This is a genomic window from Bradyrhizobium sp. in8p8 (assembly GCF_000426845.1).
Taxonomy (GTDB): Bacteria; Pseudomonadota; Alphaproteobacteria; order Rhizobiales; family Xanthobacteraceae; genus Bradyrhizobium; species Bradyrhizobium japonicum_C.
On record NZ_KE384580.1, the window covers coordinates 53,008 to 110,678 of the forward strand.

The following is a 57,671-nucleotide window of genomic DNA, read 5'->3' on the forward strand; positions in this document are numbered from 1 at the left end:
CATCCACAAAGACAAATGCGATTCTGGCTCAGTCGCTTAGCCGAACTTCACGGACGACGACGTAATGGCAACCGGTCGAGACCGAGGATCGGAGAACCCGTACCTGTGCATGCGCATCAAGCGCGACAACAGTGGCTGGGACCCGATCCGCGGACTACCATTAGGGCCCGCGGACAGAAATCCGCTTTCGATGAGGCCGGAGCGATGACCGCACCCCGACCATCAGTCGCCAAGACGTCGAAAAAGTCCTTGCCATGCGGACGCCATCCAGCGATGCACAGGTGTGCCCCCCACGGGAGTCAACAAGGATCAACGTTTACATCTGCTGACTATTGTTGACTTCCGTCAGCTCCCTCCCCGCACTATCGTTAACACGTGGACAGCAAGGGTGTCTTCGGCCGAAGAAGCGCCGACCTTGCGTGAGGACGATCTGGCATTCTGGCAAATTCAACCTCTCCAGCTTCTTCAACGGACCAAGCGTATGGCCGGACTCCTTCCAGCCGAATTGACAAGCAAGAACGACGAAGATGAACCGTGCAACCGTCGGCACTGAGTTGAAGCAAGAGTTCGGTGTCTTCTGAACCGACCTCATGCCACACGCCACCAGGCCATCGTAAGTTCGGTCGAAGGGTCGGCCACGGGCGATCACGCTGGCTCAAGATCAGTGCCGGTTTCCTCCGCGCTATCGCGGATTTGGCATTTTGGCAGTCGGGGGAAGATCGCTGCCTGTAATGAAAGAAGGCGAATATGTAACTTTCCTTCCCTGCCTGAGCCTCATCTCAGGGTATTGCCCGGTAGGATCGGTTTGCAGCCAGGTAGCTGTCAGGTTTGTCGCGCGAATGGCGCGCGACCTCACCAGGGACCGCAAAGCTGCGGACAACACGATGATCTTCAGTCCTTCACTCCGCTGGCACCAACTACGACCCCATTTACCGACTTATCGATCGCGGTTTCGCTTTCGTAACCGAAATCGCAACTCTTAGTTCGGACGCCAATGTGAACATTTTCCAGAGCGATGACCTGGCCGGGCGGTACTTGCCGAGTCCGATTCACGTACTTGCGGACAAACTGACGCGGAATCTGGCCTGCATCCGCACGAACCCCGGTCTTTTTGCTTTTTCGCCGATGAGCGTATTCGAGGCAGAGCATCGCTGCGCCGATTGCCCCACGCCACGATTTGCAATCGGGCCATCGCGGTCGCGATATGGCTTTCATGAGGTTTCCGAAAGCGTGTTGCAAATCCAAATTGAAATCAGTCGTGCCGGGGCGCCGGCGACTTCATGTTGCAGATTGATCAGGTGGAATATTGAACTGTGATGAATGAAAACGCGGTCAGCGTCGTCGCTGACAACCGCTTGGCGTGTCGTGACCAGACTGACGTTGAGGCTAGCCGCGTATGGCTGAAAGCACGGCTTGAGGCGCTCGCGTTGAAGGCGGCGGATTAACCCGGAACGGAAAGTCTAGCTGATGCGCGCGGCATGCCCTGTGCCGGCGCATCACAAATGGGCCTCTCTTGAGTATCAGGCGCAGCCCAGCGCGCTTTACGTAAAATCCGCGGATGTCATACGACCCAGGATAGTTACCATTTTGCTCTGATCGAGCTTTGGCATTTTGGCTTTTCGGCAGCGCCGCCGTCAATCCAGCTTCGATTGGGGGGCGCGCCCGGTTGTCTTGAGCATGAATCCGAACATGAGACGGATCATTTGAAGACGTATGCACCTGTCAAAATGCCAATATGCCAGAATTGCCGGGACTAGGCCTAAAACCAGTCCCGTAGCTCCGCATTAACGGCTTTTGACATTTTGGCATTTTGGCAGGGCCGGTGCTCCCCGATGATGAAAGAAGGCCAACACGAAAATTTCGACCAATCTTCCCTGCCGGAGCCCTTATCTCGGGGTGTTGCCCGGTAAGGTCGGTTTTCCGCCGGGTAGCTGTGAGGTTCGTCGCGCGAATGGCGCGTGACGCGTGACCTCACCAGGGACCGCAGAATTGCGGAAAAACCATATGGCCAGACAAGCTAAGCCCAAGCAGGAGCCGAAACTCAACCAGGCTAACGTGCACGAATTAGGGGCCGATGCCCCCATCATGATTGGCTCGGCGGAGGCATCGGGAGCGGAGCGTCCCGATGCCTCCAACACCGACGGGTGGCCGACCTTCGATCCTTCGTTTCTGTTGCCGACGACGTCGCCGGCTCCGCGCTTCCCGGTTGAGTCATTGCCGGCGAACCTTCGTTCGCTGGTTGTAGATTTTGCGGAGGCCCGCTTGCTCTGCGCCGACTATGTCGCGGGCTCCATCTTGACCGCCTGCTCGGGCGCGATCGGCAACCGCGCCCGCCTTCTGACATTCGACGGCGATGCAGAGCCCCTGGCGGTGTTCACCGGCCTTATCGGGCCGCCGTCAGTCGGCAAATCGCTGGGGATCAGTGTGGTTGAACGGCCTCTTCTTGCGATCGAGCACGAGATGCAGAAAGCGCACGGGTTGATGCTGAAGGGGACCGAGCACAAATTCCTGGAGAAATTCGACCGAAAGCTGCGCGAAACCGTCGCGCGGCGCCTGTTGCTCGAAGGCATTCCGATGGAGAACGAAGCTTCCGATGGAGATGGTGTCGTCGCGGCGCCCGGGATCATTCTCTCGGAGTTCAGTGGTGCCGGCCTGCTGGATGAGCTTCGCACCGGAATCGATGGCCGCATGATGCTCTCGCACGAACTCAGCGGTGCGTTGGCGTTCGGAGCATCAAATCAAGGTCTCCGGTCGCGCGGCCTCATCCTGAAGGGCTACGATGGCAAGCCGCACGTCGTTCGCACCAAGAGCGAAGGGAAGGTTTTCATTCCGGCGCTTCTGGTCTCAATTTTGGGCGCGACGCAGCCGAGCCGACTTCCTGCGCTGCTGGGCGACGCTCACGACGGATTGGCTGCACGAACGTGGTGGATCTATCCGGACGTCGAGCCGCGCGTCCAGTTGCCGCGCGCACCGGGGCCTGTCGAACGATTGTCGGCACTCTTGAGCCGTCTTTGGGCGGGATGCAGGGGCACGCAAATTATGCGCCCTGCGTCATCGAGGATCTGATCAACAAGGGCTACGACTATGGGGCGCTTGCGCATGTGCATCAAGCCGCGGTTCTCAATGAGCGGCCGCATGTCGTCTTCTGCGGCAACCTGCAAGGCCGACACATCCGCGAAAGCGGCCCGAAAGGCGCTTCGCCTGTCGCGGTCGAGGACGGCCAGGTCGAGGCGATCTCGCCGCTCCACGTGGATTGCGTGCGCTGGATCCATTTGCCGGTGCCGGTGGGCTCTTGCAACGCATCGGCCGACGCCATCGATCGCGTGCGCGCGGCAATCGAGAACGCCGTGGCGCGCAACGCGCAAGGCCGTCTTTTGGCATGCAGGGTTGAGTTGACCGGGCAGACAAAGCTGCACGGCGAGTTGCTCGCGTCGGCGGATCGCCTCCTTGCAGAGGCGCGGGCCGCCGCTTTGGGCTTGGGCGAGGAGACGGCCTGGATCGAGCGCCTCGTTATCGCGACCGCAAGCCCTGACGCCTCAGCCTCCCGCAAGGACGCTCTGGGCGATTTGCAGCGGATGATCCAGGGCGCCGGAGGCGATGCTGACCTTCAGGCGCGGCTCGCGTCGGAGCTTGGCGATCTCGTCCGCAAGCTGCCCCACGATATCCGAGCGGAGTCGAGCGACGCTGCATTGAAGGCCGCCATCGATGCCGACATCGCGGGCGTCATCACGCATGCCGGCGCGTATCTCAATGCACGCCTCGCAGCAGAGAAGGTGTAATCCGATGCGCATCCGACAGCTTGATCTTCTCAAGTATGGGCATTTCACGAACGCCACCATCGACCTTCCGGCTGGCAAGCCGGACTTCCAGATGCTGCTCGGCGAGAATGAGGCCGGCAAGTCCACGACCATGGGCGGTGTCGAAGATTTGCTCTTTGGCATCCCGGCTAATTCACCGCGCAACTTCCTGCACGAGTACAACGCCATGCGGGTGGGAGCGCTCCTGGAGAAGGGCGTCGAGACGCTCAAAGTGCGCCGCCGCAAAGGCAACAAGGACACGCTGCTGGGTGATGACGACATTCCGCTCCCGTCGGGCGAGGGGGCGCTCGCCCCGTTTCTTGCGGGCGCGGATCGCCGCTTCTACACACGGATGTTCAGCCTCGATCATCCACGCCTGCAACAGGGCGGCAAGGACATCTTGCAAGCCCAAGACGATGTCGGCCAGATGCTGTTCTCGGCGAGCGCCGGCATCACGGGCCTGCGCGAGACACTTAAAGCCATGGAGGCTGAAGCCGACGCGCTTTGGGCCTCGCGCCGGGCGGCGCACCGCAAGTATTTCCAGGCGGAAGAACGCCTGAAGGCAGCCGAAGCGGGCTTGCGCGAAAACGTCGTGACCACAAGCAAGTGGCAGTTGCTCAAAAGCACCTTCGAGACATCGAACGATGCACACACCGCGATCGAGCAGGAAATCGAGCTCAAATCGGCGGAGCTGAGCAAGCTCAACCGCATTCGCCGTGTGTGCCGCGACGTACGCAAGCGCGCGGAGACGCAAAGCGCCATTGAGACGCTCGGGACCGTAATTGCGTTTGATGCCGATGCCGCCCGAATCCTGGAGGCGGCGGCGGCTGATGAAGCCGCGGCCACCGCGCGTATCGTCGCCTTGAGCGAGCAGATTGCGGCCCTTGAGGTCGAACGGGGAGCGCTCAACTTCGATGACGGATTGCTCGCGCGCGCCGAAGACATCGCGCAACTTCGTGATCGCCGCATTCAGGTCCGGGCCGGCAAAGCCGATCTCCCCAAGCGGCGGGCGGAACTTGCGGCGGCCGAGGCGGCACTCCTTCGACTCGCCGCAGAACTCGAATGGAGCGGTGACCTCGATCAGGTGATCGGGCGGATTCCCGCTAAGGCCAAAGTGGCCGCCCTTCGCGGCTTGCTCAATCGGCGCGGCGCGCAGTCCAGCGCGGTTGAGAATGCAAGAGGGGCCGTGGCCGAAGCGCAGGAGAAACTCGCCGAGATCGAGGCCGATATCGAGGCGCTCGGCGCACTGACCGATGTGTCCAAGCTCGCAATGACCATCAAGGCTGTCCGCGAACTCGGCGACCTTGCCGGCCAGATCGCCAATTCCAAGCGCGCCGAGCAGGAGGCGCAGGCCGCGATCGAACGCGCGCTGAAAGCCTTGCGCCCGGCGGTGGCTGAATCTGCCGTTCTTGGGTCCATGCACGTTCCGCCGCTCGCTGCCGTTGAAGCCCACCGTGATGCTTGCCGCGGCCTCGAACAACGGCAGCAGACCTGCCGCGAACGCATCCGCCATGCACAGCAAGAACGCGCACGGCATCGCAAAGCCCATGAGCGCCTGATCGCCGACGAGCAACTCGTCTCGGCCGATGAAATTGAGCGCTTACGCGGCCGGCGCGACGCGGGCTGGTCCATTATCCGGCGGCGCCACCTTGAGGGCGCCGCGGTTCCGGGAGATGAGGTTGCGGCCTTTTCCCCGTCGGGGGTGCTCGCGGAAGACTTCGAGACCGCGATCCAGGTTGCGGATACGGCGGCGGATCGCCGCTTCGAGCATGCCGGCGCGGCCGCGCAGCTCGCGGTCATTGGCCGGCAGATCAGCGAGCAGGACGATTTACTGGAGTCCTTGGGCCTGGAAGAGAAGGCGCTGGAAGAAGAGCGCACGAAGCTCGATGTTGCTTGGAGCCAATTGTGGGCTGGCGTCTTCGCCGCGCCCGAGACCCCGGACGTAATGATCGAGTGGCTGCGCGCACGCTCCGATATCCTGGAACGCATCGCGGCACGCGGCGCAGCCGAGCGGGATACGAGCGCCTGCCAGCAGCGTGTGGCGGAGGCCAAGCGACTCGTCCTGGCCGAACTTGGCGCGCTGGGTCTCTCCACAGATGCGCTGTCCGGCCAGCCGCTCCTTCTGGTCGTGGAGGCCGCCGCTTCGGTGGAACGCACGCATGAAACCGCCGCCAAAGCCCGGCGCGATCTTGATGCCGCGTATCACAAGGCGGCAGGCGCCTTGACGCGCAAGCATAAGGATCTGGAGAAGGCAGAGGCTGAATGGAAAGCGTGGACGGCCGAATGGGCTTCGGCACTGAAGACTCTGCAATTCCCGCTGACAGCGGCGCCCGAGACCGCGGAAGCGCAAATCAATGCCCTCGACGATATGCGCGAAACTTCCGTGCGCATCAATGACCTCAGGCATGAGCGGATCGAAAAGATCGAAAGGGATACGATGGCATTCGAGGCCAACGTGGCCGCATTGGTGCAGGCCATCGCGCCGCACCTGCACGGCACCGATGCCGAGGAAGCCGTCTTGAATCTCGATCGTCTCGCAGCCGAAGCTGCGCGTGTTCGCGATCTCAAAGCCGCCAAAGAGACAGGCATCGGCGGCGTTCAGAAGAAGATCGAGGAATGCCGCGCATCGAGCGCCGAAGCCCGCGACATCATCGCGCGCTTACAGCGGATGGCTTCGGTCTCAACCATCGACGACCTGCGCACCGCCATCCGGCGTTCAGATGAAATGCGTGCGCTGACTGGAGAATTGGATCGCCTCACCAAGGCGCTGACACAGGATGGAGACGGCCTCTCAGTCGCGGACTTGGCCGCCGAGTGCACTGGCATCGATCTCGACGCCACCGCCGCGAAGGAGCAGACGATCAACGACGAAGTACAGGAATTGCGCAACAACCTGATGGAGGCGCGCGAAACCCGCAACGCCGCCCGCCAGGCCTTCGAGGCCATCGGCGGGGACGACAAGGCGGCGAGGGACGCAGCGGATCGCCAAACGGCGCTTGCCGAGATGACTGAGATCGCCGAACAATACGTCCGGCTGCGCTCGGCCATCGTGCTGCTGCAATGGGCGATCGATCGCTACCGGCGCGAAAAGCAGGCGCCATTGCTCAAGCGCGCGGGGGAGCTGTTCGCCATGCTCACCTGCGGATCGTTCAAGACGCTCCAGCTCGAATTCGACGACCACGACAATGTGCAGCTCGCCGGCATCCGCGACGACGGCCGCCGGGTGGCCGTCGCCGGAATGAGTTCCGGCACCGCGGACCAGCTCTATCTCGCGCTGCGCATCGCCGCGGTCGAAGACTATCTTGACCACGCCGAGCCCATGCCGTTCATCGCGGACGATCTGTTCATCAACTTCGACGACAAGCGCGCGGCGGCCGGCTTCCGCGTGCTGGGGGAGCTGGCGAAGAAGACGCAAGTTCTATTCTTCACGCACCACGAGCATCTGCTTGAGGTTGCACGAAAGGCCTTGGGCGTCCCGATTACCGGCGCTACGCTGCCGGCGGCCGCCGCGAGCCCGCCGACGCCGCAGTCGGAGGCCGCCTGAAGCCAAGTTATTTCCCGTAATTTATGGTATCACTCTGATGTTTTTCCTTTTATTTCAATGGCTTAAAGGACGACAAATCTACATTTGAAGAAATATTCGGACCCCGCTTCCGGAATTTTGGATGTGCGGTCGCTTCCTAGGTAGGGCCGCCCTTCCGGATCGCGAGGTTAAAAACATGAAGACAGGTGCCAAGACGCCCGAGGAACCGCCCTCGCCATCCGACCTGGAAGGTTGGAGGCAAGTCGCCGCCGGCAACGGCCTTCGCCGCTTGCCGCCTGGAGACGTCGTGGCCGCGATACAGCACATCGGCCCCAATGGCGATCAACGGCTGCTTGCCGCTCTGATCAACCACGTCTCGGACGAGTTGTTGCGCCGCATCAAACGGCTGGTCGGCAAGAACCACCGCAACGAGGGTGAGGACATTATCTGGCGTGCGCACCACCAGTTGATCGTGGCGGTGCTGAGGCCGAACTCGAAGGACGGGCAGGCGCTCTGCAAGACCTTCAAGACCTGCGTCGAATTCCGCGTTGCCGACGCGATCCGCGCGGAGCGCAAATACGCCTACCGCAACAAGCCCTTCAAGACGCAGCCCGGCGTCGCCGATGACGGCGAGGAAATTCTCGAAACCATCGAGCCGCCCGAGGAAGGCAGCGAGCAGGCGGCCGAGGTTCAACAATTGCTGAATAGGATTCCTGATCCGAGAAAGCGCGAGGCATTCCGCCTGCATATGCACGGATGCCCCCTTGGTCCCGGGATCGGCACGACGTCGATCGCGGAGCAACTCGGAATCAGCGCTAAAACCGCTGGAGAGTGGATCGCCGAGACCAAAGCTCTCCTCAAGATTGAGATAGGAGCCGCCCCATGATTGAACAAAACAGAAATCCCGAACGGGACGACGTGTTGTTCGCATTCCACCAGACTTGCGACAACCCGACCGCTGAGCAGGTGTCCGAATGGACGCGCCGGTATCCGCAGTATGCCGACGATATCCGTGAGCACGCCGCCCTGCGCACGCAGTGGTCTTCGGAGTCCGACGAGCCCGGCGACGAGCCCGACGAGAGCATGCTTGCGCGCGGGCGCAGCCATGCCCTGAATCTGCTTCACAGCGCGCGTCAAGAAGCCGCTGCCGCCCAGAACGTTTCTGAAAAGACATGGCCCCATGCCGTGTCGGCGGCCGGCTTCGATATTCCGCGGCTTGCGCGCTGTATCAACATCGATCGCATGGTTCTGGCCGAGCTGAATGCCGGCCGCATGCGCTTGCCGTTGGGCCGGCGTTTGACGGATGCGCTCACGGACGTACTCGGCATGAGCGCCGCTTGGCTTGAGCGCGTGGTAACCGATCTCTTGGCGGGGCCCCGGCGATTGGGCCACGCCAAGGCGGATGAAGCGCCCACCATCAATACGCGATCCTATGCTGAGGTCATTCAGGCCAGCTCCATGTCGGAGGATGAAAAACACTATTGGCTTGGAGAGGACTAAGGCATGGACGCTTGGCGGGATATCCGGCTCAAGGCGCGCGAATGTCACCGCCAGGCCCTCTTGAAGTCCAAGGGCGTCCGTAAGGCACCTGCGCTGCTCGCGGCTGCGCTGGAAGACGAAGACCTTCAGCTCACCCATTACGCGCCGGGCACGGTCGTGAGCAAAGGTGTTTATGGATTTCTCGACCGCCCTTCGAAGATAATCAACGTCGCGAGCGGCCAGAGCCCGGAAAACGAAGCCGTGGTGACCGCGCATGAACTCGGTCACTACAAACTCCACCGCGATCCCCGCAACGAAGTGACCGCCATCGCGCCTGGCCTTGGCGGCGATCCGATCGATTCAGGCGCGGGCCGCGTGGAGGGCTATTCGCCGAGCGAGCGCAAGGAAGTCCAAGCCGATATTTTCGCCGGCGAGTTTCTCTGCCCGGCCGACTGGCTGCGCGAAGAACTCCTCGCGCATGGCCGCAAGCCTGCGGACATTGCCAAAGATATCGGCGCGCCGCCTGGCCTCGTCCTGAATCAGGCCATCCGTGCTCTGCTCCTGCCGGCGCTGGAAGCCCCCGCCCCGGCTGGCCCCACCCCGAGCTACGCGCTGGATCCCGGCCAGCTTGAGGCCGCGACCTGGAGCGGCGGGCCGCTGCTCGTCGATGCTGGGCCCGGCACAGGAAAAACAAGAACACTTGTCCACCGTATCCAGCACTTGCTGGACAACGGCGCCCCGCCCGCCTCGATCCTCGCCCTCACCTTCTCCAATAAAGCCGCCGAGGAAATGCGTGAGCGGCTGTCCGTCAGCAACGCCGACGCCTCGATCGAAATGTGGGTCGGCACGTTCCACGCGTTCGGGCTGGAGCTGATCACCAAGTATCATCAGCGCATCGGCCGCACGATGAACGTGCGCATTTTGGATGAAACGGGCTCGCTCGCGCTGCTTGAAGCCAACCTCATCCGCCTGCCGCTGCGTTATTTTCAAAACCTATACGAGCCCGCCTATGAGCTGGTGCCCGTGCTGCGGGCGATCTCGCGCTGCAAGGACGAACTCATCACCCCTGCAGAGTACCGTGCCGCCGCCGAAGCCGCGCACAGCGTGGCAGTGACTGAGGAGGAACGCGAAGCCGCCGGCAAAGCGCTCGAAGTCGCGGACATCTATGAGATTTATCAGGATGAATTGGCGAAAGCCGATGCGGTCGATTTCGGGGATCTGGTTCGGCTCGCGGCGCAAGCGCTCGAGCAGAACCCCGACTTGCGCGCCGAGTACCAGGCGCGGATCGAACACATCCTCGTTGACGAATACCAAGACGTGAATCTGGCGAGCGCGCGGCTCTTGCGGGCGCTCGCAGCGCCACAAGCGGATGTGTGGGTCGTAGCCGATGAGCGGCAGTCCATCTACCGCTTCCGGGGCGCGGCGCCCAGCAACGTGCAGCGTTTCGTAACCGAGTTTTCCGGCGCACGGCGTTCACTTGGCATCAATTACCGCTCCGGCTCGCCGGTGGTGCAGGCGTTTCAAACCTTCGCCGCCAGTATGCAGGCCTCCCCCGGCGGACGCTGGACCGCTCAGCGCGGAAGCGTCGGCGCAATCCGCCAGATCGTGGCGCCTTCGGTCGCGGCGGAGGCGGCCGCGATCCGCGACCACATCGAGCAAGCGCGCGCTAACGGCATCCCCTATAGCGAACAGGTCATCTTGGCGCGCAGTCATCTCACGCTCGCGCGCATCACCGGCGCGCTCGAACAACTTGGCGTGCCTCTTCTTTATCTTGGCGATCTCTTCGAGCGCGAGGAGATCCGCGATCTGCTCGCCTTGATCTCAATCGACGCCGAATCCGGTGGAATCGGTTTGGTTCGAGTCGCGCAGTTGCCGGAATACGGCGCGTCCAAATCCGACGCGCTTGCCGTTATCAAATGGGCCGAGGCCAATAACCTGCGCATCTTCGACGCGCTGCGCCGGCTGCCCGAGATTCCGGATCTGACGCCGCAGGGCAGCGCGGGCCTGGCACGTCTTGCGAACCAGCTCGACGGCTTCGGCGCGGGCACTTCGCCCTGGACGCTCCTGACGACGTGGCTTTTTGAGCGCAGCGACTATCTCAAGCCGCGCCTGGCGGCCAACGACTCCAAGGCGCAGCAGCAGCTCGTCGCTATCTATCAGCTCCTCAAGGTCTGCGGTGAAATGGCGGCTGAAGGCGATTCCACCCGCAAGCACATGCTGGTGCGCGTGCGCCGCATCGAGGCCTTGAATGACGATCGCATGTACCGGGCCGTGGCCTCAGAAGCATCCGACCTCAACGGCGTCCGGGTCCTTACCGTTCATGGCAGCAAAGGGCTTGAGTTCAGAGCGGTTCACTTGCCGGCCCTGGCGACTCGATACATGCCGGCGAACCGGCAAGGGGTGCGCTGCCCGCCGCCGCCGAGCTTGCCGCATCTCGCCATCCGCCCCGCCGATCATGAGGCGGAAGAAGAATGTTTGTTTTTCGTAGCCCTTTCGCGTGCGCGGGACTTCCTGTACTTGAGCCGCGCCGAACGCTATAGCGCGAGCCAGTCCGCCAGCGCGTCCAAGTTCTTGTCACCCATCAACGGGCTGGCGCCGGCAGCACGGCGCAATGACTCTCCGCTTCCGGGACGGCTCGCGCGGACCCTCGCACCGCCCGGCGCGCGCACGCTTTATCAGGAGCGCGAGCTTTCTCTTTATATTCAGTGTCCGCAGCGTTATCAGTTCGAGGCCTTGGACGGCCTGCGCGCCATTCGCGACGACTCTCCCTATGTCCGCTTCCATCGCTGCGTGTTCCGCACCATCGGCTGGCTTGAGACGCAGCGGGCCGCCGGCACGCCGTCTGATCTTCCCCCCGCGCTCGCGCAGCTTGGCCAAGAATGGGCGGTGCGCGGGCCGAAGGGACACGGCTTCGAGGCTTACTACCGTGCCTCCGCCGAAACCATGATCACGTCGATGGTGGACGTGATCGCCGCCGAGACGGGCAGCTATGACCAGGGCGAATGGATTGTGGATGTCGGCGGCAAGCAAATCGCGGTGACGCCCGATCGTGTCGTCATCGCTCCCGACGGCACAGTGCACGTGCAGCGCATCCGCACCGGGCGCAAGACCAAGTCGGATCCCGCCAACCGCATCTATGCGCTGCTCCGCCGTGGCGCTACGGCGCGCTACCCCGGGCGGCGTGTCGTGATCGAGGCCTATTACCTTGCGACCCGGGAAGCGGTGCCGATTCCACCTAACAAGGACGACAAGTTGCTGGAGGAATACACCGGCGCCATCACCGACATCGAACGCGGCGCATTCGCGCCGGCGCCGGAGGACGCGCGGCGCTGCCCGAATTGCCAGTGCTACTTCATCTGCGATTTCGTCCAGGGCGTCTCCTAGACTCACTTCCCGAAAATTCTACCTGCCGTCGCTTAGTCCTTAGGGGCCCAATCAAGGGCCGCGCGCCAAAGGGAATAAGCGATGAGCAAGACGATCATCTTCATCCAGGCCGAGGGCAAGCCCGGCGTCACCGAGGCCGAGATCGCGATCCCGGCGACGGTGCGCGACCTGCACGAGGCCTTCAAAACGCACGGGATCGATTTCGACAAGGAACGTGAAGCCTTTGTCGATGAGGCCGAGAACCCCGTGCCGCACGACGCCAAGGCCACGGTCGAGGGCCTCAAGCACGGCTCACGCGTCCACGTGACCCACTGCAAGAAGATCAAGGTCGCGGTCCACTACATGCACCGCACCATCGACCGCGCCTTCGCACCGGGCACCCGCGTGCGCACCGTCAAGCAGTGGGCCGTGCGCGAGCTGAAGCTCAATCCCACAGATGCGGGCGAGCACGTGCTGCAACTCTGCAACAGTACGATCCAGCCGCCGACCGACGCCGCGCTGGCGGAGCTGGTCAACGGCCGGAGCTGCGATGTCTGCTTCGACCTCGTCCCCGAAAAGCGCATCGAGGGCTAGCCGATGACGGTGGTCGTGCCTCCCGACCAGTTGCTCCTCGCGGCGGATCTCGCCGCCCCGGAATTCCGGCGCGGCGAGATCGAGGGCAAGTGGCGTCACATCGAAAACGCCGGGCCGCACGCGACCATCGCGGTCGCCGCGGCGAAGCGCCCGCACGCACCCGATGAATTCGGATTCCGGTTCGAGTGCAGCGGCTACCGCCACACGCCGGCAACGGCGCAGCCGTGGGACCTCGCCACGCGGCGGGCCCTGTCCGCGCCGCACTGGCCGACGGGCCGCTCCCTCATTCCGTCCGTGTTCAGGCCGGATTGGAAAGGCGGCCAATGTCTTTATTTGCCGTGCGACCGCATGTCGATTGAGGGGCACGGCGACTGGATTCACAAGCACCCGAACCGGCTGTGGCAGCCGCAGCGGGGCATCCTCTGCTACCTGGAGCAGCTTTATGATCTCCTCAATCAAGACGATTATTCGGGCATTCGCGGCGCCTGAGCACCGCTTGAACTGCCCGACAGCGCTATGGGCGCGCACTATGGCCGAGCTGCACCGGCGCACACAGCAGCGGCATGAATCCGGCGCGTTCCTGCTCGGGCATGACCATGATGGCCGCCGCGCGGCCGTCGACGTCGTCTACTATGACGATCTCGACCCGGCCGCGTACGCGAGCGGAGTGTGCATTCTCCACGCCGGCGCTTTCGCCAAGCTTTGGGCGATGTGCCGCGCGCGCAAGCTCGCCGTCGTCGCCGATATTCATACGCATCCCGGCGCGGCCTTTCAGAGCGAGGCCGACCGCACCAACCCGATGGTCGCGCAGCCCGGCCATATTGCCATCATCGTGCCCAGCTTCGCCGCGTCGCCGGTCCGCTACGAGGATCTTGGCATCTACGAATACCAGGGCGAGCACCGTTGGGCCGAGCGTGGTCACCGCCGCTGCCGCGGATTCGTTTACACCGGATTTTGGAGTTGATCCCATGACCGCTCTTATCGATCACACGCGCCTGCACCGCACGGCCAAATACTTCATGGACAGCGGCCGCGCGGCGACGCACGACGACGCGATGAGTATCCTGCGCGGCTTCGGCACTTTGATCCGCGTCGGTCCGGAAGCTGCCGTCTCGATCCCGCACCAAATCGCGCTTCTCACTTTGGTCAACCTTGCGCGCCGGACCTTGCTCGGTGGCGTCGAGGTGCTCGGCGTGCCCGATGCGCCTCTGCTCGTTCCGCTTGCGCGCGCGCGCAGCCTCGCAGACACCGTGGTGGAACTGGGCGGCACGCTCTCCACGACCGGCAATCCGCTTTGGCCGGTGGCGCAGATCGGCACGGTGCCGCCGCCGACGGACGCCTCGAGCTGGCAGCTCACCTGGCAGGGATGGCGGGGCGGTGTCGTGCCACGGCATGACGCCCGCCGCCTGTCCGATGATGCGGCGAATCCGCTCGCCGCCGCCATGGCCGCCGCCGCCGCTGCCGCCGAGCTGTTCGCCTGGCACGCGTCCGACCACCCGATGTCCGGACGGCGCGCCGCGGGGTTCTCGCTATGGAATCCGGGCGCCGATTGGCTTGCACCGGACGCAAGCGAGCCCGAGCTGTCCTACCTGCCCGCTTCGCTGTGGCTGATTGGCCTTGGCAATCTCGGACAGGCCTTCTCATGGCTGCTGGCTTGCTTGCCTTATGCGGACCGCAGCAAAGTCGAACTCACGCTTCAGGACTACGATCTGATTGCGGCCTCGAACGACAGCACCTCTTTGCTGTCATCCTTGCCTTTGGTCGGAACGAAGAAAACACGCGTCGTTGCGAGCTGGCTGGAGGCAGCGGGGTTCAAGACCGCGCTTGAAGAGCGCCGCTTCGGACCTTGGACGTTGCGCGGTCCGCACGATCCGGCCGTTGCCTTCTGCGGGGTCGACAACGCGCCGACGCGCGCCGATCTCGGCACCGCGAAATTCGAACTTGTGGTGGAAGCCGGGTTGGGCGCCGGTCCCGTCGGCTTTCGGAACTTCTCGCTGCACACCTTTCCGTCGTCGCGGAGGCCCGACCAAATTTGGCGCCGCGAAGCTGCTGGAAGCGCCTTTGATGTCTCCGCGATGCCCGCGTACAGCGCGCTGCGAAAGTCCGGGCTCGATACTTGCGGTCTGGCCCAGCTCGCGTCGCGCACAGTCGGCGTGCCGTTCGTCGGCTTGATCGCCGCCGCCCTCGCCGTCTCGGAACCCTTGCGCCGACTCCATGGCGGCAGCGGGGTGGAGATTGCCTCGGGGTCGGCCCTCAGTCTCTGTGATGTTGAATGTGTCCGCCTCCCGTTTTCGCCCTACGCATTCGGCCACTTGCCGGCGTTGTAGCCGACCCTGGTCCCTTCAAAGAGACCGCGAAGCCCTCGTTATCCCTTGCTCTCGAAATGCTTCCGGTCGGGATATGGCAATCGTGATGAAGGCCGCGCGCCGACAGGCGCGCGGCCGAAAATTCGACAACTGCCGACGAGAAGGCCGGGACCGCAACACGGTCCCGGCCTTGCCGATCACTCGGCCGCGTTGGCGTAGGCGTTCGCAGGCCCATCCGTGGCAGCACCCGCCGCTGATTGCGTCGCGCCCAGCTGCGCGGCTTGCGGCGTCCGCATCAGTGCAGGCAGCCAACCCGTTGTAGCCAGCAACTGCTCGGCGGCCTCCGCCATGTCCGGCTTCTTCATGTCGGCCATGCGGTCCGCTGCCTCAGCGCTCACGGCTTCTCGCACCGCGTCAAGGATACGCGCCTTGGTGACACGTCCGAGATAGGTTCGCACGGTCGGTCGCCAATAGCCGCTCATATCGAGAGCAACGGCCTTGGCCAGTCTATCCGCGGTTGCCAGTGCACGCGGGCGAAGATCGCGCGGCAACTTGACCGCGTTGATGGTCAGGGCTGCGCAATGCGCAAAGATCGCCATGCGGCTGTCGTGGTCGAGGGCAACGACGAAGGGCCAGAGATCGGCAACATCACACGGCAGCTGCGCCGCCCAGCGCGCGTGCCGATCCGACCAAGACCGGCCCGCTTCGGTATCGGCTATTCCGTCCGCGTGAGAGCCGAGGAACAAGCTGCCCGGACGAATATCGAGGACATTGGCCTCGGCCCCCCGATAGAACGTCTGCGCCACCAGCGCATGGGTGACGGCGACAAGCGCGACATCGGGTTGGTCCGACAACGCCAGACGAAGGCCAAGGGTTCGGTGGGCGGTGAGATCGGCAACCAGACTGTCCGAAAGGCCGGCATCGGACTCCATATCGTCGTCGCGGTCGGCCGCATCCACATCATGACCTTGCACGTCACTCTCGGCCGACGCCTTCTGCCGGCGATTATCGTCCTCCGGACGAATAAAGCCGCGCTCGACGCGAATTTCACCATCATGGTTGAGAACCACGAACGCGCCGCCGCAGGCGATGTCATCGGCATCGTACGCGCGGTGCAGGGCTTCAAGGCGGTCCATCTCGGCTTCGAGCTCGCCGAACCGGATATCAGCATCCTCGGGAAGCTCCTCAAAATTCTCATACTGCTTAGTGAGGAGATCGAATTCGGCCTGCGCGGCTTCGTAGGCAGCTTGATCTTCCGCCGAAAGCGCGACCTCTCGCGGATAGACGCGCCGGAGGCCGTGACCGTGCGGAAAATCGAGGTTCGCCTCCGCCCATTTCCAGCCCTCGTCCTTCTGCAAGGTCGTCGCCAACAGTTGCAGCTTGTCCAGGGCGAGCCGGTCCAACAGCGCTGCATCCTTCAAATAGCCGCCGCGATCCTCAGTAAAGAGATCACGCAGGATAGTGCCACCCGCCTCGGTGTAGGCCTCACGACCGACGAAGACCGCTCGTCGGTCGGTAGCAGCGACGTTGGTTTCCGTCAGCATCCGGCGGATCGTGACGGGATCGCGGCTATAAGTCAGCCGACTATAAATCTCTTCCTGCCGCTCATGATCGTCGATGAGGGCGAACGCCACCAACTGCTCGAACCCCATTTCGCCATTGCGGTAGGCCTCTATCAGCCGGGGCGACACCGCGCTCAGTCGCAGCCGTTGGCGCACCACGTGAGGCGTCACGCCAAATCGCGCTGCGATCTCTTCCGCGCCAAAGCCGCGTTCGTCCGCTAACTTCTTGAAAGCCTCGAACTGGTCCGCGGGGTGCATGCTCTCGCGTGTGATATTTTCATCGAGGCTAATCTCGTGCGGATCGTTCGCGGTGTCGACGATGCAACGTATCGGCTCGGTCTTGTTGATTTCCTTGCGCTTGACTCGTAAGAGCTGAGCGAGCCTGCGGCCTTCGCCAATGGTCACGAAATAGAAACCAGTAGCCGCCCCCTCGCTGTCCAATTCCGGTTCGACGACAAGATTTTGCAGGATGCCTTTCGCGGCGATGCTGGCGGCATAGGCTTCGATGGACGCTTCACTGTGCGGCGTCTTGCGCGCATTTTTCGGGGACTTCTTCAGCTTGTTGAGCGGAATCAGGACCTCCGCGCCGCTCGCGAGAGCCGTTTGAATCTTCTTGGCAGACATCGGCGATCTCCTTTTGAGGGTTGGGGTGCAAGCGCTCCACGGCGCTGCAACCCTGCCCGTCGGCGAGACCGGGGTAGCGAGAGCAAGGGCGGCCGGGGCGGAGGGGGATCACCCGGCCTGCACAAGCGGATGTCGGACCTGGAGTCCGTCGAAGAGTGGGCCGCGCGGAAGGTCGGGGAGACCGCCTCGGCCGGTCCCGGCGCCGCCGGGGCTTCACCCTTGCCCGCGCGAGGGCGGAGCCCTTAGCTCCCAAAAACAGATAGGGCGTCTGCGCCGCAGCGAAGGCCCGTTGGCAGTCGTGAGGCCGGTCAAAGAGAGGGGCAGCATCGCGCCGCCTGCGGCGGGACCCGGGACCGAGTGTCCCCGGCGAACGGCTCGATACTCTCCGCGAAATCTTCCTGGTTTTGTTACCCCGCAACAGTGACGCAGACTTCTGCCTGGGTTTTGGCATTTTGGCATTTTGACATGTCGGCTCAAGGATGAGCGTGCCGAGATTTCGCGCGGCGCGCTTTGACCCGGTCTGATACTGCGAATTCGTTCGCACCATCGTTGATGTTGAGCTTGAGGCGATGCTCGCGCGATATTTGCGCTCGCTGTCGTAAATCGCATCAACGACGAGACCATCGATTGACATCGGGTCGATTGCCATTACCTCTGGAGCAGGCAGTCATATAACGAGCGACATCATGCGCCGCGAGCTACAACATCTGGTCAAGAACTGGTCGTTTGATATTCCGTTTGAACGATCGGTACGCGCGCACTATCTGACGCTACAGCGGCTGGCAACTTCAGGATTGACATGGGCAACGATCGCCAACGCGCTGACCCAGGCAGGCGCACGACATAAGAGCGGCCAACCGATCTCCGCGCGGCAGATGAACTCGGTATTTCTGCGCGTAAGAAACGCTCAACTGAAGAATTCTGCCAACGCGGCGTCTCTCGGCTTCGCGCCTCATGTGCGGGCGCGCGAGGAAGAGATCGGACGGCTACCGCGCCCGACGCAAGCGAAATCCGATGACAAGGGTGCGGCGATATCTCCTGGAGCCGTGGCGATGCCGGCGCCGCGCCTATTGACCGGACTGACACAACGATTGACTGAGGCTCGCAGACTGAGCGAGGCGACCCGTACAGAATATGACGACTAAGCTCGGTCGATCGAGAACCGCAGAGCCAGCCAATCGAAACGATACTGTCGCCTGGCGCCGACACTTGAGTACGAAGACCCATGACTGACTTTGAAATTCTTCTCCTCATCAACGCGAGCGAAAGGGCGACAGAGGCCGTGTCCGCCTTTGCGGACGCATTCAGAGCGGAGCTGACGGAAAATGGCTACCGTCCTCGTAATGAGATCGATGAGGTCGTAGCGAGCTTGGGACCGCTGATCGCATTCTATCTGGCGAACGCAATTGCCTGGGGCGCGGATCGCTCGGGTCACGTCAGACATAAGCGATCCCCCGATGACGATGCGCATCCGCCTTCTCAAGTCGATGGGAGAGTGGTTACTGAGCTGCAATTCCTGTCAGACTTCATGTCCAAGCTGCCGGATAAGTCTCGGGTTAAGGGACGAACAAGCATATCGCTATATGCGATCCGCGAACTCCAGAAAGGCGCGGTGCTTGGATCCGGGGTGGCGTCGCACGCGCGACAAATTGACATCGCTAAACAAACGGCCGCGGCCGAAACTCCTCTCGGCTTGGGCGGCTCCAATATGGGCCAGCGAGCGAAGGAACGGTATTCGGCTTTGTCGACCCCGGAATGATCACCGACGACAATTCCAGTAACGCGCGTCTTGTCGATCGTCTCACGGCCCGCGCGGGCATGGTTGGTGAGACGTCGCTTCTTCGGATCGATCCCGTGACGTGGGAGCTCAGCCCGGCAGCTGTGGACATATTGGCTAATGCCAATCGGGCTCGCCGTGGGAAGCACGTCTGCTTGCGAGACGTTAAGCGCCGTCTTGACGACGATGGACGGCGGAACCTCGCTTTTTGCGCTAGCCAGGCGACGCAGTTGCTTAAAATTGCACTTCACATGACGGAGCCGGGCGACGTCAATCATTCCAACAAGACTATCGAGCAGTGGCTGCACGCACCACCACTGAACCGCTTCATCGTTGGAATATTCGAGCTTTTGACGCCTACTCTCGGCGTCCCGTTCGAGCAGATCAGGTTCGCTCGAAACATTCCACGATCCAAGGATGAAGTGTCGGAACGAGGAAATTTTGACCAGCTGACGAAGTCGGCATGGGACTTGGCAAGCGTCGGCTATGATTGCGCCAAGTCGATTATCATGGCGATCCCGGAGTTGCACGGCACCGATCTCGATATCGGTGCGGGGCTTATGGAAATCTCTGAAGGGGAGCAAAGAAAGGGCCGCAAAGATCGAAAAACGACCGGCCGTACAGAAACCACCGAAGAAATTCAATCCAGATTGGTGACCGGACGGGATATCCTGATCGCAAAAATCTGGGCTCTGCGGCATGACATGCTGACCCTGCGAGGGTATGCGGTTTTTATGGATTGGTATAGCGCCGCTCTGATGGAACCGCTGCCTCCGCATCTGTGGAACGAATTTCTGCGCCAGATTTTCAATGAGATCCAGGATTGGTATCGCGAACTGGAAGCGCGGTACAGGGAAGGCATTCTTTACAAACGTGACATCAAACGCCATGCCGGCGGCATGCCACTTGACGTTCCGACGCTGGCGCCACTGGTGCAACGTCACACGCTTGAGATGATGGAATATCCACTCAATCGCGGCCATGGCGCGACCATGAATGAAGAAGTCATCCTCTCCTTGTTGGAATCGCTAAGCGCGAATCATCCAGACATCCGAGATATCTGGGAACACGTGACAAAACGGGTCAAACCAATTCCGGCGATCAGGTCAGCATAATATTTTGATTGGTGTTCGATTTTTTCAGTTGTGCTGACCTTATCTCGGGATGTTGGCCGGTAAGGCCTTCAGCAACTGTCGTTTGCTCCTGATGCGCCATTTCGGCGTATCAGGAGCAAGCAATGACGAGTAAACCCCCGTCCACCCCTCAGCTCGAATCTCGTGCGGAAAAGAAGGTCATTACCGCACATAAGGAAGCGCTGAAGGGTACGGCCGCAACCATAATCTACACGATGGGGCCGAAGGGCGGCGTCGGCAAAAGCCTGACCGGGCGCCTGATCGTCGACGGCGTCATCGCTGCCCAGCGGGATGTTCGTATCGCCCAGATCGACCGGGCTCCGACCCTGCCGCAGCTCTATCCAGACAAGACGATCACGATCGAGGCGCCCGGCGCCGAAGAGATGCGAAGCGATCTTCTCGCCTCAATGCGCGTGTTCGAGCCGCTCGAGGAAATGGTTCAATCGATTGCCAAGTCTGAGACCATCGGTGTGATCGATGTCGGCGCCGGACAGAACCAGCGCGCTTTCCTCAATTTCGTGGCCCGCGCCAGGTTCGACCGATTTCTTGTCGATCAGGGTATCCGTCCGATCGTGCTGGTCTTGATGACGGCAGATCCCAGCGCAATTTCGCAGAGCGCTAACCTGATGGAAGAGCTTCAGCTTGTGCATCCGGACGCCGAGATCGTGCCGGTTTTCAACTTGCGCGACGGAGGATTCAAATTCTTGGCGGGTACGCCAGCTCACAAGATTTACAACGACAAGATCGTGCCGCTGTTGAAAGACCGCCGCCGCGTCACGCTACCCGCAATTGCCGCGGGCGCCTGGCCGCTGTTCGAGTCCGCTGGGATGACTTTTACCGAAGCGGTCATGGCGGATGAAGCGACACTGATTGCTAAATTGGGTATGTCCCGGCTGATGGTCACCGCGCTGCAGGGCTACGTCAGCGAATTTGTCTCTGTCGTGTGGCCGCGCCTCGGCGCCATTGCTGGCTTCTCTGTGGGGGCGTTCGATGCCGGTCGCTAATGGAATGTTTCCGAGCGAACTCGTCAGTCGCCTGAATGAAAACATCGGGCGCGGCAGAGCCGCGCGCGATGTTCTCGGTCAAAAACTTGCGGAAATGCCACCGCGCGACATTGCCAAGCTTCCGCGTGCGGTGCTGACCCGCATTGGTCCTGCCGGAATCGCGACTATGGCTCGGGTAGCGGCGGGAACCGACGACGCGTTGCCGGCAGCAATACCAGCCCCGATTCGGATCCAATCGCAGGATCGGCCGGCCGACGGGCCGCCACCGCTCTGGCTTGTCTGCTGTGCTGCTTCGTTGATTGTCATCGCGGTCACGATCTTCGCAGGAATATTGGATCGGCCATTGCGATGGGCAATTGCAAGCTCAGGATACCTGAGCGCCGACGACGTCGGTCTCTGCAACCGGCTCGATCGCTGGACCGAAGATTGCAATTTCCCGGTGACAGCTCAAGGCCTCAGCCCCGACGATATCGCGGTGCATCTCGGACGCGCCCAAAGTTCGTTCAGCATTTCCCCCACGACTTTGCACACCGACGGGTCCCTGCCCATCGGTACCATCGTTGACGTCCACCGCAATCGCGAAAGGTAGACTATGTCGGAACCTACTCATCCACTCACGCCGGTGGCGTCCCGTTCCGGTGCCGTTCTGGCAGGACTTTCATTTGCTCTGCTCGCGGCCGCAACGGCTTTCCTCATCCTGTTCGCCATTGTGCCCGCATTCTATTGGTCTACTCGCGATCAAGTTGAGTTGCCGTTCGACCTGGCGGCCATGCTGCGGTTGATCGTGATGTCCCACCATGCCGCCGCTCCTGTCCTGGTCTTGAGCGGCGAGGCAAGCGAGAGGTTGCGCGAACTGGCCACCTACGTCGCCGGTTGCTTGAATTACCCAATTGCATTTGGAAAGGCATTTTGGCGATTGCTGACCAGCATCGACATGGCGATCCAGCTCCCGCTTCGCGCGATCGGTACGGTTTTGGCGGGATGGGTCGTAGCCGTTCCAATTTATCGGCAGGTGCTTTCGCGAACCCCGAAACTGAGAAGTGCGCGTTGGATCGACGGGCCGCAGACGCTGTGGTTCGGCGCAGCGGTCGGCGCAGCGCGAAGCCGTCTGGCAGCATTGATTGCCCAGTTTCCGGATGGGGTCGAACTCGCGCCCGGTCTGCGGCTTCCCAGGCTGGCCGAACAGGAGTCGGCCTTTGCCGTCGGTCTACCGGGATCAGGAAAGACAGTGGTTGTTGAGGGTGTCGCGCGCCAAGCCATCATGCGCGGCGATCATGTTCTTCTTCTCGACGTGAAAGGCGCCCTTCACAAACGGATTACGGCTTTTGTCGACCGGAGACAAAGCGCCGCAATTGGTATTGGACGGGCTTCGTCCGTTTGGGCGATCGGCCGAGACGTCCGCTCGCCCGAAGCTGCCAGCCGCGTCGCCGCGATCATGATACCGGAATCTCGCGATCCGGTTTGGTCGGCGGCGTCCCGTTTGGTTCTGAAGGGGCTGCTCTCGAAACTGATTAGAGAGCATCGACGAAATTGGGGGTGGCGAGAGCTGCAAACCGCTATCTCGAAGCCCGTCGAAGAGATCGCCAACGATCTGCGACCGACAATGCGACAGGTCGCAGAAATGTTGCGCGGCAAGGGTGACGACCCCACCACCATGAGCCTTTCGGTGGTCTTCAATATGATCGCTCATGTCGCCGAAATCGTCGATACCTGCGCGTCCATGGAGGCAGACGGACGTCCGCGTATCTCGCTCCTGGATTGGGCGCGGAAGCGATCACGCCAGCGCATCATCGTGTTGCGGCATGACTTGTCCAACAGGGACAACTCCGAGCTGCTGTTGAGCCTGATGTTCCGGGTGCTAGCGAGCGAGCTCCTTGCTCCTGACATGGCCGACGATGTCGACCATGGCGTCTGGATCATCGCGGACGAACTTCCTCGCTTTCGGAGAGCGATGAAGGACATCATGGAGCTTGCATCCTTGGGGAGATCTCGCGGGATCCGCGTAGTCGCAACTGCACAGAGTCTCGCACAGATCGAGGAGGCCTCAACAAAGGCTGCGGCAGAAGCTCTGACGGAAAACTTCGCGACCATCGTCGTTTGCAAAGCAAGGTCTGGCAAAAGCGCAACCGAACTCTCCGAAACCTTGATGGGTATCACTACCGTCGGGATTGACCCGCCCGGCGAAGGTGACACCGAGTTGCACGACGTGCCAGCCTTGTCCGCCCACGAGATGTCTACCTGTCTGGGGCTGACGGTCGACTGGAGAGGGCGGAAGTCGATCCGCGCGTCGATCGTCGGGTTCGACAACGTCTACGTTGTTGAATGGCCGCTCGATACCTGGCAACGACTTTAGGTCCTCTTCATTGGACCATCGAGTGATATCGAAATGGCCGCCACCTCAGTGGCGGCCATTTATTTTTTTCAATCCGGGGACTCCTGAGCTTATCTCGGGGAGATGCCCGGTAGACCCCTCTCTCGGGCGCGCATGCTCGCTTGCATCATGCAGGTGAGCGAGATGGTCGCAACGGTAGCTGCCGGAACATCAGCCGAATACTACATCGCTTCGTCCGACTACTATATCGGCGGCAGCGAGCCCGCAGGTCGATGGGTAGCAGTCGGCGTCGAAATTGGCGTTGTCGTAGGGGCGATCGTCGAACGCGACCCGTTCGAACGGCTGCATGCGGCGCTTGATTTGACGGGCCGCCCGATGCTCTCAAGCCGGAGCGGGAAGAAACACGTCGGCGGATATGACATCACGTTTTCGGCGCCAAAGACGTGCTCGATTCTGTGGGCGCTTGCCGATCCGGAACTGCGGGCAAAAATCGAGGAGGCGCAGGCCAACGCTTTCGAAGTCGCCCTCAAGGCGATCGAGGCCAACGCTGCGTTCTGCCGGTTTGGCAAGGACGGTGTTCGTCGTCAGAAGGTCAAGCTGTCTGTCGCCGTGTTTCAGCACGGAGCCGCGCGTCCCGCACGGCATCGCGACGGCAAAACCTTCTCGGACTGTGCGCTTCATAGTCACGCGGTTACCTTCAACATCGCCCGCAAATACGACGAAAGTTCGGACCGTCGCGTCGACGATGAAGCGAATCAAACCGAGCAGAAGCGCCATGGAGCTCTGGATGGTAAAGCCATCTTCGCCTGGAAAATGGCAGCGGGAGCAGTCTACCACGCCCAGCTCTCCAAAAATTTTCAGAATCTTGGCTTCGCCGTCGGAGACATCGGCAAGAATGGAATCTGGGAAGTCGTCGGAATTGTTCCCCAGCTAAAATCCTATTTCTCGGCTCGTCGCGGTGAGATCGAGGAAGCACTCGACGCAGCCGGGACAGACAGCGCAAGTGCCCCCGCACTGGCCGCCGCAATTACCAAAGCGACCCGTGAGGCTAAACAGGAGCAACACCACGACCGCTTCGCATTCTGGCAGCAATGTGCCCGCGATATCGGCTTTGATCGCAACGCCGTCATTGACTCTTGCTTTGCCGCGGGTCGCGAGCAGTGTGCATCGCTTGAGAATTCCGATCGTGAGCGATTGCTCCAAGGGCGTCTCGCGGCTCTGCCGGATCGGCTTACTGAGCATGACAGCACCTTCGAACGCCGGCATCTCTACGCCGCAGTAGCCACCGCCCTTGTCGGAACCGGCGAGGGCGCGGAACGCGTCGAAACGGAGGTTAATCGCCTGGTCGCGACGAAGGCGGTTGTTACCCTCGATCGCGACGTGTGGGGGCATCAGGTCTTTACCACGCCGGAAATGCTGCGCATCGAGTCTGAAAATCGGCGAGATGGCAGCTCGGCTTTCCAAGAAATCGCCAATCGCGCCGCCCCCTACGATCGTCGCGAAGTTGATCCAGAAGTATGGGCTCAACGAGGAGCAGGCTGTTGCCGTGCGCGCGGCGACCAGCGGTGCCAGGATCACGATTCTTGAGGGCACCCCGGGCGCGGGAAAAACCACGGCTTTGGCAGCCATCACCGACGCCTGGACCGACGCCGAAGTCGGGTACCGCGTGATCGGCGCCTCCACGGCATGGAAGATTTCTCACGCTCTTCGCGATGAATTGGCGATCGATGCACGTGCAACAGACTCTTGGCTCGTGGGTGCCGAACATGGCGTTCCGTTTCTGGATAAGAACACCGTACTGATCGTCGACGAAGCCGGCCTGCTCTCCAGCCGGCAGATGCACAGCATTCTCTCGGCAGTAGAGGCCGCCGATGCCAAGGGTCTCAATCCGCATCTCGTCCTGGTTGGCGATCGCAACCAGCTACAGAGCGTCGGGGCCGGCCCTGGCTTGGCGCTCGCCGCAAATTTTTCATCGGTACAGTCAGTCACCAAGATTGTTCGACAACGTGAGCAATGGGCGCGAGATGCCGTCACTGCCTTCGGGAGGGGGGACGCCGACGAAGCGCTGGAGGCCTTTGAGCGCCGAGGCCTCCTCCACGAGGCGCTTGGTCCCAAGGCCACGGTGCGCGCGATGGTCGACGCCTGGGAAGCTCATGAGAAAGCCGCGCCTGGCCGCTCTCTTCTCATAGCCAAAACGAACGCCGAGGTACGGGCGATTTCGGCAGAGATTCGCGCCCGGCTCCGCCAGCAGAACATAATTCGCGGCGAGGACGTGACACTGAAAGCCGTTACGTCGTCGAATTCAACGGTATCACTGCCACTGACAGCCGGCGACCGAATTCGCTTCCTCACCCGCATTAAAGTCCGCGACCTTGAGACGATCAATGGCACCGAAGCAACCGTCGAGGCAATTGACGCTGCCAACGATGGACGCGTCGACATTGCAGTTCGCACTGATGCAGGCCGCTTCACATTCTCCACAGATGAGATTGCCGACGGCGAGGGTCGCGTCAAGCTCACACACGCTTACGCGACGACGATCTATGGCGCACAAGGCTGCACCACAGACCGTGCAATCGCATGGTTGTCGCCCGACATGGATCGTCATTCGATTCTGGTTGCGTCGAGTCGGGCGCGCAACGCAACCGACCTTTTTTGCGATCGCAAATCGCTGGATGCCCGTATTAGGGCAGAGTTGCCTCTTTCGGAGCGGGGCAAAGCGAACGAAATCGGCGCGGTGGCGCGGCGAACCTACCTGGCAAGCCGACTTGCTCGCTGCGGCTTCAAGCGCTCGTCGCCGGACATCCTGGTAGACGCACAGACGCGTGGCGGCGAGCAGCAGCGCCGGGAGACGCATCGTTCGCCATCCGAATTGGCAACAACCGAGGTGGCCGGCGATCGCGATTGCAAACATCGCAAGAAGCGTGAGCTCGACCATGAGCTCTAGCTGTCCTCCGTCAAAGCCCCGGCCCTCCGATCCGGAATTCTGGACCGTGGAGAACGAGTTGCCCGATCCGATTCCGGTCTCGAAGGCCGAGTTGGACGTGGTCGAGCGATATTTCAGCGACCTGCTCGACGCCGTCTTCGAACCCCAACCCCGAACGATGCCGGCGGTAGCCACGGCATATCAAAAAGGAGACAAACGATGACCATCCGCCCGTTCTACGAACCCCGCATGCTGGAAATGCGGTTGGAGGAATACGCAAACATCGCCATCGACGGCGGGCTCTGGCTCGTTGGGGAGGTGCTGGCGCAGCGTCCCTCGATGAGCGATGATTTCGTCCCCGATCCCCGCTACCTCTACAAGCCCCGGGATCTGGACGCGGCGATCATCGAGCTTCGCGCGAGCAACGAGGACCTGCGTCACCGGATCTTCATCGCGGGATTCCTGAGGCTGCCGGACAACGGCGCGCAGGCGACGTTCCGGCGCTTGCTCGTGAAGCACGCCGAGATGCTGCATGAGGCGCTCCGCTTCGAATGGACGCGCCGGTGTGACAAGACGATCGGAGGCCGCAAACCATCAGGCAAGCTCGTCAGGGTCGACCTGTACGAGAAATTGAGGGCTACAACCGCAGGCAAAGAGTTGGCGATCGAGGTCAAGAAATAGTTGTTGCAGATGCTTGTAGAGCTGCGAGACTCAGGAGCGAAAGGCTTGATGACATGAGTAAGCACGCGCGTAAATCGAACAGCGCAGTCGACGCCAATTCGTCCCGAGTGGCCTTCTACTTGCGCGTCTCGACGGATCGACAGGCGAAACACGATCTCTCGATTCCAGATCAGCGCGCCCAATTGCGCGCATGGTGTGAGGCTAGAGGTCATCAAGTTGTCGGGGAGTTTATCGAAGCCGGCGCATCGGCTACCGACGACAAACGCCCAGTTTTCCAACAGATGATCGAACGCGCCTGCGACGGTGAGCATGCATTCGACCTGATCGTCGTGCACAGCTATAGCCGCTTCTTCCGCGACGCCTTCGGACAGGAATTCTACCTGAGGAAGCTGGCGAAGCATGATGTAAAGCTAGTTTCGATTACCCAACCGCTCGGCGACGACGACGATCCCGTGCAGGCCATGATGCGTAAAGTCATCGCGCTATTCGACGAGTATCAGTCCAAGGAAAATGCCAAACATGTCATCAGGAACATGAAGGCAAATGCTCAACATGGCTTCTGGAATGGCTCGCCAGTGCCGTTAGGCTATGTTCTGGTCGAGGTAGAGAAGCGCGGCACGAAGATCAAGAAGACGCTCGCAATCGATCCGGTCGATGCAGAAACGGTCCAGCTTATCTTCAAGCTCTACCTCTACGCGATGGCTCCTCGGGGGCACTCGGCGTCAAGGAAGTCGTCAAATGGCTCAATAGCCACGGGTACCGCACCAGGAAGGGTAAGACGTTTGGCACCGGCACGATCTACAAGATCCTGACGAATACCACCTACGTTGGCGAGTGGAAGTTCAACCAGATGTCTTCACGGACCGGCAAACGCAAGCCGGACGACGAGGTCATCACGACCGCTGTTCCCGCGATCATCGAGCCCCACGTCTTCGAACAGGTCCGCCGACAACTTCATGCGCGGAGCCCGAAGGTGGTGGCACCGCGCGTGACGACTGGTCCGATCTTGCTCACGGGGTTGGCCGTCTGCGCGACTTGTGAAGGAGCCATGACGTTACGGACCGGAACCTCGAAGACCGGACGCGTCCATCGGTACTATTCCTGTTCGACCTGTAACCGAAAAGGAAAGACGGCTTGCAAAGGTCGGTCGGTCCGAATGGAAAAGTTGGACGAATTGGTCACCACGCAACTGGCTGAACGATTGTTCCAGCCAGAGCGACTGGCAGCGATCCTTTCGTCGTTATCGGCGCGTCGCGCAGAAAAGGCGGACGCCGTGAATGCGCGTATCGCGGCGCTCCAGCGCGAACTCAGCGATGCCGACGAAAAACTTGGGCGCCTTTACAAGCTCATCGAAGAGGGGGTCACGGAGATCGACGATGTCCTCAAGGACCGCTTGAATGTTCTGAAGGCGGATCGTGATCGCTCAAAGGCTGCACTAGAGCGGGCCAAGTCACACTCATTAAACGTAATTCAAATTGATCCCGCGTTGCTTGAGAAGTTCGGCCGCACCATGCGGGAAAACTTCACCTCCGGGTCCATCCCATTCCGGAAAGCCTACCTACAGTCGCTCATCAGCGTAATTGAAGTCGACGACACCGCGATCCGGATCAAGGGCAGCAGGGATGTGCTCGAAAAGGCGGTTTTGGCCAGCCGAAATGGGGCCATTCCGGGTTCGCAGATGAGTACTGGGTGGCGCTCCCTAGGGGAATCGAACCCCTGTTTCAGCCTTGAGAGGGTTATGTCAATCCGATTGATGATCATCGTGCGAGCATTCCGCGATGGAGATTTACGGACATGGTTTCGCCTGCCTAACTTTAGCGCCCTGGAACAGCAACTGGGATATAGTTCCGGGCGCCTCGATCCTCCGGGAGATTCGGGCCTGATGAACCTCCGGGTCAGCTTATCTGGCCCGCTCATCACCTCGTGTTTCGTCGCGCCCATCGGCATCGACGCCCTGATCCGCGTCGCGGCGCCGGCTATTGGCAAGCTCCGCAAGCTCATTCTTCAACGCATGCCGGCGCGTCTCGACAGCGGGCATGTCTTTGACGAATTGCCGAACTTGGCGAGCCAACTCGCGATCTACTGGCGCTTCAGAGCGCTGTAGTTCGGCGGCATAATCGAGATATCGACGCCGGATCACGTCCTGACGGGACTTAATTTGTTCGTCCCAGGGGTTTTTGGCGGTCCTGCCACCCCTCACCTCCGAAAGCACCTTGTCACGGGCGAGCCGATCGACATTGGGCGTGACCTTTCGCTTGCGCATCGCGAGGACCGCCCCGCGATCGGCCTTTCTCACCTGTCCGCGGGTTCGCCGCGGCGTCGCCTCCGCCGCGATCCCGCGAAGCTGGAGTTCGCCAGCAAACCGCTCCCGCCAGGCCTGAAGATCCGCCTTGCGGGGGTTGAGGCGCCTGCCGTCATGGCCGAACGACCGAACGGTCAAGTGCACATGGGGATGCTTGTCGTCGAGATGCTGGACAAAGACGTAGTCGTGATTGTCCCCGAACGTCTCGATGGCGAATGCCCGCGCTGAATCCTTAACGGCGACCGTATCGGTTCCGGCCGGCATTGACAGAATAATGTTGATCGAAAGCGATCCGTCACGGCGGCGCTTGTCGTCGAGGCCGGCATCATCCTCCCAGCGTTGCTGCAGGTCCTTCAATCCGGAACGACCCGCCAGTGTCGCGCCCTGCTCTGTTTCCGCATCGAGCTCACCGTTTCGCGTGATGTATGCAAGGTGCGACTTGAGATGCGCTACGCTCTTTGTGCGACCGGTGATCTTGACCATCACCTCTGGTGCTCGGCGCACGATGCGTTCGAGCTTTGCACGCATCGCCGGCGTCAGGAGGCCCGGAGCGCCCGGATCTGGGATATCCCACTCGGCCCGCCGCGGGCGCCGATTGGGCGTTTCCCAGACATACGAGATCGGCGGAAGTTCGGAGGTCAGGTCGGTCGGCCGCGGCGAGCGCCGGCTCATGACTGTCCATTCCAATAGTCGGCATTGCCGTGCAGCGCGCTACGCAATTGCGCCAGCTCTCTTTCGATGACCAATGTGGCCTCTTGAATTGCGGACAGATCGGGCTCAACCGCCCTGCCCTGCAGCACGCTGGTGTTTGCGGCGCGTGCGATCTGGTTGATGTTGCCGCCAATCCGGTTGAGTTCGCGAACGATCGCGCGAAGCGCGGCATGCTCGTCCGGGGAATGCTGAACGGGCGACGCCAACCGCGAGCGCACCAGCGCGACGATCCAGCCGGTTCGGGTCATGCCACGCTGATGTGACACTTCAGCAAGCTGCCGCATCTCGCTCTCACGAAATCGCACGGTCACCTTCTCCCGTCGCCCGACGGGCAACGCCAAGATGCGCGGCGCTGGTGCGGCTAGTGCATCAGCGATCAGACGTCGCAGCAGCGCGGATTTGCCACCCTGTGTCGCTGCAAGAACTGAGAACTCCGCCGCGACTTGGTCGGAGACGCGAAGCGAGATCAGAGCCATGCACGCCAATCCCAATCGCGATGTAATACATCGCTGGCGCGAAGCCTATCCTGCACTAGAAAACGCGAATCCTTCCACCCCCTCGATGTTGGTTCAAACCAACAGGCTCGACATTCAACCCGCGGGTGTTGCTGCAACTGAGACCCACCCCAGCCGACGATCGATGCGAAGAATTCCTCTGGGAATGACGCAGCCGGCTCCACCCCCAGTGCTTCCACTCCACGAACACCGCGCGTGGAGATCGGCAACATTGGCACCGAGCATGTGGGCCGCGGCTTTCCAGCAGCCTCCGGCCTCTCTACAGCGCTGTGGGGGGCGCGTTCGGCCTCCGGCTGCTGCGCTAACGCGCCATCCTTCGGATGGGAAATCCGCTCCGCCGGCGCACTAACTGTAGCAATGTTTCTGCGGAGACTCTTTAAGACCAGCTTCATGCGAAAAAGACCTCTTCGATTGTGATGGTCGATGTTGGAACCTCTTCCGCTTCGTCTGCGCCATCCATCAGCAGCACGGCATGACGTGAGCCTTGAGAGGCTGGTCGATCGACCAGAAGACAGCCCGTGCGATCCTGGTGACGGACTCTGATCGTCAGTGATGGGCTCATTGTCTCGTTTCGACGAACCGACGAGTGAGGGCGCCTTTCCGCGCTCGGTATTACAGGGTCCGTCTCTGTCGATCGCAATGCCACCCGCGGCCGACTTCGTTCTGCTTGAGCTCCAGAGGCACCTTCGCAATCAGCATGCGAACCGCGGCCTTCAGTCCGAATTTTATGAGCCAGCTGACGTGCGTGTGCATCGGTAAAACTCTCCTGCGCTGCGCATAAGGTCTCGATGGCGTTGGGCTGTTCGCGCCACGCTTGGAAGAGTTCATACACAGCACGGATTGACGAGCCGGCAAGCTTCGACCGGAGGAACTCCGGCATGCTCTGGACCGAGGCGTAGCGAGAAACCCAGTCCCTGGGCTTGCCGAGCTTGCGCGAGATGTCGGCCTGGCTATCGCCTAGCTCCAGACGGCCCGCGATGAACGCCGCAATTTCGGTGGCATTGAGGTCATGGCGCTGGATATTCTCGATCATCTGGACATAACGATCCGCAGAACCAACGGCCTGAATGAAAGCCGGGATGTCACGGAGCCCGGCGCGCTTGGCCGCACGATACCGCCTCGCACCCATGACGATCACGTACCGGCCTTCCTCGGTCGCTTGCCGCAGCACGATCGGTTGCAGCACGCCATGCTGAAGGACCGATTCCGCAAGCTCCTCGATCTTCTGCTCGTCGAAGCTGCGACGCGGCTGATCCGGGTCTTCGTCAATACGATCGATGGCGATGGAGGTGGGCTGCCCGGTTGGGGCGGCAACATCCTCCGCGGCATCAATGAGCTGCTTAAAGCTGAGATCAAGCGCCATGTGCCGTCTCGTCCATCTGCGCGACGATCTTGGCGAGAACATCGCGGATTTCCCGACCAGCCTCTTGCGCAGAGCGGCGCTTCAGCTTCCAGACCGGCAGACGTTCCGCGACGGCCTCAGCGTAGCCGTCTCTTGCAACGATCTGGCCCGGGAACACATATTTGCCAGCCTCGCGCAGGAGCTGCTCAAGATGCGTCCTTTGCCGGGGCGATTTCGTGTTGAAGTTCGAGGGCAGCAACCCGAGGAACTTCGTATCCTGGCGGCCATAGCGCCTCTGCACGCCGATCACGGTCTGCATTAGACCTTTGACTCCCTTGATCGAATAGTCCTCCAGATAGATGGGGGCCAGCACGTGCGACGCCGCAACCAAACAGCCGACACTGCGCAGCCCAAGCGATGGCGGCGTATCGATGACGCAGGCATCGAACTGATCCGACGCGATGGCGAGGTTTTCTTGCAGAGTCGTTATGGCGGCCGCATTGCTGCGATCGAGATCAGTCAGAGAGCTATCGGCCGGCGCGAGCGTCAGGCCTTCTTCTTCCCGAGGCACAATCCGTATCCCCGGTTTGAACAAATCCGCGGCCAACGTTGAACCGGCATACTGCCTTAACGTATCGGACGCATTGCTCTGCGCATCAACGTCGATGACTAGTACACGGAGGTGCGCTTCCGCCATGAACCAAGCCAAATGCACAGCAAGCGTCGTCTTGCCGACCCCGCCTTTTTGATTGTTGATGACAATGGTCTTCATCTTGAGGCCCGAAATGGGTCTAGCGGCGTGGGAGTCATGTCCTTGTCCTCATGTCGGGGGATGTTGGTTTGAACCAACAGACGATTGCGAATCCGACCACCGGAACGATCCCGAAATTCATCCGGCGAATCTCCTGCCAGAAGAGTCAGGTCAGCCCATAGCCGTCGAGGGAACAAATTCCGGAAAGCGAGACTGGAAATCGTGCTGGTTGCTGGACGACTGCTGTCGACACGGTCGCGAGAGGATCGTCACGCGAATGCGCGGAGACCGCTTGCGGGCTCCGGGAGCGTCGCCGCGGCGGCGCGAGTAGAGCCGTCCCGAAGGGGCTCGCCCAACCGCCCACTGCTGCAAGAGTGGATCCCGTGGATGCGAATTCTTCTGTGCGACGGCTATCTACATCGAGGAGAATACATTCCACCGAGCAAGTCGTGTCGCCGGCGCAAGCTCGTCTATGGCCGGCTGTTGCGATAAAGACGGCCGCAATTACAAGCCAAGCATTGCGACGGGCGTCCCGGCAGCGAGTCACTGTTGAGGAAAGGTTTAGCCGGCAAGGTTCGCGGCAACCTCCGGCGCAATTGACCCATCGATAAAATGATGGATCTGCCCGGTCGATTCATAAAACTCATTGGACGGCGCCTGCTAAGGAGCAAGAATCCGCCCATGCCGAAATCGCAACCAGAACCGCTTCATCAGCGCCGCATCGATGCCGGGCGCAATATGCGGCGGTTTTATGCATTGTCCACGCAGCCGACCCTGTTCGGAGAATGTCGCTGATCCGCAATTGGGGCCGGATCGGCACGAACGGCAAGACCATGATGCAGACCTTCGATGGCACTGCGAAGGCTGTCGAAGCATTCGGACGGCTGGAGCGCGCCAAGCGAAGGCGCGGTTATGCTGCAGTCGACGAAAAGCTGTCACGGTAGGCAATTTCTCGGGGATTACGGCTCTGGCCGTGATGCCGGCTCTATCTGTCCCACAGCCTTGATGTCAGACGAGCAAAATCGAAACTAGACGGAGCTCGTCCCATGACGACTGCCAACGAGATCGCGGAAACGATCGCAGCCGAGAACGACCTGACAAAGGCTCAGGCGAAAACGATCGTCGATAGCGTGTTCAAGGCGATCGCTGATGCGGCCGTAACCGGAGCCGAGACGAGCCTTCCCGGGTTTGGCAAGTTCAAGGTCAAGGATAGCCCCGCGCGTGAGGGCCGCAATCCGTCGACGGGCGCAACGATTGCGATCGCAGCTTCCAGGAAGCTGACGTTTACACCTGCTAAAGCCGTGAAAGATGTTCTGAACGGAGGAGCGGCCCCAAGCGACGGTGTGTCGTAAGACGCAAGACGAGGGGGCTTATGCCCTCTCCTCGGCCGCGAGCGCTTCGTCGCGTTGGCGGATGAGCTCGGCCAATTCGAGTTCGAGCGCCTTGCGCTCCGCCGGCGTGAATACGCAGTCGCGCAGCTCGGCGCGCAACTCTTCAATGGTGTCGATGGTCATGATCGCATCTCCAGTCGAAGGGAGCGGGCCCCGCCTCGCGGCGGAGCCCACTGGCTGAGCCTCAGTCCCGGTTGGGCCGGGACCAGATCAGCTGGAGACCTTCCGCACCTTCGACCTCGGTCAGGGTGGCGTAGATCGGGGCGGGGAAGCTCGGATCGTCCAGCTTGACGGAGAGGTAGTCGCGCTCAGTGTCCTTGGCGGTCTTCTGCCAGGCAGCACCCAGCTCGACGTTGCCTGAGTAGATGCGGAAGTGCGGTCCCTTGTCGGAAGGGTTCTCGACGCGGATCAGCTTGGCCTTGACGTTGAGGTTGAGCGTCTTGATCGCGCCGGAGAAGCCATTGCCGGTGGAGGTGAAGGTGCCGATGGTAGCCATTGTCTCATTCCCTTTGTTTTCTCGGGCCGCGCCTATCGCGACCTCGATGGCGGTCGTGAGACCGGAGGCGATCGACCTGCACCCAAAGGGCCGAAATGAAATGGAGGGCGGCCGGCAGCGACTTTCTTGGACCGCGAGGAATGGCGCGCAGCGCCAGGGGAAGAAAGTCGAGGACGGGCGTTGCAGGGATAAGATCGAGAGCCCGCAAAGCGGGATCGCCCTTCGGTCAGACCAGCCTCTATCGAGGACGCAGATGGGTGCGCCCGTCGCGAAAACACATGGAATGAAGACGGACGGCCCTATGCGCCATTCGGATCAAGGCAACGAGCGTCGCAGCGAAACGTCGTTCACCGTAAGCAGGCCACATAAGAGCCGGGTCATCACCTACCAGGGAAACTATCGCTGTCAGCAACGTCGGCGCACCTGTCGAAGCGGCCATCGCAAGATCGATAACGAGGCTGCCCACGTTCTCGCCATGCGGATGCAACCCGGTCCTCCGCATCCGTGCGACCGACACGCCCTGCGAGGCGTGAAACAGATGCTAGCGTCGGTGGACGGGCCGGCCGCCGAGTCCGGGACGATTCCGCCGGCACGCGCGATGGAACGCAGCTTGGCGTGCCGGTTGCAACGCCACAGCATTGGTGCGGGTTGTGAGCACGATCGAAGTCGACAGCGATCCGGCTGCCGGGCTCGATTTCGATCGGACGCTATTTGGCCGGTGCCGCAGCGGGCTGTCCGCCCACTTCCGAGCGGCGGGGTCGCGCAGCGGATCGTCCTCGCAGGCCACGCAGACGTAGCGCGGCTGGCCAGGCGCGACGTCGTCGGGCATCGCCGTCATCGGCTTCCCGCACTTCGGGCACAGCTTCCGGCTCGGGTAGAGCGGAGTCATGTTTTTTTCCTGCCGCGACCAGCTTAGTTCCCGGTGCGCCGCGAGCACAAGTAGATCGCCGAAACTTGTCCGCATGCACCAGAGCGCTTGACGCGGAACGCGTCTCGCACTGAAATCCGGTTTTCAGTGATGTTGCGGGGGTGGCGTCGTGGAAGAATTTTACAGGGGCTTCGCGCAGCGGGCGCGCGATCTGGCCGAGAACGCGGACCCGTTCACCAAGCGGCGGCTGCTCGACCTGGCCCAACGATACGATCTCAAGAGCAGACCGGGAGCCCCGGGCGGTCGGACCCTCCCGCCGCCGCGCGCGACGCCACCGACGGCGCTGTTTTCCGGCTCCGGCGAAGCTTAAGACTAGTCGGAGCGCGGCCCGGTCGTCGGTTTTCTATGTGTTCATCGACCGGTCCGGGTGTCGGCCACCCGCGGTCGCGGTGCTCGCGTTATCACAAGCTCACCCGTGCAGCATGAAACCGCGCACGCGCGCCGCGAAGGATCATCGCCTGCGCCGCGCGATCTCGTCAGCGACCATGCCCTCCGCCCGCACCAGCCGCTCATGCAGGGTCTCGAACATATCGAGGATGTCATCATTGGGTTCATTCTTGCCCTGCTCGATGGCTTCGGCGACGAGCTCATCGAGGGGCGTCTCCTTCAATTGGCCTTTCTCCAGAAGCTCTTCAAACAGACTATCGCCGCTCGGCTGCGGTTGCATGTGACCGTCGGAGTTGCACCAGACGGTGAATGTCTGTTGTCCCAGAACGGCGTGCTCGACCATCTCCGCATCCAAAGGAATCAGCGTCCCCCAGGCCTCGCCCGCCTCGTCCGCGAACCCCGCCACGTACATCCGTTGCTCCGCAGCCCCTTCATCACGAGGCTGGAGGAACGGCGTGAGGACGATTGGAGGGTGTTTTCCCATGACGATCTCTCCGAACGACTTTGCATCGACACAGCGCAGCAGCTGGGTCAGTGCGGGTATTTTCGATCACACGAAAAAGGCAAGGTCTGGGAACGGCGCCTCATCGTCTCACGCTCGCTGCTTGTCTCGCCGGCGAGAATTGATCTGCGCCATCAGTATCGGGCCAAGCGAAAATTCGCCGACCTCGGCTTTTCGCGTCAGACCGCGTAGATAACCGCCGGCGGAATTGATCGCCGTCCCGCGCTGCAGGATACACGCGACGACGATGGCTGCGGGCACCTCGCCCATAACCTTTTGCGCCTCCTCCCAAGCGCTCGGGCTGATGCCCAGCATCGATCGCACAACGGCCGCGGTAGCGAGGAAATCGCGCCAGTTCGAAACCCCGCCCTTCGCATAATCGACGATGTCCGGACACGCACTCAGGACCATTCCTAACGGATACGATCCCTCCCCGACTCGCGATGGTTGAGGTTTGGGCTCAGCTCTCGCCGCCCTGCCTTCTCGAAGGACAGGTTCAAGTTCAATAGGGGCGTCTGGATTTGAATTCTGTATGTGGCGCTCAGAATGGGACTCATTGGCGCTCGGATTCTTGGATTTGATGTGTGCTTCCAGAAGATTGAGCACGTCGTCGGCGAGCTGAGACAACTCGTCGGCGATCGGCTCAAGCTCCTGGCGCGTAGCCGTGCGCGGAATCTGGTCGACGATCGCGCGGAAGGCGGCGTGCACGACCTGCCAATCGGCAGGCCCCTGCCCTCCTCTTCGCGTCGGGACGGCTTCCTCGATGCCAGTTGCAATCATCTTCGCGATGTCGCGCCGGCACAGCGTAATGCGCTCTCGTACGAGCTTGAGTGCGCGGGCCTCGGCTTCGATATCGGCCGCCAGGCTCTCGAACTCCTCTGACCGCACGACCAGCGGCGACAGATCGAAGCCGAAGGCGAGCTCGATTTCGCCGGCGTCGTCCTTCCGCGCATACCGCTTGCCATTGGGACTGTCGCGCCGAACGATCAGCCCGGCGTCGACCAGCACAGCGAGATGACGCCGCAGCGTCGATGCCGGCATGCCGTGCGCTCGCCGAGTGAGTTGATGGTTCGAGGGGAAGACGATCAGATCGTCCTCCCCTGTCAGGGCGGTTTCGGGATGGAAGGTCAGCAGCGCATTCAGTACCGAGAGGGAGCGCTCCGACACGCCTAGGCGCGGCCGTGCCGTGCAGATGGCGTGGAAGATCTTCCACTTGTGCACGATCTTTTCGGGAGGACGTTCGGTTGTGACCATCTGGCTTGCCACATGGGCAAGCGTCAGCGATCGCCGCCCAAAGGGCGTCGTTGGAGAGTGTGACTGCATGTCTTTGCCTCAGCTGGGCAAAGAAAACCTGCTCGCCGAAACGGCGATAAAATCGCGTGGAAACTCTTGACTGCGATTCGCGAAAGTGATTCTCTGTCAGTCGCCAAACTTGAAGAGAAGGCTTCCGGAACTCCGTTTCGGGGGCCTTTTTTCTTTTCCCTTGTCTGCTCCTGGTTCGTGTTTACGGGACGAGGCCGTCAGGCCTCGGTAGTTTCCTGGCCGCCACTCGTCTTGGAAAAGGCGTCGAAGATGGCCGGGAGTTGGTCCACAAGAAATGCCGCGAATGTCGCCGAGACATTCTTGTCGATGGTAAGCTTCAATTCGCGCTCGACCTGACGCACGTGCGCAATCTTGTCCCCGGATGCGGAAAAGACTGGCTTCTCTTCCGATGGCTTCGATGTCCCCGCGGGAGATGGACGGCTTGCTGCTGAGAATGCTGCGAGAAATCGCGCGTCGGTTTCCCGCTCTGCAAATTTCGGGTCAGCGATCACCGCTCTGACACGTTTGAGCGACGCGGCATCCTTGAGTAATTCAGCGAAGGACTGCCAGCGGCCGCGGCCAACTTTCGGAGCCTTCCCGATTGCTCGAACGACTTCGGGTGGAACCGACCGAGCGACGGCAAGGAGTTTCGAAGCCTCAGCCCGATCGATCGACAACGCATCCTGCACGATTGACCGGCTATGCCCGGCATCTTCGATATGCATCGCGAAGCTGGCGCGCTCAATGAAACTCAAATCCTCGCGCGGTGCGTTCTCGAGTCCTTGCGCCACGACAAGGGCTTCATCTGACAGCGATCGCAGGATCGCTTTGACGGAAATACCCAATTCGCGCGTGGCGCGGACGCGGCGATGACCATACGCGCTTTGATAGCGCCCTTTTGCTTCAGGATGCTCCCGAACGAGAATGGGCACCTCTTGGCCACGCTGTGCTATCGACTGTTTGAGTGCTTCGAACGAGCTATCATCATTGTCGCGAAACCGGTCGGACAGGGGTGATGGATCAATAAGCGAAGGGTCGATTTCAAGGATCACAGCCCCAGACGCGATTCTTTCGCGAAGCTCCTCGTTCTCCTTCTCGACTTCGGAAAAAGAATCCTTCAACGAGCGGACCGAGCCCGACGAGACCCGCGGCAAGGCAGCGGGCACGTTGTCAGCTGACAACGTGCTTGATTGCGGGGCCGTGAAAAGGCTCTTGATAGTGTCAGTACGTTTGCTCATCGACCCCACACCTTCTTAAGAAGTTGCGCGATTTCGGCATTGACCGCGTCGACTGATTCCAACGCGCGGTCGTAGGCGCCCCGCCCTACCGCGCCGCGCTCCAGCTCATAAAGTGATTGCTTGGTGAGGCCAGCATTGGCGATTGCAGTCGATTTCCAAACAGTGGCCTGGAGCACATCCGATCCAAAGAGATTACGAAGGAGGGCCACGATTTGAGCTTCGGGCACGTCGTTGGGATCATGACGCGTGATGACGTACCGGATGAAGTCGTGGTCGAGTCGCCCGCCGGCTTCCTCGATGACGGACATGAGATCCGACGTCATGAGGAGAAATTGGCTCATGGATGCGACATCGACCATCTGCGGATGGATGGTCACGAGCATCGCGGTGGCCGCGTTTAGCGCGCCCATGGTCAGGTAACCAAGTTGGGGTGGGCAGTCGATAACGACGACATCGTAGTCGTCGGCAACCTGGTCGATGGCGCTGGCGACTCGGCGAAAGAACAGGTCGTGTCCGCGTTCACGCCGCTCGATCATTGCGCGAGGCGTGTGGTGCTCGAACTCCATCAGCTCAAGATTGCCCGGAACAAGACCTATCCCGTCAAAGTAGGTCGGCCGGACGATGTCGCGCATCGGCCGGCGGTGCTCGTCATACCGGATGGCACCGTAGAGAGTTTCATTCGCCCCAATATCAAACTCGGGCTGGTACCCGAACATCGCGGAGAGCGACGCTTGCGGATCGAGGTCAATGGCAAGGACCCGAAAGCCGGCAAGGGCGAGGTATTGGGAAAGATACAATGCCGTCGTCGTCTTGGCGGACCCGCCCTTGAAGTTGGCGACGGTGATAATTTGGAGCTTGTCGCCCGGCTGGCGGCGCGGGAGAAATTCCGACGCTTCTCGGGGCCGCGCCGTCGCTAGATACGCGCGCAGCTCATGAATCTGAGCCAGGGTATAGGATCGGCGGCCCCCAAGTCCGGTCGCTGGGGTCGGTCCAAGTCCGTCGAGGGAGAGCTGTCGGAGATAACCATCGGAGACGCGGACAATTCGCGCAACCTCCCCTGAGGAGAACGAGCGGAGAGACTTACTGGCTGAAGGCGGGAAAAGCGTTGTCGCCAGCGAGCGAAGCTGGCCGGAAAGAATGCCGGCGTGCCGGGTGATCCGGGCAGACGCAGTCTCGCTCATGGTAAGTGAATCTTCCGCTAAGCTCGGCATTTGCTTTCTCAAGACGGTTTCTGCGCGTCAGACGCCTGATCTCCGTCTTGAGAGATGGCCACGATTCTATGATTTGAGCAAGAATTAAAGGGTTAACGAGTTGTTAACGCCCAATGGCGCGCTGCCCACAAGCAATGGCGCTTTTCGGTGCATCGTGCGGCTGTTGTCAGCTGACAACAAAGCCTCCAGCGACCGGGCGGAACTCTACTTTAGCATGAGTCGGCGCCCCCCCGCTCCCTCCGCTGCATCGAAAGGTGCAACCATGGTGCGTCTTCTCGATCAAAGAGACCCTGCCGCGCAGCTCCGCAAAGTGCTCCGAACCGTCCCCCTCCCCCACTCTTGCCAGCGCGGGCCGCCGCGACATTATTCACCGCAGATGATGTGATGGCACGCTGCATCCAGCCCCCTTCAACCCGCTTCAGCCGCCCTCGTCAGCGACACGGGCCTTTCAGCGCCCACGTTGGACGGGCGAAGAGTCGGCAAAGTCGGCTCACTATTCCCGAGCCGTCGCAGATGAATCGAGGGCTTCCCCGCCAACGCTGTACCGCCGCCGGGCAAACACGCTGTCGACGCTTCGGTCCGGATCTGCTGGACATGCCCCGCCCGGCGCGCGGCGAGCGGATATTCGAGGCAGTCTTCCAAAATACCATCGTCGCCGAAGTCTCACAAATTCACGACGCTGGATAAACGCCTCTTGCAACGGGGACTTTCTGCGGCGGCGCCACGTTCCCGTACGCCGCCACCGGCGGGTCCTGGATGCCATCCCGTTCGCGACCGCGACCGGATAGGCGACCTGGACTCGGTTCGCCACCTCGGCCGGGCACGACCAAGCAGCAGAGAACTGGCCTCGCCCGGCTCAATTGTAATGGCAGTGACTTGACCCGGCTTCGGACAGTCGGCCGAGGCGACGTCCATCGCCAAGCTTGAGATGCGCTTGGTTCGGCGCATTCGCACGCAGGGGCGCGGCATCGCTGGAGTTAGGGATGGGGCCATCACATGCGACATTGGGATGACCCGGTCGAGGGGTGAATCGACCTCGCGGCGGACTGTCCTAATCGAGTTCAACAAGACGAGGCGCCCAGTGCCGAAGGCCAGCCGCTCCTTTGGATAGCAAGCAGCAAAGCAGCCGCACCGAGCCTCGGCCCGATGGGAGATCCGCCGAGATCCGAGCTGCGAGCCACTCCAACATAGCGACATCGGACGGGCGGAACTCTTGCCAGATAACAGCGCCCCGGGAAGAGGTTGTTGTCAGCTGACAACAGGGGGCTTGCCTGGGATGGATGTTGTCAGCTGACAACATCTCCCTGTTGCGCTGGCTCCCAATGCCATTCAGCACAGGCTCGCGGGAAGCACCAAAGAGGAGGGGTGGCATTCATAGAATGCTAACCTTAAAAATTCGGCCTCGGACGAGTTTCGCGCCAAGCTTCGAGATAGGCGAGGTCCGAGGCCAGCGCCCGCAGACTATTCTCGCCATGCCCTCGCGCGCGAGGTGCTTCAGCGTTTCGACGTCGTCGTCGGTCAGGAGCGCGGCTAGCCGGTCGCGCCGTTCCATCGGCAGGATCGAGGCCAGCGCGTCGAGCTGTAGGGCCCGCCGGGTTTCGGGGTCGGAGACCAGTGCGCGGGAGGTGATGCTGTCCATCGCCCCGTCCTCAAAACCCATAGGTCCGGTCGGCCCATCGGAGCAGCACGCGCGCGTCGCGATCGGGCAGACGCACACGTTGCTCCTTCAGGCCTTGCGCGATCGCCTGACCTACGTCGGGGTCGACCCAATGGCCGTGGGTCATCAGGAAAAACCAGCCGAACGGGAGCCCGAGCTCACGGTCGACCGCCTCGATCCGGTCCATCAGGAGATGCACCGACGCGTCTGGCGTCGGCAGCAGCCGCTCTTGGGGCGGCTGCAAGGGCCGCGGGATGAACCCGATCTCACGCTCGCCCTTGTAGGTGTAGTCGCGAACATCTAGCGCCCAATGCGCAAAGACACGCTGCCTACCCGCGCTCGAGTCCTCCCAGTCGCGAAAGAAGCGAATCTCCCGCGGCACGTAGTCGAACCAGTCGGGGACCGCCTCCAGGAAAGGCGTCTCGCGCGTACCGTCGGGACCGACCTCGCGGATAACCCGCCGCTCCATCTCGGGCCGCTTGGCCTCTCGCTTCTCGCGCTCGATGCGGCCGCAGCGCTCCAGAAAACTACGGATATGGACGAAAGCGCCGCCGGCGCGGTCAAGCAAGCGGTAAAGGGGGCCGGCGAGGCGGTCCCTCTCTGGCGGCTGATCCCGGCGGGGCCAGCTTGGATCGAGCAGTTCCTCTTCGCCCCGGGGTCGATAGTCGGGATTGACGATCGGGGCGGCCTGCCACTCGCTTTCACGGCCGAGCGCGATCTGGATGTAATCGGCTGCGCCGGGTCCGGTCGGCGCGAAGACGAACGCGCTGGTACCGCGCCATTCGGTGATCAGGAGATCCGTCTCCTTGAGGCGCCGCCACAGCGCGTCAATGTCGCCGTCATCCTTGGCAAGCTCGCCTGTCATCCATGGCCGCAGTTCGCCGATCCGCGTGCCATCCGGTCGAATGACCGAACGGGTGTCGCGCCAGTAGTCATCGTCGATCCGCGCGGCGCTGAACTGAAAGCCTGGGAAGGCGTGGGCGAGGGCTGGGACGAGGTCGTCGTCAGCGGAGGCCGGGTCGAGGTTTGCTAGGACGGCCTCGATGGAACCAGCGTCGGGAGACGGAGAGGGGAGGCGTTCATTGAAAATTAACCATAAAAGCCACCTCATATGCCGCGAAGGCCGCGCGTCTTAGCGGGATTGCCGCGATTTCCGTAGCGCGCGATCGGCAGGCTGCGCCCCGTCGCCTTGAGCGGGGGCCGAATCGGCGGGGCCCAGGACCTTGGTGGCCCTGCCAACGGCGTAACCGGCTCTTCCTTCTGTGTATCCGAGGTGATATATACGGATACACGATACGATCTAGAGGAACGCGTCATGGCTTTCCACATCAAGAACCCGGAGACCGACGCGCTCGCCCGCAAGGTCGCGGCGCTGAAAAATATCGGCCTCACCGAAGCGGTGCACGCGGCACTCGCCCATGAGCTCGAGCGCGAGCAGGGCAAGCCGTCCTTGGTCGACCTCGGCATCCAATTCTGCCGGGATCTCCGCGCCAGGGGCAACCCTGTCAAGGGACAGCCGGCCGACAAAGCGTTCCGCGACAGCCTGTACGAGGACGATTGATGTTCATCGACGCCTCGGCCTTGACCGCGCTGCTGACCGACGAGGACGAGGCGCGGGAGCTTTTGGCCCGCCTGCAGCGGACCGGGACGCGTCTGACGTCGCCGTTGGCGGTGTGGGAGGCGGGGGTCGCGGTGGCGCGGGTTCTTAATCTTTCGGTCAGCGCCGCCGCGGAAGCGGTCGACGGCTATCTGGCGCTGATGGAAATCGCCGTGGTGGCGGTGCCGCCGGAGACGGCGCGGATCGCATTGGATGCCTTCGACCGGTTCGGCAAGGGCCGGCATCCGGCGAGCCTCAATTTTGGGGACTGTTTTGCCTATGCCTGTGCCCGGCATCTGGGGCAGCCCTTGATGTTCAAGGGCGGCGATTTTCCGCAGACCGACATCGAGGCCGCCTGAGGCGGCCGCCAGGCCGTCCCTGCAACCGGAAGGGCAGGGGACTTTGTCTTCCGGAACGGCAAAGCGCCTCAGCATGGCGGGCTCACGGGCCGATCGGGTGCCCAGACGATGCGATGTCCGAGGCTCCCCAGAGCTCAGACTCGCTGATTTGCGCCGTGACGTCCAACCCTATCGATAAGGGGTGGTTATCGATAGTGAGAGGTGGCCGGGAACATGCCTCGCTATGACGGAACCCAAAGCTGTGTTAGCTTCCGTTTCGGTGATTCCTGTTAAGGTTATCAAGACCTTGTCGCCCAGCTACAAAATCCCCGATCCGCTGCCCTGGGCCCAGCTCGCCGGTCCGCTCGCCGCCGTCGAAGATGCGCTCGCCCGCCTCGACGAGCGGCTGGCCAGAAGTCCGATCCGCGAGGGTTGGGTCGCCCGCACCCATTATACCGATGCCTGCGCCAGTCTGTGGCTGGAAGGTGAGCTCGTCCATCTCGAAGATCTGGTTCTCCACGACGCCGGCATGGATATCCGCGCCCCGACCCACGAGCTGACCCGAGCCCGGGCCGTGCTGCGGACGCGCCGTCGCATCGCCGACGCCAAACCCGGCTGGGCGCTGTCGGTCGCCGGCCTTGCTGGCTTGCGCGGCCGGGAAGGGGAGGACGACCGGGAAACGGCGAGGGGAGACGAGCGCGACGACGCCGAATTCGACGGTGACGACGAGGCCGGTATCGACGGTCAGCCCGGGCTCATCGAGACGGACCAGCGCCTTGCGGCCGCCTTCGCCGCGGTCGACGCCGCGATGGTCCGCGCGGAGCAGACGTTAGCCGGCGAGGGCCGCCCCCGGACGGAGCGCGATCCGCTGGTCTACGATCCCGACTGGGACGAAGACGCCCGGATCGAGGACTGGCGCGCCACCCTCGACCAGACTCGCCCCCTGCCCCCGACCTTGGCGGCGGCGATCGCAGCGGAGGCTTGGGACCAGATTGCACCGCTACAGCATACGCCCTGGCTCGGCCGGCTGCTCGCAGCTAGCGTGTTGCGCGATCGCGGCAAGTCCCGCTGGCATCTGCCATGCCTGCACGAGGGGCTGAAGGCGATCCCGCGTGAACGCCGACGGCCGCGCGACGCTGCGGCGCGACTCGCCGTCCAGCTCGAGGCGATCACCGCTGCTGCCGCGGCCGGCCTCAAGGACCACGATCGCTGGCTGAACCAGCGCACCCTGCTTACCCGCAAACTCAACGGCCGCCGCACCACCTCCCGGCTGCCGGCACTCTTGGACTACGTGCTGACCCGCCCAATTGTCTCGGCCGGCATGATCGCCAAGGAACTTGGCATCACGCCGCGCGCCGCGCAGGACCTGGTGGCCGAGCTCGGCTTGCGCGAGGCGACCGGACGGGGACGCTATCGGGCGTGGGGGATTCTCTGAAAGGCCGCCCCCTGCTTGGGCTGTCCGAAGTTTGCATATGTATTTCGGACATCCAATTTGCCATCTGTGGCCGTCGGCCATTTGCGTTGTTTAAATCGGGCAGTAACCCCATCGTGAAACACTTCGATTGAGGTTATGATTCGTCCCACAGGGGAAAGTAAAGCAGAGCCATGGCCCGCGGGGAGTTGATGAAGAAATTGCTGGCCAGCTACGGTCGGGACGACGAGTTCCGCGCCGTGGCAGAGCAAATCATCGACGAGGAGGAGAAGAAGAATAATCGCGCTCTGGCACGGAGCCTGCGCAAGACGCTCGAGGCTGGCCCGAGCCGGCCGAGCGGTCCCAAGGCGCTCGCGCCCCTCATTCCCTTTCCCGAGGCGGCGGCGGATTTTATCGAGCGGGTTGAGCCGCGGCACAGCCGGAACGACATCGTCCTGGGCGCGACGAACGCGCGCGTGCTGCTTGGCCTCGTCAAAGAGTTTCGCCGCGCCGATGAAATTCGGCGCCACGGCCTCAGGGTGCGCTCGAAACTCCTGTTCTGCGGGCCGCCGGGCTGCGGCAAGACGCTGTGCGCGGAGATTTTCGCCGCGGAGCTTGGACTACCGCTCTTTCTCGTCAAGCTTGACCGGCTGATCTCGTCCTACTTGGGTGAGACGGCCGGCAATGTCCGCAAGATTTTCGAGTTCGCCCGCAAGCAACCGTGCGTTCTGTTTTTTGACGAGTTCGACGCGCTGGCGCGCTCGCGCGATGACAGCAGCGAGCACAATGAGCTGCGCCGCGTCGTCAACAGCTTGTTGTTGTTCATCGACCACATCCAGCCGAAGGGCTTCTTGATCGCCGCGACGAACCTGGACCGATCGCTCGATCCGGCGGTCTGGCGGCGGTTCGACGAAGTCGTCTGGTTCGACAAACCTGGCCGGTCGATGATCGGGCGATTCTTGCGGTTGAAGTTCAAGAATGTCGACCTCACCTTCGATCCGATGCAGCATGCCGCTGCGCTGGAAGGCTATTCCTACGCCGAGATCGAGCGGGTCTGCACGCAGGCGGTCAAGTCGATGATCATCGACCGCCGCAAGCAGATGCAGGAACGCGATTTCAATCGCGCCTTGGAAGATGAGGCGCGGCGCCGAGCAGGACAGTCTCGCCTCGCGCCGACGAGCTAGGCGCATCGTGGCACGCTACGATCATCTTGAGCTTGTCCGGCTCCCCGAACAATTCGAGCGCCGCAAACACGGCGGCGGCGGGCCTCCGCCAACACGCGATCGCGACCAGCACAGCACGAAACTGCGCGACGAACTCGATGCGGCGACGCAGGCGCAGAGAGGCCGGCGAAAGCCTGAATTCGTCGATCCCTCTCTGATCCTGCGCGTGCAAATGACGGGCGCCCTGCTTGAGGAGGACTGGGAGCGTTTGGGGCTTACGGTCTTGTCGAGCGATGCGGACCGCACGCTCGTTCTGTTCTCTTCAAACGAAGACATGCAGGACTTCCGCGCCCGCCTCGATGCCTACCAGCGCGGCGCGCCGCCCGGCCAGAAGCACGCCCCGTACAACAGTTTCGTCGCAGGGATCGAGAGGATTGGGTCCGTCGAGCCCCGGGACCGGATTGGTTCGCGCTTCCAGGAGGAAGGGTTTGCGGACTTCAACGACTTTGTGCCCCAAACATCCTACCTGGTCGATATCGAGCTTTGGGACCTCGGCGAGCGCCGTCTGCGGGAACGCAAGATCGAGGAGGTCATCCGTTACGTCGAGGCCCGGGCCGGCGATGTCTTGGATCGCTACATCGGTCCCTCGATCAGCATGTTTCGCGCGCGCCTGACGGGCGAGCTCATTCGTACCCTGCTAACGATTGAGGAGGTAGCGACGGTCGATCTGCCACCGGCGCCGGATGTAACGACGGCGGAAGCACTCGACCTGACGCTGGCCGAAGCTCCCGCGCTGAACGCGCTTGCCGAGGACGCGCCGCTCATCGGCATCATCGACAGCGGCGTCAACGATCACCCGTTCTTGGCGGATATTGTCGCCGGCGCGATCGGCGTTCCCGCCGATCTCGGCACGGCAGACGTTTGGGGTCACGGCACCCGGGTCGCCGGCGTCGCCGTGTTTGGCGACCTGCGCGCACAGCTCGCCGCCGGCGCATTGCAACGCGGCGCCCGTATCTGTGCGGCGAAGGTCGTGAACGATCGGGGTGACTTTGATGATCGCCGCCTCGTGCCCTCCCAGATGCGCGAGGCGATCACGACGCTGAACCTGCGCTTCGGCTGTCGGATCTTCGTCGTGGCCCTGGCCGACCGCCGACGCGTTTTCGATGGCGGAAAGGTGGGGACGTGGGCGGCCACGCTCGATGAACTGGCGCGTGAGCTCGACGTCGTCATCATCGTCTCCTCCGGAAACCGCAGCCCGCGAGGCGGCAATCGTCTGGAACAGGCGGTGACCGAATATCCGCGCTATCTTCTGGAGGACGCCAATCGATTCTTCGAACCCGCCGGCGCATTGAATGTGATCACCGTCGGCGCGCTCGCGCATGGCGAGGGTCTCGATCCGGATCGGGCCGAGGATGTGGGCGTGCGCCCGATCACGCTCTTGCATGAGCCGGCGCCGTTTTCCCGGATCGGACCTGGTCCTGGCGGGGCGACGAAGCCCGACGTGGTCGAGATCGGCGGCACGCTGATCTTCGACCCCATCGTCGCGCGTCTGCGGGGCGGGGAGGATGTCGGCAGCGCAGGCGTCCTGACGCTGTATCACAGCTATCTTGATCGCCTGTTCACGGCCGGTTCGGGCACATCCTATGCCGCCCCACGAGTTGCGTTCAGCGCCGCCCAGATCCTGACGCGCTTCCCGCAGGCCTCAGCCAATCTGGTGCGCGCGCTCATCGTAGGTTCCGCGGAAATCCCGCAGCCGGCCCAGGAGCGGCTTCAGCTGCTTGGTGTGGACGCGACGCGCGCGATCTGCGGGCACGGCCTCGTCGATCTGGAACGCGCGGCGTTTTCCGACGACGCGCGCGTCACGCTCTACGCAGAAGACGAGCTCGCCCTCGACCATTTTGCCGTTTATCGCATTCCAATTCCCGAAGCGTTTCAAGCGGGAAATGGGGAACGCTGCATTCGCGTGACGCTGGCGTTTGATCCACCGGTGCGACACACACGAACCGATTATGCAGGTGTCGGGATGAGCTTCCGGCTGATTCGGGGCTGCCAACCTGATCTGATCTTTGAGCACTATCGAAAGCGCGAGCAGGACGATGGTCCATTTCCGGAGCTCGCCGGGAGATACAATTGCAATCTCGTTCCAGGTCCCCAGGCGAGGGAGAAGGGGACCGTCCAATCCGCCACCGTCACGTTCAAACGTGGCATCGAGGACTATGGGGATAGCTACTATCTTGTCGTGCGCTGCGAAAGCGGCTGGGCCACCCATGTCGATCGGCAGCAATTCGCCGTGGTCATCGAGCTCTTGCAGAAGGACGAAGTGCAGCTCTACGAAAGAGTGCGGCAGCGGCTGCGTCTTCAGGCGTGACGCACCGACAGAATGCCGGCAGCACGCGACCGACGTGAAACGTCGAGCTTAGCCTTGATCCCCTTGATTGAGGCCGCCGCGGTTTTGCTGACTGGGAGTTGCTCGAGCACGTGGCAGGCATAGACGCGAGCAATGCGGCGCCACCCACGAAACGAATGCCGATAGCCTTATAGTCATCCAGCGAGCGCGCTAGGTGTGTCTCCTATAGGCGCGCCGAGCGCGCTCAGGCACTTGGGCCAGATCAACGTGCAGCACGATCCGCGCACCTCTTTCCGATCGGCGCCGCCGCTTCGGCATCGAGCAGAAGCGCAGGATCTCGTCGCGGAGCTCGGGCTGCGCAGGGCGCCAGACGGCGCCGTATTGCGCGTGGGACGTTTTGTAATGGTGCCCCTCGTGCGGGATCGATAAGGTCACTTTCCTCGCTTAGATTAATGTTAGTTATCGTAGTCCAACGACGGCTTTGGCCTCCAGCTCAAACCAGGTCGGCTCATATCCTCCTCATGCTACGATTCACGGGATCAGCTAAACTGACTCCATACCCGCGCCGGCGCCCTGAGCGTACCCACATCTGCTGACGTCGATGCAGAAGCGGCCCCGCCTTTCGGCGGGGCCGCTTCGTCGGCCGTCAATCCCGGCTCGGGCGGGACCAGATGAGCTGGAGACCTTCCTGGCCTTCCACCTCGATCAGGGTGGCGTAGATCGGAGCCGGGAAGCTCGGGTCGTCCAGCTTGACCGAGAGGTAATCGCGCTCGGTGTCCCTGGCGGTCTTCTGCCAAGCCGCTCCCAGCTCGACATTACCGGCGAAGATGCGGAAGTGCGGTCCCTTGTCCGAGGGGTTATCGACCCGAACCAGCTTGGCCCTGGCATTGAGCGCGAGGGTACGAACCGTGCCGGTGAAGCCGTTGCCGATCGAGGTGAAGGTGCCGATGGTTGCCATTGTGGTGTCCTTTTCAGTTTCCCGGGCCGCGCCCATCGCGGCCTCGATGGCTGGCGACAGACCGGAGGCGGTCGACCCGCACCCCGCAGGGGCCGGCACGCAGTAGAGGGCAGCCAGGGCACGACTTTCTTGATTTCCGCGAGGAATGGACGCGCAGCGATCCAGGGGAAGAAAGTCGTAACCGGCTGTTGCGGGGGTAAGAGCGAGGCGGCGCCTAAGCGACGACGCCCTTCGGTCAGACATGCCAATCGAGGACGACGTGGGTGTGCCAGAAGAAACGGTCGAGGAACACGAATTGCGATCATCGAAACCCAGACCGAGGAAAGAACCCGATCACCGCTCACCACACATCTGGCAATTCCTAAAGGCTTGCTGGTCGAGGCCCGAAGCAGGAACGCAAGCGCAACTCGCCGTCAGGAGTTACGCGGCCCGCAAGGTGAACCCGCAGGCCGCGAGCGAGATTTGCTAGGCAAATTCGACGACCCGTGCAAAGCCCGAACGTCGTCCAACCTCGAAAAAAGGCGAGCAAGAACGTCCGGTCGCGCAGCACAAGAAATGAAGGAGCGCTGGCCGCAGCGGCCAAGCAAGGGGCTGCGGTCTCTGCATTAGTCGCCAGATAAGCAAGGGCCGGCAAGCGTCGGCGCCGATCGCGGCGCGCTAATCATGCTGCCTCCTCGACGTCTGCTGCCTTCGGCTGCTGGTCGTGCAGATAGGCAACGGCGCGTTGTGCATGCGCGGCAGCCGAGAAGATGAAGCGCTTCTCATTAGACAAGAGCTCCAACCACGACGCGAGGTAGCTTGCATGATCCGGCCGAGGTTCCAGTTCAGGAGAGATCCCGAGATCAGCGCAGAGGAAGCAGCTGCCGAGTTCGGCGATAAGCTCTTCGCGCGCGCGTTCGCTCCGATCCTTGCCGTAACGGCTGAGATCGCGATTAACGCGGTGAGCGGGAGCAGTCCAGTGCACGGTCTCATGGGCTCTGACGGCGACATAGGAAGCCGTGTCGCGAAAACTTTCGATCGGCGGCATCTGAATGTGATCGGACGAGGGCGCGTAGAACGCCGTCGAGCCGCCGTGGCGAACAATCGCGCCGGTGTTGGCAAAGAAAGCGTCGGCGTGCGCGTTGCGCTCGATCGGTGATGCGACGACGGGCGGCCGACCGTAGTAATGCACGGGCAAGCCATCGATTTGATCGACGCAGAAGACGGTATAGGCTTTGAGGAAGGGGATATCCCGTTCGACTTCGTCGCCGTGAGCGTCGGTCTCCCTCTTGGTGAAGCGGCTCGCATACACCACAGTACTGCCGGTCTCACCCTTGCGGACATGCGCGCCAAGTTCACTGGCCTGCTTGAACGTCATCCACATCGGCGAGCGGAAGCCGCGCGCGATGGCTTCTGACCAAAGCAGCAAGACGTTGATGCCCGTGTAGGGCTGGCCGTTGTGTCGGAGCGGTCGGGTGATGCGGTCCGCCATATTCGCGGCGGTCCAAGGTTGAACCCAGGGGCGCACGCCGCGTTCGAGCTCGACGATGATGCGGTCCGTGATGCGGGCGTACAGGTCGCCTCGCGATTTTTCTCCGTTCTTGCTCATTCTAATAACCTCCGTTCGGGAGGCCGCGCTCATCGCGGCTCCTCACGGGGTCCGCCACAGCCGGGCTCAAAGTCCGCGCACCCGAAGGGCCGAAGCAGCGCGAAGGACGGCGAAGCCGTTGCGCGGACGTCGAGCCCGGCGCAGGACCACGGACCGGGAGGGGCCGACGATGGCGAGCAGCACGGGCGGCGGCTCGCTTTGTTGCAGCGTCGATACGAAAAAAGGGGCCGGTCGCGCGGACCGGCCCGTCAGGTGGCTTCTGTGGAAGGGGCGCGGGGCTCGAGGCCCCGCGCTGGCGGTTAGTCGAACGCCGACATCTGCACCTTGGCCGCTTTCCGGCCGACGGTGTCGGTCGTGTTGTCGATGGGACGCTCGAAAGGCTTCCAGGTCTCACCGACGACCCGTTCGTAGGCGGCGACGGCGCCTTCGGCAGCCATGCGAAGCGCGTGAGCCTGCGCGCCCATGTCGGCGGCGAATTCACGCTTGCGCTGTGCCTGGCTATCGAAACCGACCGGACCATCGAGGTCCTCATCGCGGCTGTCGTTGGCGAGCTTGGCGGTCGCATCTCGCGCTTCAGTGACTGCTCGGGTGTAGAACTGGCCGGCGCCGTGCGCCGATCCGACATAAGCACCGACGATCCGTTGAAGGTGGATTTGCATGGCGCGTTCGCTCAAGCCGTCCTTGAGCGCGTCGGCGGTTTCGACGATGAGCCGCTCATGCAGATCTCGGATACCGTCGCTGTCCAGGATTGCGAGGCCGAAGCTTTCGGAGATGCGCTGCGCCTGCGCCGAATCGGGACAGGCGAGCCGGACCATCTCGAGCGTGGTGCCCTTGCGAAGCGGGATGACACGGGCGCTGGCGCGAGAGGAACGAGCAGTTTTGGTCATGGTGAGATCCTTTCTCGGTTTCGCCTTGAGAGCGATCGGCCCTTTGCCAGCGCTCCCTCGGGTGCGGTCGACCAGAACCGGCTTCAGCGGGCCGCTTCAGGGGGCGGCGGCTGCCAAGGCGAGCATAGGTGAGTTGCGGGCGAGCGGGCCCTCAGGCCTGCGAAGCACGCGACCAACCATCGCGAGACGGCGGCCGCCGATCGCCTCGCGACTTGCCCTTGAAGCGGACCGCGGCCGGTTCAGACCGCAGCCCAAACCGAGGGAGCGTCGGCCAAGGGTCAGTACGCCGCCGAAACCGTGAGAGGTCGGGCCAAAACTGCTGAACTCTCCGTCTCGACATGAAGGGTCCGCGCGCGCCGCTCGCGCTCCAATAGGTGGATCGTTGGTCTCTCACCGTCACGCAGCGGAAACGCGATGGTGCGTCCGAAACTCGGCGATCGCCGTCTCCTGCCGATCGAGCTTTCGCGTGAGGGCGTCGATCTCGCCACGACGGGCCAAGGCGAGCTCCGCGACATGCTGCTGAAACAGCCGCTCATCCGCATTCGTCCAGCTCGATGCGGTCCGGCGGTGCTGCCGGCTCCTCGCCCGGTCGGTGTTTGTCAGCCGTTCGGCTCGTGCCGCGATCTGACGTTCGATGACGCCCAGATGGCGCTTCGTCTCGGCTTGCTCGGCTTCCATGCGCGTGAGCAGGAGACGTCGGTCCGGGGGCTCGATCATTACACCGTCCCCGTAGACGATACGGGGAAGGCGGCATTCGGCCTGTAGACGCTCGACGACGGGATGGCGTCGCCGATGGCCGCACAGTCGATGAGCGCTGACTTGGCGCCGGCGTGCTTGCGCATGTCTGCGAGGATGCCATCGCTTGCGCCGGCGATGGCGCTTGCGGGATTATGGTAGGCATGCGCGAGGAGCTTCACGGCGACAAGGTAGGCGTTCATGACTGCCCCTCCTTTCTGTCAGCATCGGCCGGGTCAGGCTGCGGCGCGTGGATGGACGCCCGCACGGCGCGCCTCCAGGCATCGGAGCCAGTGAAGTGCCGTCTGAGCCTGGGATGCCAGACAACGAGGATCGGCGTGTCGCCGTCCTCGTCAGTCGCCGCAAGCCAACCGAAAGCTTTGGCAAAAAGGGGCCAGGGCATGGGTCACCTCCATCCGGCGAAGTCTGATGGGCCGCCGTAGAGGCGGTGACGCGCCTCATCGATCACGAAGCCGAAGCGGCCGACGTGATACTCGCCGGAGGGGACGAGGAAGCGGCGCTCCTCAGTTCCGGGCCCTCGCTTCCCGCCGATCGTCGCAACGACCTCGACAAAACCGCTCTCGCGCTTGGACGTGATGGCGGACACAACAATCCAGTCCCGTGCATGCGCGTGGTCGAAGACGCGGCGATCCTTTTCGCGGGACTCGCCTGGCTGGAGGGTCGTGCCAAAGATCGTCTCCCAGGCGTCGGGCCAGCTGTCTTTGATCGTTCTCTCGGCGCAGCGGCGTTCAAACGCCGTGAAGAGATGCGGGAAGGTGATCGCAACGGCGGCCCATTCGGCGTCTTCTTCGTACCAGCCGCCCTTTGAGCAGAGCATGGCATGGACCCTGCGGTTGCGCTCGGCGGAGAGGTGGAAGCCGCCGTGGCCCGCGGTCGAGTGGCGGACCACACCGTCGGCGTAGAGGGTGGCGCCTTGCGAGGCGCCCCACGGCGTGTTCGCCGCGAACCGCACGTCCTTGCGACCGAGCGCACGCTTTTCGCGCTGATGCTCGGCGTTTTCAGCAACCTTCGATCGGAATGCCGCCTCGTCCGCCAGCGCGCCGGAATGGCCGTAGAAGTCGGCGCGGTGCCATTCCGCGATCGGCCGGCCGATGCGCCAGCCCGATGCGAGATAGTGCCCGCCACCGCGCGCCGGCAGCATCGCGAAGGCGGTTTCGCCCACGCGGGCTGCGAGGAAATTCTCGGCACTGCGTCCGTACTCGACCTCCGGATTTCCGGAGCTCACGTCCTGCGGGAGAGAAGCGTTCATGCTGCCCTCCCTTCGACGGCGCCCGCGCCGACCTCGTCGGCAGTCACTTCCTGGAGCACCGCGTCCGGATAGCCATGGCGCGTCAGCCACTCCTTCGCGTCGACCTCATTGGTTGCGAGATAGACGAGCTCGCCGCTGTCGCCGGCGCGGTCGAACACGCGGACCGAGCCGATCGCGGGACGTTCGACGACGGTGAAATGCAGCTTCGCCTCTAGTGAGAACGTCCGGTGGACGCGAATGGCGATGACGCCGCCGGCGCCATAGTCGACCTCGTGCAGGGTAAAACAGGGCGACAGCGAGACCTTGCCGGCGTCTCGTCCGCCCTGCATTCGGATCAGGCGGCCTTTGCTGTTGCTGGACTGCCAGGCGGCGAGCTTCTTCCTGAAGCGGGCCGGCGGCTGCGGCGTTCCGTCGGACCAGGCGACGATTGAGCCGATGGGTGCGGTGTCGAAGATCGTGTGCGCGGACATCGTGTTCTCCTCATTTGCGCATGCGTGAAACAAAGCCGCCGCCGGCCGGGCCGGCGGCGGTGGATCGTTCGGAAGGAAGGGCGCGTGCCAGTTATTCGGCCGCCTCGCTGAATGCCTCAGCGTCGGTCGCACCGTCAGCAAGCTCGTCGCCTGTGCCGTCGACTTCCTCATCGCCTTCGTCGTCCCGGGCGGCCGAGCCGGAGGACAACCAATCCGAGAGTTTCGTCGCATCCGGCGCGAACAGCGCGGCCGGATGAACGAAGTGACCTTCCTTGAAGTGCTCGACGAGCGCGGCGCGTGTGTCCTTCACGCGCTGGCGCGGCAGGATGGGCGTGTCCTTGCACGAGGCCTCGAGCGCTGTGCGCGACAGGCAGGACAGGAAGTCCTCCGCGCCCATATTCGGCAGGAAGGTGTCCGCGCCGACCACCGCGCCCGCGACGCGGGCGACGATGCCGCTATTGGTGGCGTTCTCCCGGCACGAGAACACGTCGACCAGCATATTGCGCGCCGCGACACGAAGTGTGTCCATGTCGAAGGAGAGTTTGCCGTCGGCGTCGAATAGCGCCGCCGCGTTCTTCGCAAGCCGGCTGTGGCCGTAATAGATCCCACCGCTTGCCGTCGTCACAGAGACGTTCTGGCCTGCGAAAGCGAGGATCAGCAGCGCCATCAGCGTGTCGTCCTCGATCGAAGCGCGGCCGAGCGCCTCGCGCAGCGCGTCGGTGCGGTAGTCGCCGATCATCTCGACGCCCTTGCGCGTCACGTCGGGACGTGGCTTCGAGACCTCGCCGACATCGTCCGGAGCGTTGTCCGATCCTGCGCCGATCTGGTCTTTCGGCTTCTTCGCCGCAGGCATGCGGTAGTGCACGGTCTGCACACGGCCGTCGCGGTCGAGATACATCGCTGTGCAGTCGGACTTCGCCGGCTTGCCGTAGACCCGCTCAGCCTTCGGCGGCAGCTTCACCTCTCCATAGTTGGTGGCCTCCGCGATAATGCCCTTCTTCGGCAGGTTGTTCGCCATCCACTCCTGCTGGGCACCGAGGAACGCCTCAACGTCCGTGGTATAACGGCTGTCCTCGTCAGCCGGAGCAAACAGGTCCTCGACCCACTGGATTCCGTAGGCCTGCGCAAGGTCGTCGCCGAAGCTCGCGTGGCGCGCGTGCATGCGGGTCTTCTGCAACGCTTGTGCGACACTCCACCACGAGACCTGCGGATCTGCCTTCGACGGCTTGTGCTTCTTCCAGACCTCCTTCTGCTCGTCGAGCGAGGCTGCGGCGATGGTGCGGAGGTGCTGCTCGTTCGGCATATCGCCCTTGGCCATGTGGTCGAGCATGGCGGGAAGCACGTTCGCCAGCAGGCGCAACTTCTTGATCTGACGCAGCGGCAGCGCGAGCGCGACGCCGATCGCCTCCTCGGTCCAGCCGAGCGCGACCAGGCGCTCGATCGCACGCCACTGATCAACCGGGTTCAGCGCCTCGCGGGCGATATTCTCGATCATCGAGCGCATGGCGCCGTTGTCGTTCGCAGCCTCGTCGACGAGCGCGTGGATCTCCTCGAGACCGGCGGCGATTGCCTGCTTCACCCGGCGGTGGCCGGCGTTGATAACGTAGCCATTGCCACCGGCTGTCTCGGGCGTGATGACGGGCGGCTGGACGATACCAACAGCCTTGATTGTCGCGAGCAGCAGCGCGTCGGCCTGCGGCGTCGACTTCGTCTGGCGCATGCGATCGGGGTTCTCTCTCAGCGCGCGCGGATCGACCTTGATGAGTTGCATGGGAACACTCCTTTGGGGTTGCGGACCGACGCTGCCGGCCCTTTCTCGTCTTCTTCTCGAAGACACCCCTGGGCCCTGCGGAGCGGGCGGGCCGGTGCAACTGCGGCCGAGCATCCCTGCCCGGCGGGACCAGTAGGGCGTAAGCCCTGCGCAGGACGACGGGTTAGGATCGCGCAGGCGGCGGTTGAGCGCAGCGTCGACGGCCCGCCCGATCTGCGAGCTGGCCTTCTCCCTTTCTCTTTCTTCTCATTCTCTATTCACGCGGCCGCGGCGATCTCCCGGGTGCCTTCGCCGTCCTCCGCCAGCGCCTTCTCTACCTCGACAAGCTGCCGGCGCTTTTCGGCAAGCTCGCCAGTGAAGGCGAACTCGCCTCCGTCGCGCGATTCGTAAGACGCCAGCCGTCGGCGGGCGTCGGCCAGGCGCTGGCGATAGCGCTCGCGCTCGCCCTCGAAGTCGTCGAGTGCGTGCTCAAGGCGAGCGACCGCTCCGAGCGGCGTGACCGTCACCGGCAACTCCATTTCGTACTCGGCGCCGGTTCGCTGCAGCATGGTGGTGTAGCGGTAGCCATCGTGACCGATGCGCTCTCCGCTGTACGCGACGTCGAAGCCGCCGATCGAGGCGATGACGGTCTCGCCCTCCTGCTGGAGTTGCACCAGCGTCAGGATCTCCTTCATCAATGCGCGGCCAGCGGGCTTGCGTTCCCTACACGGCTCTCCCCTCACTGACATGCTGAACGCATCTCCAGCCGTCGGTGTGAGGCGCTGGATGTCTTGGCCGATTTCGCCGATGCGGCGGTTGGAGAGCTCGATGTCGCGCTCGGCCTCGCGCATCTGCCGCCGCACTGCGTGCTGGTCGTCGATGTGCGCAGCCCGCAGCCGTTCGAGCCGCGCGATGTCGGCTTCGAGACCAGCTTTCTGCATCAAGCGCGGGTCGCCCGACGCGATCGCCTTTGCCATGGCGAACTGGTTGACCTGACTCTCTCCCATGTCCTCAAGCCGGCGGATCGAGGTGTCGCCGGACAGCGCAGCGGTGATGAAGCGGGCCTTGCGCTCATTGTTCTGCCACATCTGCGCATCGAGGCTGCCTTCGGTCGCATAGGCGAAGATGTCGACTTCATCGTGCTGGTTGCCCTGCCGCACGATGCGGCCCTCGCGCTGCTCGATCTGCGACGGAAGCCAGGGCACGTCGAGGTGGTGCAATGCCTTCAGGCGAAGCTGCGCGTTGACGCCGGTGCCCATTGTATCAGACGAGCCGATCAGGAAGCGGACCTTGCCGGCACGCACGTCGCCGAACAGGCGCTGC

50 protein-coding genes and 3 pseudogenes (1 of these 53 running past the window's edge) are annotated in these 57,671 nt (G+C 62.5%); 30 read left to right on the top strand and 23 right to left on the bottom strand.

Annotated elements, in window-relative coordinates; translation table 11 throughout:
• Positions 1-2,004: 2,004 nt before the first annotated feature.
• The 10 genes from K408_RS40665 to K408_RS40120 all read left to right on the top strand — a co-directional run bounded on the left by K408_RS40665 (position 2,005) and on the right by K408_RS40120 (position 15,083).
• The gene (locus tag K408_RS40665) at positions 2,005-3,066 is read left to right on the top strand and encodes a DUF3987 domain-containing protein (RefSeq protein WP_080654952.1); all 1,062 of its coding nucleotides are present in this window, start codon (positions 2,005-2,007) and stop codon (positions 3,064-3,066) included.
• A complete protein-coding gene (locus K408_RS40110) occupies positions 3,021-3,779 on the top strand; it encodes a metallophosphoesterase family protein (RefSeq protein WP_049820484.1) in 759 nt (252 codons plus the stop codon). The genes K408_RS40665 and K408_RS40110 overlap by 46 nt, the downstream gene beginning before the upstream one ends.
• A 4-nt stretch (positions 3,780-3,783) precedes the next feature.
• Positions 3,784-7,341, top strand: coding sequence for a YhaN family protein (locus tag K408_RS0136995; protein WP_024342273.1), 3,558 nt, complete (start codon positions 3,784-3,786; stop codon positions 7,339-7,341).
• 286 nt (positions 7,342-7,627) lie between these two features.
• On the top strand, positions 7,628-8,206 hold the full coding sequence (locus tag K408_RS0137000; protein ID WP_196232660.1) for an RNA polymerase sigma factor: 579 nt from the start codon (positions 7,628-7,630) through the stop codon (positions 8,204-8,206).
• Complete coding sequence (locus tag K408_RS0137005) at positions 8,203-8,820, top strand: hypothetical protein (RefSeq protein ID WP_024342275.1); 618 nt, start codon at positions 8,203-8,205, stop codon at positions 8,818-8,820. Before K408_RS0137000 ends, K408_RS0137005 begins: the two co-directional genes overlap by 4 nt.
• 3 nt (positions 8,821-8,823) lie before the next feature.
• A complete protein-coding gene (locus K408_RS0137010) occupies positions 8,824-12,183 on the top strand; it encodes an ATP-dependent helicase (protein WP_024342276.1) in 3,360 nt (1,119 codons plus the stop codon).
• Between the two features lie 81 nt (positions 12,184-12,264).
• Positions 12,265-12,756 carry a hypothetical protein gene (locus tag K408_RS40670; RefSeq protein WP_024342277.1) on the top strand — a complete coding sequence of 164 codons (492 nt, stop codon included), beginning with the start codon at positions 12,265-12,267 and terminating at the stop codon, positions 12,754-12,756.
• Positions 12,757-12,759: 3 nt separating this feature from the next.
• Positions 12,760-13,245, top strand: coding sequence for a DUF7665 family protein (locus tag K408_RS43085; protein ID WP_024342278.1), 486 nt, complete (start codon positions 12,760-12,762; stop codon positions 13,243-13,245).
• Positions 13,199-13,720, top strand: a complete 522-nt coding sequence (locus K408_RS0137025) for a Mov34/MPN/PAD-1 family protein (RefSeq protein WP_063828482.1) — start codon at positions 13,199-13,201, stop codon at positions 13,718-13,720. Before K408_RS43085 ends, K408_RS0137025 begins: the two co-directional genes overlap by 47 nt.
• A 91-nt stretch (positions 13,721-13,811) precedes the next feature.
• Positions 13,812-15,083: a hypothetical protein gene (locus K408_RS40120; protein WP_491018641.1), complete on the top strand. Its 1,272-nt coding sequence runs from the start codon at positions 13,812-13,814 to the stop codon at positions 15,081-15,083.
• Positions 15,084-15,259: 176 nt separating this feature from the next.
• Here the strand turns inward: K408_RS40120 and K408_RS0137035 are convergent, their stop codons facing one another.
• Positions 15,260-17,248, bottom strand: a complete 1,989-nt coding sequence (locus K408_RS0137035; protein ID WP_024342281.1) for a ParB/RepB/Spo0J family partition protein — start codon at positions 17,246-17,248, stop codon at positions 15,260-15,262.
• Positions 17,249-17,934: 686 nt separating this feature from the next.
• Between K408_RS0137035 and K408_RS42570 the strand changes: the two genes are divergently transcribed.
• The 12 genes and pseudogenes from K408_RS42570 to K408_RS43865 all read left to right on the top strand — a co-directional run.
• Positions 17,935-18,393, top strand: coding sequence for a hypothetical protein (locus K408_RS42570; protein ID WP_155248717.1), 459 nt, complete (start codon positions 17,935-17,937; stop codon positions 18,391-18,393).
• A gap of 80 nt (positions 18,394-18,473) precedes the next feature.
• Positions 18,474-19,007 (top strand): hypothetical protein, encoded by a 534-nt coding sequence (locus tag K408_RS0137040; RefSeq protein ID WP_024342282.1) that lies wholly within the window; start codon positions 18,474-18,476, stop codon positions 19,005-19,007.
• On the top strand, positions 19,004-20,140 hold the full coding sequence (locus tag K408_RS0137045) for a hypothetical protein (RefSeq protein WP_024342283.1): 1,137 nt from the start codon (positions 19,004-19,006) through the stop codon (positions 20,138-20,140). Before K408_RS0137040 ends, K408_RS0137045 begins: the two co-directional genes overlap by 4 nt.
• 122 nt (positions 20,141-20,262) lie before the next feature.
• A complete protein-coding gene (locus tag K408_RS0137050) occupies positions 20,263-21,162 on the top strand; it encodes a P-loop NTPase family protein (protein ID WP_155248718.1) in 900 nt (299 codons plus the stop codon).
• A complete protein-coding gene (locus K408_RS0137055; RefSeq protein WP_049820482.1) occupies positions 21,149-21,751 on the top strand; it encodes a hypothetical protein in 603 nt (200 codons plus the stop codon). Before K408_RS0137050 ends, K408_RS0137055 begins: the two co-directional genes overlap by 14 nt.
• 3 nt (positions 21,752-21,754) lie before the next feature.
• Positions 21,755-23,515 carry a type IV secretion system DNA-binding domain-containing protein gene (locus tag K408_RS0137060; RefSeq protein ID WP_028139094.1) on the top strand — a complete coding sequence of 587 codons (1,761 nt, stop codon included), beginning with the start codon at positions 21,755-21,757 and terminating at the stop codon, positions 23,513-23,515.
• A 162-nt stretch (positions 23,516-23,677) separates the two neighbouring features.
• Positions 23,678-25,081, top strand: coding sequence for a MobF family relaxase (gene mobF / locus K408_RS40675; protein WP_196232454.1), 1,404 nt, complete (start codon positions 23,678-23,680; stop codon positions 25,079-25,081).
• The gene (locus K408_RS40680; protein WP_049820480.1) at positions 24,999-26,441 is read left to right on the top strand and encodes an AAA family ATPase; all 1,443 of its coding nucleotides are present in this window, start codon (positions 24,999-25,001) and stop codon (positions 26,439-26,441) included. Before mobF ends, K408_RS40680 begins: the two co-directional genes overlap by 83 nt.
• A 58-nt stretch (positions 26,442-26,499) precedes the next feature.
• Positions 26,500-26,643, top strand: coding sequence for a hypothetical protein (locus tag K408_RS0137070; protein ID WP_245265939.1), 144 nt, complete (start codon positions 26,500-26,502; stop codon positions 26,641-26,643).
• Complete coding sequence (locus tag K408_RS40130) at positions 26,640-27,101, top strand: hypothetical protein (protein ID WP_024342288.1); 462 nt, start codon at positions 26,640-26,642, stop codon at positions 27,099-27,101. Before K408_RS0137070 ends, K408_RS40130 begins: the two co-directional genes overlap by 4 nt.
• A gap of 53 nt (positions 27,102-27,154) precedes the next feature.
• Positions 27,155-27,913, top strand: a complete 759-nt coding sequence (locus tag K408_RS43860) for a recombinase family protein (RefSeq protein ID WP_063830811.1) — start codon at positions 27,155-27,157, stop codon at positions 27,911-27,913.
• Positions 27,880-28,233 (top strand): annotated as a pseudogene (locus K408_RS43865) (recombinase zinc beta ribbon domain-containing protein); the annotation flags it as partial. The gene K408_RS43860 and the pseudogene K408_RS43865, both read left to right, overlap by 34 nt.
• 768 nt (positions 28,234-29,001) lie before the next feature.
• Here K408_RS43865 and K408_RS0137085 read toward each other — a convergent pair.
• The 4 genes from K408_RS0137085 to K408_RS0137100 form a co-directional block, all read right to left on the bottom strand.
• Positions 29,002-30,075 carry a relaxase/mobilization nuclease domain-containing protein gene (locus K408_RS0137085; RefSeq protein ID WP_024342289.1) on the bottom strand — a complete coding sequence of 358 codons (1,074 nt, stop codon included), beginning with the start codon at positions 30,073-30,075 and terminating at the stop codon, positions 29,002-29,004.
• Positions 30,072-30,590 (bottom strand): MobC family plasmid mobilization relaxosome protein, encoded by a 519-nt coding sequence (locus K408_RS0137090; RefSeq protein ID WP_024342290.1) that lies wholly within the window; start codon positions 30,588-30,590, stop codon positions 30,072-30,074. Before K408_RS0137090 ends, K408_RS0137085 begins: the two co-directional genes overlap by 4 nt.
• 427 nt (positions 30,591-31,017) lie before the next feature.
• Positions 31,018-31,992, bottom strand: a complete 975-nt coding sequence (locus K408_RS0137095) for a ParB/RepB/Spo0J family partition protein (RefSeq protein ID WP_024342291.1) — start codon at positions 31,990-31,992, stop codon at positions 31,018-31,020.
• Positions 31,982-32,743: a ParA family protein gene (locus K408_RS0137100; protein ID WP_024342292.1), complete on the bottom strand. Its 762-nt coding sequence runs from the start codon at positions 32,741-32,743 to the stop codon at positions 31,982-31,984. Before K408_RS0137100 ends, K408_RS0137095 begins: the two co-directional genes overlap by 11 nt.
• A 660-nt stretch (positions 32,744-33,403) precedes the next feature.
• Here K408_RS0137100 and K408_RS40140 point away from each other — a divergent pair.
• Positions 33,404-33,666, top strand: a pseudogene (locus K408_RS40140) (WGR domain-containing protein).
• Between the two features lie 102 nt (positions 33,667-33,768).
• Complete coding sequence (locus K408_RS0137110) at positions 33,769-34,074, top strand: HU family DNA-binding protein (RefSeq protein ID WP_024342293.1); 306 nt, start codon at positions 33,769-33,771, stop codon at positions 34,072-34,074.
• Between the two features lie 18 nt (positions 34,075-34,092).
• Here K408_RS0137110 and K408_RS43090 read toward each other — a convergent pair whose 3' ends face one another.
• The 3 genes from K408_RS43090 to K408_RS40145 form a co-directional block, all read right to left on the bottom strand.
• On the bottom strand, positions 34,093-34,236 hold the full coding sequence (locus tag K408_RS43090) for a hypothetical protein (protein WP_196232455.1): 144 nt from the start codon (positions 34,234-34,236) through the stop codon (positions 34,093-34,095).
• Positions 34,237-34,297: 61 nt separating this feature from the next.
• On the bottom strand, positions 34,298-34,609 hold the full coding sequence (locus K408_RS0137120; protein WP_018273795.1) for a DUF736 domain-containing protein: 312 nt from the start codon (positions 34,607-34,609) through the stop codon (positions 34,298-34,300).
• A 541-nt stretch (positions 34,610-35,150) separates the two neighbouring features.
• On the bottom strand, positions 35,151-35,498 hold the full coding sequence (locus K408_RS40145) for a hypothetical protein (protein ID WP_024342294.1): 348 nt from the start codon (positions 35,496-35,498) through the stop codon (positions 35,151-35,153).
• A gap of 148 nt (positions 35,499-35,646) precedes the next feature.
• On the opposite strand from K408_RS40145, the gene K408_RS0137130 reads away from it, so the two are divergent.
• Complete coding sequence (locus K408_RS0137130) at positions 35,647-35,847, top strand: hypothetical protein (protein ID WP_024342295.1); 201 nt, start codon at positions 35,647-35,649, stop codon at positions 35,845-35,847.
• 141 nt (positions 35,848-35,988) lie between these two features.
• On the opposite strand, the gene K408_RS0137135 is transcribed toward K408_RS0137130, so the two are convergent.
• The 6 genes and pseudogenes from K408_RS0137135 to K408_RS0137160 form a co-directional block, all read right to left on the bottom strand.
• A complete protein-coding gene (locus tag K408_RS0137135; protein WP_024342296.1) occupies positions 35,989-36,408 on the bottom strand; it encodes a hypothetical protein in 420 nt (139 codons plus the stop codon).
• A 108-nt stretch (positions 36,409-36,516) separates the two neighbouring features.
• Positions 36,517-37,749 carry a plasmid replication protein RepC gene (gene repC, locus K408_RS0137140; RefSeq protein WP_024342297.1) on the bottom strand — a complete coding sequence of 411 codons (1,233 nt, stop codon included), beginning with the start codon at positions 37,747-37,749 and terminating at the stop codon, positions 36,517-36,519.
• Positions 37,750-37,946: 197 nt separating this feature from the next.
• Complete coding sequence (gene repB, locus K408_RS0137145) at positions 37,947-38,966, bottom strand: plasmid partitioning protein RepB (protein ID WP_024342298.1); 1,020 nt, start codon at positions 38,964-38,966, stop codon at positions 37,947-37,949.
• Positions 38,963-40,177: a plasmid partitioning protein RepA gene (gene repA, locus K408_RS0137150; RefSeq protein WP_024342299.1), complete on the bottom strand. Its 1,215-nt coding sequence runs from the start codon at positions 40,175-40,177 to the stop codon at positions 38,963-38,965. Before repA ends, repB begins: the two co-directional genes overlap by 4 nt.
• Positions 40,178-41,595: 1,418 nt before the next feature.
• Positions 41,596-41,816: pseudogene (locus K408_RS40685) on the bottom strand (integrase); the annotation flags it as partial.
• Positions 41,817-41,826: 10 nt separating this feature from the next.
• Positions 41,827-42,945: a hypothetical protein gene (locus K408_RS0137160; protein ID WP_024342301.1), complete on the bottom strand. Its 1,119-nt coding sequence runs from the start codon at positions 42,943-42,945 to the stop codon at positions 41,827-41,829.
• 204 nt (positions 42,946-43,149) lie between these two features.
• On the opposite strand from K408_RS0137160, the gene K408_RS0137165 reads away from it, so the two are divergent.
• From K408_RS0137165 to K408_RS40155, 5 genes are all read left to right on the top strand, one after another.
• On the top strand, positions 43,150-43,395 hold the full coding sequence (locus K408_RS0137165; RefSeq protein WP_024342302.1) for a type II toxin-antitoxin system VapB family antitoxin: 246 nt from the start codon (positions 43,150-43,152) through the stop codon (positions 43,393-43,395).
• Positions 43,395-43,790: a type II toxin-antitoxin system VapC family toxin gene (locus K408_RS0137170; RefSeq protein ID WP_024342303.1), complete on the top strand. Its 396-nt coding sequence runs from the start codon at positions 43,395-43,397 to the stop codon at positions 43,788-43,790. Before K408_RS0137165 ends, K408_RS0137170 begins: the two co-directional genes overlap by 1 nt.
• 223 nt (positions 43,791-44,013) lie before the next feature.
• A complete protein-coding gene (locus K408_RS0137175; RefSeq protein WP_029674514.1) occupies positions 44,014-45,204 on the top strand; it encodes an RHE_PE00001 family protein in 1,191 nt (396 codons plus the stop codon).
• Positions 45,205-45,392: 188 nt separating this feature from the next.
• Positions 45,393-46,364 carry an AAA family ATPase gene (locus K408_RS0137180; RefSeq protein WP_245265940.1) on the top strand — a complete coding sequence of 324 codons (972 nt, stop codon included), beginning with the start codon at positions 45,393-45,395 and terminating at the stop codon, positions 46,362-46,364.
• A 7-nt stretch (positions 46,365-46,371) separates the two neighbouring features.
• Positions 46,372-48,711 carry a S8 family peptidase gene (locus K408_RS40155; RefSeq protein ID WP_035698962.1) on the top strand — a complete coding sequence of 780 codons (2,340 nt, stop codon included), beginning with the start codon at positions 46,372-46,374 and terminating at the stop codon, positions 48,709-48,711.
• A gap of 625 nt (positions 48,712-49,336) precedes the next feature.
• On the opposite strand, the gene K408_RS0137190 is transcribed toward K408_RS40155, so the two are convergent.
• From K408_RS0137190 to K408_RS0137235, 9 genes are all read right to left on the bottom strand, one after another.
• Positions 49,337-49,648, bottom strand: coding sequence for a DUF736 domain-containing protein (locus K408_RS0137190; RefSeq protein WP_024342307.1), 312 nt, complete (start codon positions 49,646-49,648; stop codon positions 49,337-49,339).
• Between the two features lie 661 nt (positions 49,649-50,309).
• Positions 50,310-51,236 (bottom strand): ArdC family protein, encoded by a 927-nt coding sequence (locus K408_RS0137195; RefSeq protein ID WP_024342308.1) that lies wholly within the window; start codon positions 51,234-51,236, stop codon positions 50,310-50,312.
• Positions 51,237-51,535: 299 nt separating this feature from the next.
• Entirely contained in the window at positions 51,536-52,123 is a 588-nt protein-coding gene (locus tag K408_RS0137200) for a hypothetical protein (protein WP_024342309.1), read from the bottom strand.
• Positions 52,124-52,519: 396 nt separating this feature from the next.
• The gene (locus K408_RS0137205; protein WP_028139088.1) at positions 52,520-52,840 is read right to left on the bottom strand and encodes a hypothetical protein; all 321 of its coding nucleotides are present in this window, start codon (positions 52,838-52,840) and stop codon (positions 52,520-52,522) included.
• Positions 52,840-53,061 carry a hypothetical protein gene (locus tag K408_RS0137210; RefSeq protein WP_024342310.1) on the bottom strand — a complete coding sequence of 74 codons (222 nt, stop codon included), beginning with the start codon at positions 53,059-53,061 and terminating at the stop codon, positions 52,840-52,842. Before K408_RS0137210 ends, K408_RS0137205 begins: the two co-directional genes overlap by 1 nt.
• A gap of 203 nt (positions 53,062-53,264) precedes the next feature.
• A complete protein-coding gene (locus tag K408_RS0137220; protein WP_024342312.1) occupies positions 53,265-54,128 on the bottom strand; it encodes a DUF7007 domain-containing protein in 864 nt (287 codons plus the stop codon).
• Positions 54,125-54,598: a UCP036055 family protein gene (locus K408_RS0137225; protein ID WP_024342313.1), complete on the bottom strand. Its 474-nt coding sequence runs from the start codon at positions 54,596-54,598 to the stop codon at positions 54,125-54,127. The genes K408_RS0137220 and K408_RS0137225 overlap by 4 nt, the downstream gene beginning before the upstream one ends.
• A 91-nt stretch (positions 54,599-54,689) precedes the next feature.
• Positions 54,690-56,369: a ParB/RepB/Spo0J family partition protein gene (locus K408_RS0137230; RefSeq protein ID WP_024342314.1), complete on the bottom strand. Its 1,680-nt coding sequence runs from the start codon at positions 56,367-56,369 to the stop codon at positions 54,690-54,692.
• Positions 56,370-56,626: 257 nt separating this feature from the next.
• Positions 56,627-57,671 carry the final stretch of a helicase-like domain-containing protein gene (locus K408_RS0137235; RefSeq protein WP_024342315.1) on the bottom strand. It continues 4,052 nt past the right edge of the window, so only the last 1,045 of its 5,097 coding nucleotides appear in the window; the start codon falls outside the window, past its right edge — the gene reads right to left on this strand; the stop codon is at positions 56,627-56,629.

Coding starts and splice junctions, on each gene's coding strand:
- K408_RS40665 (WP_080654952.1), top strand. CDS start 2,005: ATGGCCAGACAAGCTAAGCCCAAGCAGGAGCCGAAACTCAACCAGGCT.
- K408_RS40110 (WP_049820484.1), top strand. CDS start 3,021: ATGCAGGGGCACGCAAATTATGCGCCCTGCGTCATCGAGGATCTGATC.
- K408_RS0136995 (WP_024342273.1), top strand. CDS start 3,784: ATGCGCATCCGACAGCTTGATCTTCTCAAGTATGGGCATTTCACGAAC.
- K408_RS0137005 (WP_024342275.1), top strand. CDS start 8,203: ATGATTGAACAAAACAGAAATCCCGAACGGGACGACGTGTTGTTCGCA.
- K408_RS0137010 (WP_024342276.1), top strand. CDS start 8,824: ATGGACGCTTGGCGGGATATCCGGCTCAAGGCGCGCGAATGTCACCGC.
- K408_RS40670 (WP_024342277.1), top strand. CDS start 12,265: ATGAGCAAGACGATCATCTTCATCCAGGCCGAGGGCAAGCCCGGCGTC.
- K408_RS43085 (WP_024342278.1), top strand. CDS start 12,760: ATGACGGTGGTCGTGCCTCCCGACCAGTTGCTCCTCGCGGCGGATCTC.
- K408_RS0137025 (WP_063828482.1), top strand. CDS start 13,199: ATGATCTCCTCAATCAAGACGATTATTCGGGCATTCGCGGCGCCTGAG.
- K408_RS40120 (WP_491018641.1), top strand. CDS start 13,812: ATGAGTATCCTGCGCGGCTTCGGCACTTTGATCCGCGTCGGTCCGGAA.
- K408_RS0137035 (WP_024342281.1), bottom strand. CDS start 17,248: ATGTCTGCCAAGAAGATTCAAACGGCTCTCGCGAGCGGCGCGGAGGTC.
- K408_RS42570 (WP_155248717.1), top strand. CDS start 17,935: ATGCGCCGCGAGCTACAACATCTGGTCAAGAACTGGTCGTTTGATATT.
- K408_RS0137040 (WP_024342282.1), top strand. CDS start 18,474: ATGACTGACTTTGAAATTCTTCTCCTCATCAACGCGAGCGAAAGGGCG.
- K408_RS0137045 (WP_024342283.1), top strand. CDS start 19,004: ATGATCACCGACGACAATTCCAGTAACGCGCGTCTTGTCGATCGTCTC.
- K408_RS0137050 (WP_155248718.1), top strand. CDS start 20,263: ATGACGAGTAAACCCCCGTCCACCCCTCAGCTCGAATCTCGTGCGGAA.
- K408_RS0137055 (WP_049820482.1), top strand. CDS start 21,149: ATGCCGGTCGCTAATGGAATGTTTCCGAGCGAACTCGTCAGTCGCCTG.
- K408_RS0137060 (WP_028139094.1), top strand. CDS start 21,755: ATGTCGGAACCTACTCATCCACTCACGCCGGTGGCGTCCCGTTCCGGT.
- mobF (WP_196232454.1), top strand. CDS start 23,678: ATGGTCGCAACGGTAGCTGCCGGAACATCAGCCGAATACTACATCGCT.
- K408_RS40130 (WP_024342288.1), top strand. CDS start 26,640: ATGACCATCCGCCCGTTCTACGAACCCCGCATGCTGGAAATGCGGTTG.
- K408_RS43860 (WP_063830811.1), top strand. CDS start 27,155: ATGAGTAAGCACGCGCGTAAATCGAACAGCGCAGTCGACGCCAATTCG.
- K408_RS0137085 (WP_024342289.1), bottom strand. CDS start 30,075: ATGAGCCGGCGCTCGCCGCGGCCGACCGACCTGACCTCCGAACTTCCG.
- K408_RS0137090 (WP_024342290.1), bottom strand. CDS start 30,590: ATGGCTCTGATCTCGCTTCGCGTCTCCGACCAAGTCGCGGCGGAGTTC.
- K408_RS0137095 (WP_024342291.1), bottom strand. CDS start 31,992: ATGGCGCTTGATCTCAGCTTTAAGCAGCTCATTGATGCCGCGGAGGAT.
- K408_RS0137100 (WP_024342292.1), bottom strand. CDS start 32,743: ATGAAGACCATTGTCATCAACAATCAAAAAGGCGGGGTCGGCAAGACG.
- K408_RS0137110 (WP_024342293.1), top strand. CDS start 33,769: ATGACGACTGCCAACGAGATCGCGGAAACGATCGCAGCCGAGAACGAC.
- K408_RS43090 (WP_196232455.1), bottom strand. CDS start 34,236: ATGACCATCGACACCATTGAAGAGTTGCGCGCCGAGCTGCGCGACTGC.
- K408_RS0137120 (WP_018273795.1), bottom strand. CDS start 34,609: ATGGCTACCATCGGCACCTTCACCTCCACCGGCAATGGCTTCTCCGGC.
- K408_RS40145 (WP_024342294.1), bottom strand. CDS start 35,498: ATGACTCCGCTCTACCCGAGCCGGAAGCTGTGCCCGAAGTGCGGGAAG.
- K408_RS0137135 (WP_024342296.1), bottom strand. CDS start 36,408: ATGGGAAAACACCCTCCAATCGTCCTCACGCCGTTCCTCCAGCCTCGT.
- repC (WP_024342297.1), bottom strand. CDS start 37,749: ATGCAGTCACACTCTCCAACGACGCCCTTTGGGCGGCGATCGCTGACG.
- repB (WP_024342298.1), bottom strand. CDS start 38,966: ATGAGCAAACGTACTGACACTATCAAGAGCCTTTTCACGGCCCCGCAA.
- repA (WP_024342299.1), bottom strand. CDS start 40,177: ATGCCGAGCTTAGCGGAAGATTCACTTACCATGAGCGAGACTGCGTCT.
- K408_RS0137160 (WP_024342301.1), bottom strand. CDS start 42,945: ATGAGGTGGCTTTTATGGTTAATTTTCAATGAACGCCTCCCCTCTCCG.
- K408_RS0137165 (WP_024342302.1), top strand. CDS start 43,150: ATGGCTTTCCACATCAAGAACCCGGAGACCGACGCGCTCGCCCGCAAG.
- K408_RS0137170 (WP_024342303.1), top strand. CDS start 43,395: ATGTTCATCGACGCCTCGGCCTTGACCGCGCTGCTGACCGACGAGGAC.
- K408_RS0137175 (WP_029674514.1), top strand. CDS start 44,014: ATGACGGAACCCAAAGCTGTGTTAGCTTCCGTTTCGGTGATTCCTGTT.
- K408_RS0137180 (WP_245265940.1), top strand. CDS start 45,393: ATGAAGAAATTGCTGGCCAGCTACGGTCGGGACGACGAGTTCCGCGCC.
- K408_RS0137190 (WP_024342307.1), bottom strand. CDS start 49,648: ATGGCAACCATCGGCACCTTCACCTCGATCGGCAACGGCTTCACCGGC.
- K408_RS0137195 (WP_024342308.1), bottom strand. CDS start 51,236: ATGAGCAAGAACGGAGAAAAATCGCGAGGCGACCTGTACGCCCGCATC.
- K408_RS0137200 (WP_024342309.1), bottom strand. CDS start 52,123: ATGACCAAAACTGCTCGTTCCTCTCGCGCCAGCGCCCGTGTCATCCCG.
- K408_RS0137205 (WP_028139088.1), bottom strand. CDS start 52,840: ATGATCGAGCCCCCGGACCGACGTCTCCTGCTCACGCGCATGGAAGCC.
- K408_RS0137210 (WP_024342310.1), bottom strand. CDS start 53,061: ATGAACGCCTACCTTGTCGCCGTGAAGCTCCTCGCGCATGCCTACCAT.
- K408_RS0137220 (WP_024342312.1), bottom strand. CDS start 54,128: ATGAACGCTTCTCTCCCGCAGGACGTGAGCTCCGGAAATCCGGAGGTC.
- K408_RS0137225 (WP_024342313.1), bottom strand. CDS start 54,598: ATGTCCGCGCACACGATCTTCGACACCGCACCCATCGGCTCAATCGTC.
- K408_RS0137230 (WP_024342314.1), bottom strand. CDS start 56,369: ATGCAACTCATCAAGGTCGATCCGCGCGCGCTGAGAGAGAACCCCGAT.